Source organism: Stenotrophomonas sp. STEN018 (assembly GCF_056760235.1).
Genome location: NZ_JBRREK010000011.1, coordinates 1 through 56,035, shown reverse-complemented (window position 1 = coordinate 56,035; position 56,035 = coordinate 1). Strand labels below are relative to the sequence as shown.

The following is a 56,035-nucleotide window of genomic DNA, read 5'->3' as shown; positions in this document are numbered from 1 at the left end:
GACCAGGGCGCAGCCAATCTGCCGCTGGACGATATGGCCAAGCGCACCGGCCGCCTGCAGATCCTGATTGCCGGCGCCTACCGTGCGGTGGACAAGGACAAGATCGGCAACCTGTTGCCGAACGAAGCCATCGATGTGGCATCGCGGGTGAGCAAACTGCTGAAGGCCTTCCGCGATGACATCGGCAACGTCTGGATTCCGCAGCCCGATGACCGTGAGCCGATGTGGCGCGCGGCCAATGGCCGCCTGCCTGAATCCTGGCGGCAGCCTATCGAAGTATTGGCCGATGAAACCCGCACCCTGCTCAATTGGGCAACGGCGGCGGCTTCTGCAGTGGCCAAGGGCAAGCAAGATGATCCCGCAGTCGAGCGCCTGCAGCGCAACCTGGGTATGGCCCAGGAAATGGTCGAGCAGCAGTACAACCTGTGGGCGGGCTGGCGCCGCGAGGACAAGGAAGGCCAGCCGCCGATCGCGCGCTGGGTGACCATGTCACGCGATGGCGACTACATCCTGCATTGCTCGCCGGTATCGGCGGCGATGGTGCTGCGCAAACTGCTGTGGGATGAAGTGGACTCGGTGGTGATGACCTCGGCGACGCTGACCGGCGGCGGCGATTTCCAGTCGCTGGCAATCGACAACGGCATTCCCGAAGAAGCGGAGATGGTGTCGCTGGCCTCGCCGTTCGACCTTCCCAACCAGGCCGAGTTGATCGTGCCGCAGTTCCCGGTGACCCCGGATGACCGCGAGCGTCATCCCAAGGAAGTGGCGAAGTACCTGGCCAGCGAGCTGGATTGGGACAAGGGCAGCATGGTCTTGTTCACCTCGCGCTGGAAGATGGAAAAAGTAGCCGAGTTGATGCCGGCGACGCTGCGCAAGAAGGTGCTGGTGCAGGGCGACGGCGCCAAGCAGAAGATGATCGATCAGCACATCAAGCGCACCAGTGAAGGTGAGGGCTCGGTGTTGTTCGGTTTGAACTCGTTTGGTGAAGGTCTGGACTTGCCGGGTGAGGCCTGCACCACGGTGGTGATCACCCAGGTGCCGTTTGCGGTGCCAACCGATCCGCAGACCTCGACGCTGAGCGAATGGTTCGAGAGCCGCGGTTTGAACTCGTTCAACCTGATTGCGATCCCGCACGCGCTGCGCACCTTGACCCAGTTTTCCGGGCGTTTGATCCGTACCTCGACCGACACCGGGCGGGTGATCATCCTGGATTCGCGCTTGCTGACGCGCAGGTACGGCAAGCGCATCATTGATTCCTTGCCGCCGTTCAAGCGGGTGATTGGCTGAGGTAGTTCCTTGCTGGCACATCCGATCACCAACCCGTAAAGTTCGCCGCCTTCCCTCCATTAGAAATAGCCATGGCTACCCCTCCCGCAACCTTCCCTTGGACACAGCAACTGCAGCGTCTGCAGCAGCGCGACGGCGCATTGGCGCTGTTGGGACCACACGCGATGTTTGCTGTCGAAGGTGAGGCGCTGACTGCTGCAGGTTCCGCGCTGGAGCAGCTGTTGTTGGCGGGTGAGAGCCAGCTCAAGGCAGACAACGACGTGAGTCTGGTTGCCGATGAACTACGCCGTTTCCAGAAATTTGCGCCGCCGGGTCGTCCATCGGTGCAGATCGTTCAGCTACGTCGGCAGCAGTCGACGGTGCAGCAGGCGCAGCGGATCGCGCGTCAGGCGTTCATCCGTAACGCTGATGGTTTTGCGCGGGCGTTGGGGTTGGACGTGCCGCAGAAGCTGGGTGTAGTTGAAACCGTAATGCGCTGGCTACGCGCAAACCTAGCGTAACGCTGCTTCGCTCCCACCCCAGCGTAAAGTTGCTTAGCTCCCTCCCTTGCGCAAAGCGCAGGGGAGGGCTGGGGAGGGGTAGCCTTTGCAGTTGCAGTTGCAGTTGCAGTTGCCCTTGCTTTGGCTCGGGCTTTTGACCTACCGGGCCCCTTCCGCAGCGACGGAGCCAGTGGGAAGAACCCGAAGGGCGACGTGCATGGATGCACGTCGTTTTTCGCCACGACAGGGATGTCGTGTCGAAAAATCCCGCTGGCGGAGTGGACCCGCGTCGCGTAGCGGCGTGGGCGCGGAGGCAGGGTGTGCTTTCTTTTGGTTATCTTTTCTTTGCACAAGCAAAGAAAAGTAACTCGCTCCCCGAAGGGGAGTGAAAGCCCTGGCTTCGGCTTCGGCTGTTGCTGCCAAAGCCAAAGCCAAAGCCAAAGCCAAAGCCAAAGCCAAAGCCAAAGCCAAAGCCAAAGCCAAAGCCAAAGCCAAAGCCAAAGCCAGTGCAAGTGCAAGTGCAAGTGCAGAGCTTTCGCCCGCCTGCGGCGCGCGAGCGCACCTTTCTTTGCTTGTGCAAAGAAAGGTGGCCCAAAGAAAGCACACCCTGCCTACGCGCCTTCCGCGCTGCGCGCTCCAGGTCCACTCCGCTGCCGGGATTTTTCGACGATACATCCTTGTATCGTCGAAAAACGACGCACATCCGTGTGCGCCGCCCCTGCGGGGTCCTATCCGTCAGCTCCGTCGCTGCGGAAGGGGACCCTGTAAGTCAAAGTCAAAATCCACGGCAACGGCAACGGCAACGGCAACGGCCGAAGCTACCCCTCCCCAGCCCTCCCCTTGCCTGCGGCAAAGGGAGGGGGCTAGAGCAACAGCAACAACAGCAACAGCAACAGCAACAACAGCAACAGCAACAGCAACAGCAACAGCAACAACAGCAACAGCAACAGCAACTACTGGCTTAGTGCCATAGGCCCAGGATCAGGCCGAACAGCACGAACTGCGCGGTGTGGTAACCGCCGTCAATTGCCCACAACTTTCCGCTGCGTTGAGCGAACTGATAGTTGATGCCGAAGCTCGCCGCAACCATGCCGAAGCCCGCAACCACACCGCACAACAAAGCCTTGCGCAGCTCCGGCTGCGGGCCGACAAACCAGGCAAAGGCGAACGCCGCCACCAGCGAAAACACAAAGGCCACGCCGAAGACCTTGCCCGGATGTCCCTGCGGCACTTCGCCGCCGTTTTCACGGTTCCAGGCGCGTCCGAACAGGATGGGTGAATACCACAGCCCGCCCAGCAGGAAACTCGATACAGCGGCCAACACCACGGCATAAACGTTCATGCGCTTCCCCTGGGCAGTGAGCGATGCCGCATCCTAGCGCCGCGGCATGCGCTTGCGTAGCCGTCGCAACAAAGAAGGCCGGCGGGTTTCCCTGCCGGCCTCCTGCCTCGCACACGTTGCTATGACGCGACTCAGGCTTCCAACGCTGCAGCCGGGCCAAAGAACTCGTAGCGGCTCTGCGCTTCCGGCACGCCTGCATCACGTAGCAATTTCTTCACCTGCGCCATGAATGGCTTCGGGCCGAGGAAGTAGGCGTCCATATCGCGTTCGGCCGGCAACCACTGCTCCAGCAGTTCACGGCTGAGGAAGCCCTCGGCGTCGCCAGCATCACCCGGCAGCGCTTCGCTGTAGCAGGTGTAGCTGTGCAGCTGCGGATGCTGCTTCTGCTTGTCGGCGATGAACTCACGGAACGCATGTACATCGCCATTGCGCGCGCAATGGATGAAATGCACCTGGCGACCGCTGGCCAAGGCCTGCTCCAGCATCGGCAGGGTCGGGGTGATGCCGACGCCGCCGCTGATGAAGGCGACCGGGCGCTCGCTGGCCACCAGAGTGAAATCACCGGCCGGGGCGAACAGCTCCAGCGTGTCACCGACCTGCACCTTGTCGTGCAGATGGTTGGATACCTTGCCATTGCCTTCGCGCTTGACGCTGATGCGATAACCGATGCCATTGGCTGCGCGCGACAGTGAGTAATTGCGGCGGGTTTCTTCGCCGTCGAGCTCCAGCTTCATGCCGATGTACTGGCCCGGCTTGAAGTCCACCACCGCGCCGCCGTCGGCCGGAACCAGGTGGAAGGAGGTGATTTCCGCGCTTTCGGGCACCTTCTCGGCAACGCGGAAAGTGCGTGCACCGCGCCAGCCGCCCGGGGCCTTTTCATTGGCCGCGTATACCTCTTCTTCGGCGCCGATCAACAGGTCGGCCAACATCTGGTAAGCGGCGCCCCATGCGTCGATGATTTCGTCGGTGGCAATGTCCGGGCCCAGCACTTCGCGGATCGAGGCCAACAGGTGGTGGCCGACGATAGGGTAGTGCTCCGGCAGGATCTGCAGGGCAACATGCTTGTTGACGATCTGCCCCACCAGCGGACCCAGCGCTTCCAGGCGGTCGATGTGCTTGGCGTACATCAGCACTGAGTTGGCCAGCGCACGCGGTTGGTCGCCGCTGCTCTGGTGCTTGGGGTTGAACAGCGGACGCGCGACATCGCTCTGGGTCAACATCCGGCCGTAGAAATGCTTGGTCAGCGCTTCGCCGCCAGTCTCCAGCAATGGGACAGTGGCTTTGATCAGGTCGCGTTGGGTGGGGCTGAGCATGGTGGGAACTATCCGGCTTCGGGGGTAGCACCATGTTCCGCGCACCGGACCGGTTTTCTCGATGACAAAAATCAAGCGGCCGCCCGATTGTAGTGCCGAGCCATGCTCGGCAAGGGCTTCACCGGTGCAACGAAATGTAGTGCCGAGCCATGCTCGACATGAGGATTCACCGGGAAAGCCCCTGCCGAGCATGGCTCGGCACTACACGGCAATGCCTCAGCCGAACATGGCTCGGCTCCAGCTGAGGCTTGCTCAGTCCGCTTCGGGGCGATTCAGTACCGCGGTCAATGCAGCTGCGTCTTCGCGGCTGAGGAACAGGTATTCCAGCTCGGCGCTGCCGAACTTGTCTTCCAGTTCCTGCTTGCGTACCGGGTGGTTGCCGAAGCGGTAATGGGTGCTGCCGTCGTCGATGTTCTCGATGGCATATACGCCGAACGACGGCGGATTTGTCAGGGTGCCTTCCAGCCTGACGGACTCAGGGTCGATGGAGCGCTGGATGAGGTCTTCTAGGTCGATCATGGCGTAGCAACAGGACTGATGGGGGGATGTTTGCGGCAAGTGGAATCGCTGGCGCGTCCCACGTCAATGCTTCTCATGCTTCCAACCGCGGTGCTTGCCATCGGATAACCACTCGATGGCCTGGGCGATCCGCTGCTGGCGGGTACTGTCGCGCTTGGCTTCACCTATCCACTCCAGATAGTCGCGTTGGTAGCCAGGGCTGAAACCGTCAAAGTGTGCCTTGGCGGCCGCCGCACCAGCCAGCGCCTCGGCAAACGCGGGCGGCATCGGCAGCGGCGCACGTGGCACCGCTTTGGGGCGGGTTACGCCTGCATCGATACGTTGCATGGCCGCACGTAGCTGGGTTGTGAATTCGCGCTTGCCGGGCAGGTCGGCCGCTGACTGCAGGCGGCCGTACTGGCCCATCGCCGAGTCATCGCCGCTACCGGCCTCGCGCTGCCAGAAACCCAGGGTGGCGTGCGCCTTGAACGCGGCCATGCCACACAGCAGCTTGCCCTTGTAAACAAACGCCGGCATGCCCCACTTGATGGCTTCTTCAACCGCCCCGCAGCCGCTGTGCACACGCTGGCGGATCTCGTGCAGTATCGGCTGCGCGAAAGCGGCGGCATTGGCGATGTAGTCGTCTACGCGGGGGTCTGGGGTTGGCATGACTGGCCTCGGATGGGCGCAGCCTGCCGTTAGTTTCGCGTTAAAACAAGCCCATCGTGGCGATGGGCTGCGAAGCCAGCTGATTTGGCATGGTCAGGCGCGGCGCGACTTCCTTGCCAAGCCGCTGCACAGCGCGATGAAGGCGGTGAAGGCGGCCATCGACAGGAACTGCAGGCGGGTTTCCGGGGTGACCAGCAACAGCGCGAAGATCAGCGCCAGGATCGCCAGTGCCAGCACCGTCAGGTAGGGGAAGCCAGCCATACGGAACGGCAGTGGGGTGCCTAGGCGGTCGGCGCGGCGGCGCAGGATCAGCTGCGACACCAGGGTGATGGTCCACACCAGCAGGCAGGTGGAGCCGACCACGTTGAGCAGCACCGGCAGCACTTTGTCCGGGTAGATCAACTCCAGCACGGTGGCGACAAAGCCGAACAGCACGCTGGCCAGCACGGCTACCACAGGTACCTGGCGGGTATTGGTCAGGCCCAGCCAGCGCGGCGCTTCGCGTCGTTCGGCCAGCGAGTAGATCATCCGCGAGGCACCGTACAGGTTGGCGTTCAGCGCCGACAGCAGGGCGATCACCGCGATCAGGGTGATGGCCGTGGCTGCGCCGGGGATGTTGGCTACCTGCAGCACCGCGGCAAACGGCGATTTCAGGGTCTCGCTGTTCCATGGCACCACCGCGATGATCACGCCGATCGAGCCGATGTAGAACACCAGGATGCGCCAGGCCACGGTACGGATGGCGCGGGCCAGGCTGCGCTCGGGGTCCTGGGTTTCGGCCGCGGCCACCGCGACGATCTCGGTGCCGCCGAAGGCGAAGATCACCACCAGCAGGGCCGCGCCAATGCCGGTCAGCCCCTTGGGCATGAAGCCATCGTGGCCGGTGATGTTGGCCAGGCCGGGCGAGGGCACGTTCGGCAGCAGGCCCAGCAGCAGGGCAATGCCGACCAGGATGAAGGCGACGATGGCGGCGACCTTGAGAATGGCGAACCAGAACTCGAATTCGCCGAAATTGCGCACGCCCAGCAGGTTGATCGCGGTAAATACCAGCATGAATGCCAGCGAGGTCAGCGGTACCGACAATTGTGGCCATACGGTGCTGAGCAGGCCGGCTGCACCGACCGATTCGGCCGCGATCACCACCACCAGCTGTGCCCACCACAGCCAGCCCACGGTGGCGCCGGCGGTGGCACCCAGCGCATCGGCCGCGTACACCGAGAACGCGCCGCTGGCTGGCCGTGCGGCGGCCATCTCGCCCATGGCGTGCATCATGATGATGACCAGGGTGCCGGCTACCAGATAGGAGATCAGCACGGCCGGCCCGGCGGCCTGGATACCCACGCCCGAGCCCAGGAACAGGCCGGCGCCGATCGCGCTGCCCAGGCCCATCATGATCAGCTGGCGTGGCTTGAGCGCACGTTCCAGTTTCTGCGACGACGCGTTGGTCGGGGCGGAAGGATTGGCGGGCATCGATGTCGTTCGGTGGAGAGAAGGGCGACACGATACCGCGTCTTTTCACTGCCGTGTCCTTCGTTTTGCCTACGCGCACTGACAAATCGCTAGGATGATTGCCTCCGCGCCGATGTGCGCCTGCAGCAAGTGGTGGACGCATGCGCGGTCTGGATTTCAGTTCCTGGCAGGGCCTGTTGTCGACATTATTGGGCCTGGCGATCATCACCTTGATCGGTGTGGGCATCCGCCTGCTGGTGATGCAGGCGGTGCAGCAGAAGCGTGAAGCCGCCAACCGGCAGATCAACGAGCGGCTGAAGACCCTGATAGCCGCCTACAAGACGCTGGGCGGTTCCTTTACGGGCGATCTCAGCGTAGACCCCAGCCATCTGCGCGACCTGCGCCGGCGCGCCGCCGAGCTGGCACAGGGGCAGGCAGTCACCACCGACGAGGGCGCCCTGCTGTTGCCGACGCAGGATCCGGGCGAGGCCGGCGAACGCGCGCGGCGCATCCGCGATGCGGTGGAAGCGGCGCTGTCGGATGTGATCCTGCTTGGCACCGAGGAGCAGGTGCGGCTGGCCGCGCGCGCTGCCACCGACATGGTCGAGGGCCGGCCGATCCACACCGCCGAGCTGGTGGTGTCGCTGCGCGACTTCGTCCGCAGCGTGCTGGACCTGGAGGTGATACCGGCCGCCGTCACCATTCCCCGGCAAGGGCCGTTGCGGCCGGCTGGCAGTAGCGGTGGCAACAAGGGCGCAGGCAAAGGCGCCGACAAGGAGGCCGCTGGCGGCGCTGGCAAAGGTGGTGGCGGTGCCGGTGGTGGCATGGGCGGGATTGGCGCCGGCATGGGCATGGGCGCTGGGCTGGGTTACGGTGCAGGCCGCGGCGGCGAGGATGATCCCGAGCGCGGCGCTTGAGGCGCTACAGCAAGCCGGGAATCAAACGTTTGGTGCGCGCCGCATAGGCGCTGTAGGCGGGCCCGAAGTGGGCTGCCAGGAAGCGTTCCTCCTGACGCAGCTTGACCCAGAACGAGGCGAACACGATCGCCACGGCGATCACCCCACGCCAATCTCCAATCATCAAGGCGGTGCCGCTGAACATCAGCAGGAAACCGCTGTAGATCGGGTTGCGCACATGCGCATACGGCCCGCTGCTGATCAACTCGTGCGCCTGCTTGATCTGCACATTGCCGCTCCAATTGCGGCCCAGCTGCCAGCGCGACCACAGCGCGAGTGCGGCACCGGCCACACACAGCAGCAGGCCCAATGCGTATATCGGCAACGAATGCGGCACAAACTGCTCACGCAGCCAGCTATGGCCGAACCAATGGCCCGGGCCCAGTAGAACTATCGCGATGATCAACGGCAGCCAATACGCCAGGAACTGCCTGGCGCGCGACTCGCTACGGGTCACCTGCTTGGCGCGCAGTGCGGTGATGGCCCAATAACCAAGCACCACGGCCCAACACAGCAGCAGGCCGAGATGGAAGACGGCTGGCATTGGCGACTCCGTCGTTGCAGAACTGGCACTCAGTTTGATCCGCGCCGCGTCACCTGCCCGTGAGTTGGATTGGCTGTGGGCAGGGCCGCGCGTTGCGCCTCGAAGCCTCCTTCCTCCGAGCCTCTGGAATCAGCGGGGGCGTTGGATGAAGCAACGGCGCCTTGCGGCGCCGTTGTTGTTACAGCTTACTTCCAGCGCGACTTGCCGCGGATGTAGCGCGCTGCATCTTCCAGCGAAGTAGGCAGGTATTCCGACCACAGGTTCGGTGGGTAGGCGTTCTGGTAGGTGTCGTAGACGTCGCGGAACAGATCCATATGCACGACAGGCTGGCGCTTGCGCGCGCGCAGCTCGGCAATCGGCACGCGGCCCAGCACCAGGGTTTCTTCCTTGCTCTGCGCCTCGGCGACGATCTTGCCGCTGGGGTCGTACAGGGCGGTGCCGCCTGAACCCGGGTCGTCGAAGTAGGGGCCGTTATCCGGCGAGATCGAGTTGTTGACGATGGACGAGTAGACGCCGTTGTACATCGCGCAGGCCGCGACATCCATGTCCGAGAAACCACCCGAGGCAGTACGCAGGAACACTTCGGCGCCCTTGAACGCCATCGCCCGGAACAGCTCCGGCTCACGCTGGGTGGAGCTGGTGCAGATATTGCCCAGCGGCGTGCGGGTCACCGGCACCACCGCATCGCGGCCGTACATTTCCACGTAGCGATCGAGCACGTCATACGTGGTGGTTGTGAACAGTTCGAAATCAGGGAAGGCGCCCTTGAGGTTGCGCGCCTTCCAGTGCTTGTCCACGATCTCGCCCTTGTCGTTCATGATCGTGGTGATCGACAACACGTGGCCCGGCCAATCCGGATCGATGGCGTAGGCGCCGAACACGATCCAGGTGCCGTATTGGCGTGCCTTCTTGGCGATGGCTTCGGTTTCTTCGCCGGGGATGGTGATCGCGAATTTGAGGATTTCATCGCGGGTCCACTTGCGCCAGCCGCTGAGCGGGAACTCGTGGAACTGCAGCAGATCGGGCTTGGCGTGGTAATGCGCCTTGTCGATGAGCTCGAGCATATGCGCCAGGTTGCGCTTGCTGCCCGCCTTCCATTCCTTGGCATCGAAGCTGTGCACGCGCGATTGCACCAAGCCCAGGGTCCATGCCGGCTTGGTCAGTTCAACCGTGGCGTAAGTGCCATCGGTGCGCTCGTTGAGCGCGCCCGGCCCCTTGCCCATGGCCGCTTGCGCAGGTGCCGGGGTGCCAAGCAGGGCGGGGCCGACGGCGCCGAGTGCGGCCAGGCCGGCGGCGCTGCCGAGGAAATGTCTGCGGGTGTTGCTCATTGCTTGCCTCGATGGATGGGCGGCGTGGATCATCTTGGTTGCAGTTGCAGTTGCAGTTGCAGTTGCAGTTGCAGTTGCAGTTGCAGTTGCAGTTGCAGTTGCAGTTGCTGTTGCTGTTGCAGTTGCTGTTGCTGTTGCTGTTGCTGTTGCAGTTGCAGTTGCAGTTGCAGTTGCTGTTGCTGTTGCTGTTGCTGTTGCTTCTCCCGCTTGCGGGAGAAGGTGCCCCGAAGGGGCGGATGAGGGGAGCTTTTAAGGCGTTAAGAGCTTCCAGGATTTTGGCCTGCTTGCTAGAAGCGTCCCCTCACCCCAACCCCTCTCCCGCAGGCGGGAGAGGGGCCTAAGCAGCAGATCAGATCGGGTCGCCGTTGAAGCTCTCGCCCTTGATCTTCTGCCAGTCGCGGCTCACAAACTTCTCGTCAATCTGCGTGCGCTGCACCAGTACGCCGCGCTTATACCAATGCCAGATGCGGTTGCGCAGCTGGCCGCAGTCGGACAGCTGGATCATTTCGTACAACTCCAGACCGTCCTCCCCCTTGCGCTGCCAATACAGCATCAGCGTGCGGTGATGGTCGTCTTCCGGAATTTCGGTGCACCAGCCGTAAATCAGCTCATTGTCGAAAATGATGCGGCCGAACAGGTAGGACGTCGGGAAGTCGCGGACTTCGGTCTTGCCGTCCGCCCAGCTGTAATGATTGGTCTGGTGGTACGGGGCTTTGTCGTCGCCGGTGATGCGGCAGATCAGGCGCGACTTGTGTTCGTCGATCTTGTCGCCGTTGGCATCGTAGTAGCGGTACACGCCATCCCAGACGCCCTCATGGCGGGCGAGGGCGGGCATGTGCTTGGCCAGATCGGTCATGTGCTTTCCTTGGTTGTGGTCTTTGATGGGCGACGCTGTTGCGTCTTACTGGTCGCGAAGTTCATCCATGACTTCTTCCATCGGCACGTCCATAGCACCGCTTTCCAACACCTCGGTTTCCTGCTGCACGATGCGCAGCACCCGGGCGATGTATTCCTTCATCCACAGCGTGCGCTGTGCTTCGGCCTCACGGTCCGGGCGGAACTGGTCCAGTTCCTCGCGGCTGAGCAAGCCTTTCTGTTCGATCAAGCGTTCCAGCGCGTCCAGGCGCTGATGGGTAACGGCGTTCTCCATGGCGATGGCCATGGCGATGGACAACACGCGCTCCACGTCCGGGTCCTTGAAGAAGTACGGACGTTTGCCACGGGCGCGGCTGCCGGCCAGGGCGATCGGATCGATGCTCATGCTTTCCACGCTCCAAACATGGTCCACAGCGCGGCGCGGCCGTGGTCTTCGCCGCTTTCGCTGGCGACCGGGAAAATGTCCCGGTCAACCACACCACGGACCTTGGTTTCGAAATAGCGCTCTGCGTCAAAGCCGGCCGCAGCCATCATCTGGCGCAGGTCGTACTCGTGCATCACGCTCCAGAATGGCTCGTTGTTGTTGTACGCATCCCAGTCGCGGATGAACTGCTCGTAAGGGTCCATGCCGTGGTACTGCGGCTGCTCCAGATGCGCGGTCAGGCCGCCGCTGGCAAGCAGGCGCTGGATCTCGCGCAGCTTGCGCGGCATCGCCGTGGAAGAGCTCTCATGCCAGAACATGGCAGTGGTGATCAGGTCGAACGAACCATCCGCATAGTCCAGCGCTTCACCATTGGCCTGGCGGAACGTGATGTTGTTGACGCCAAGCGCACGGGCGCGGGCATGCGCATAGCGCAGCATCGGCGCGGCTACATCGATCGCGATCACTTCGGCATCGGGAAAGGCCTGCGCCAGCGGCACGATGTTGTGGCCGACGGTGCAGCCGATATCGAGGATGCGGCGCGGCTTGAAGTCGGGATGCTGTTCCTGCAACCACTGCGCCAAGGCCTGACCGCCGCCGTCGTTGTAACGGCCAAGCATGCCGCCGGTGGTGGCGAAGATGCCGCAGTCGTAGTTGGCCGCGGCGGACACGTCATCGGCCAGCAGCTCGGTGTGATAGCCGCCGGGCATGCAGTGGATGTCGACCGCGCTGGAATAGCGCGGCACCTGTACCGAGGGATCGAGTTGCAGGCCATCGTCGCTGGCGTTGAGGGCGCGGGTCTTTTCGATCAGTGCATCCACCTGCTTGAGCACCAGGCCGCGACCGGCCTGCTGGCGCATTTCCATGCTGCTGCGGCGCAGGGCGCTCCAGGTCTGGTAGATCGCATCGCCGGCCATCGCCTTGCGCACTTCATGTCGGGTTTGCGGGGCGCGGCCCTTTTCTTTTTCGAACGCCGGTTTTACCCGAGCTTCGTAGGCGACCTTGACCTTGGGACTGAGCTGGGTGGCCAGGTAGCCATTGAGGTTGGCCAGGAAGTCGAAGCGCGCGGTGTCGTCGAGCGCGCTGTCAGGGAACACCGCGTGGCGGCCCACGTGCTGCCAACTGGGGGGCAGGGCTTGCTGGCTCATGGCGATTCCTCGGAAGGCTTCAAGTTCTAAAGTTATATCTATATGTCATGCAGGTCTGGTCGGGGTCAAGCGTCGGTTTGATACCTGCGCCACGGTCCCCGCGGCGGTGGCTGCAGCCCTGCTGACACATCCCGATTCCCGAATTTCTCAAATGTCCGGACAAAAAGCCAGTGCCGATTTTCATGCTCCGATCGGAAGCTTTTTTGTTGCGAAGCAACATCTTGCGCAGTCTCGCCAGTGGCCCGCGCAGCAAGGTTTTCATGCCGCCCAGCGCTGCCGGGGGATCGCCGACATAGGTTCTACAAATGATTGGACAATCATGTACTAATGATATAGCTATATGTCATCTTCGATGGGTCAGCAGGCCTGTCTTCCGTGGTCCGGAGCAGGCCAAGGCACTGGCTTCATCGCTCCATTTCAACCGGGGGTTGGACGTGATTCGAATGTCATCGGTTTTGCTGGCTGCTGCAATCGCACTTTCGCCACAGGCAAAAGCGCTGGATCTGCGGTCTGAAACGGGCAGCGTTGAAGCAATGGTCAAGCTGCGCTGCTCGCTGGACCCCAAGCAGGAAGAGATCCTGTGGTGGGCTGGCACCTTGTTCGCGCAGGAGCCCGGCAAGAAGGCCGCGCCGTTGATGGGCTTCGAGGGCTACAACATCTGCCGTGCCGAGAAGCAGGCAGATGGCGTGTGGCGCCTGTACACGCGTGAGCTCACGTTTTACCGCGATCTGAAGACCGGCAAGATCATCGACAGCTGGGACAACCCGCTGTCCGGTGAGCGCAATGAGGTGGTGCAGGTCGCCAATGACCCGGTCAACACCGTGCTCAACGCGCCGGGCCGCCCGCTGCAGCTGCCATGGGTGGAAGCCGGCGAGCAGGTGATGCTGACCCTCAACATTCCGCTGGCCTATCCCAACCCGCTGCAGCCGGCCGAGTTCCCCGCCGAATCCAGTGGCCCCACCTATATGGGCTCGGAGCACTTCATGTTCTTCGCGCCACGCGCGGATCTGGAGAACCCGGCGCTGAAGAGCGTGCCGGTCACCTATGGCTGGACCCGCATCGGGCCGTGGCTGCCATGGATGAAGCTGGGTATGCGCCCGGGCAGCCTGTTGTACATCGCGCAGGGCAACAAGCGCGCATCGGTCAGCGAACTGCCGGCCGATATCCAGGAACTCGTGCGTAACCGCTACCCGGAATACGCACGCGCACCCGAAACCTGGGTGCAGCCCAACGTCACCAGCTGGAGCGCCTACAAGCAGCTCAAGCAGGGCGCGGCGGCGAAACAGCAGGACTGAAGTACGGAAGCACTGGACGGAACCCTCCCCCAAGACGGCGCATCCATCCTCCCAATCCATTCCGATCACACTTTGCAGTCGGGAACTCCATGAAAATCATCAAGCCAGACCTGCTGTGCTCCTCGATCGCCCTCGCACTGATGTTGTGTGCAGGCACCGCCGCGGCCGAAGCCGCCGACGAATCGGGCGCTCCGCCGGCCGCCAATAGTGACTCCGTACAGAGTCTTGACCAGATCACCGTGACCGCGCGCGGTGTGTCCGAGCCGCTGCAGCAGATGCCGCTGCCGATCACCGCCATGTCCGAGCAGACCATCGAGAAGAAGGGCCTGACCGATGTGCGCGACATCGCCAATCTGTCGCCGAGCTTCTCGTTCAAGTCCGGCTATGGCCGTGGTTTTGACCGCCCGGTGATCCGCGGTATGTCCAACATCCAGGGCGAGGCCAATGCCTCGTTCTTCATCGACGGAATCTACGTTGAAGGTGATATCTCCAGCTACGGGCTGGAGAACATCCAGCGCGTGGAAGTTATCCGTGGTCCGCAGTCGGCGGCCTTCGGTCGCCGCACCTTCTCCGGCGCGGTCAACTTCATCACCAAGCGTCCTGGCAGTGCGCCGGGCGGCAAGCTCACCCTGGGCGCGGGCAACTACGGCCAGGAAAAGATGGGCCTGTTCTATTCGGGCGCGAATGAGGACGGCTCGTTCGGTTACGACGTCAGCCTGAACAAGCGTGGCAACGATGGCGTGTTCTACAACAACGCATCGGGCCGCAAAGACCTCAATGGCACCGAGACCATCAGCGGCATGGCCGCCATCGCCTGGTCGCCGACTGATTCACTGGACATCACCGCGCGGGTGATGAAGCAGAAGAGCCGCGACCAGCACTTTGCCGCCGCGCGGCTGGGCAGCAACAACCTCAACTGCTACCTGCCCGAGTACACCGGCGGCCTGTACTTCGGTCTGTACCCGATCCTGGAATCGCGTCGTCGCGGCTACTACTGCGGTGAGCTGAAGGAACCGTCGGACTACGCGCTGAATACCAGGGAATTCGAGACCGCCGGTTATTTCTCCGGCCGCAAGACCGACCTGCTGCGCACCAGCGTGGTGGTCGACTATCTGTTCGCCAACGGTTGGAACCTGACCTCGACTTCGGCGTACAACAAGAGCGAAACCTACGCTGCCAGCGATCAGGATTACAGCGCCATCCGTGGCTACGGCGGTGCGTTCGAAAGCTTCGCCAACAGCGGTGTAAAGAACTGGTCGCAGGACATCCGCCTGACCACCGACCAGAACCTTGCAGTGTCGGGCATGCTCGGCGCGTACTACTACGAGCAGAACGCGCAGCCGGGTTGGGGCGGCGACCTGACCGGCTACACCATCGGTGGCAACAAGGTGGTCACGCCCATCCCGACCAATCCGGACGACCAGACCGTCAACAAGGCGCTCTACGGCCTGATCAACTGGCGCATCAACGACCAATGGACCACCTCGCTGGAAGGCCGCTATGCGCGCGATGAAATCAGCAAGGGCGGCACCGATGTGCGCGTGCTCGGCGCCAACACCTATCGCCAGACATATGCGCTGGACAAGACCTTCAGCAGCTTCACCCCGCGTTGGACACTGAGCTACCAGGCGCGTGAGAACGTCAACCTGTACGGACTGGTCTCCAAGGGCAACAAGCCCGGTGGCTTCAACACCGACGTCTACCGCGCCGACTTCCGCGAAGCCGACCGCGACGCACTGATCGCACGTGGTTTGAACACGTACAAGGAAGAGGAGGCCTGGAACTACGAGCTGGGCATGAAGAGCGATTGGCTGGACGGCACCTTGCGTGTCAATGCCAATATCTACCAGATCGACTGGACCAACCAGCAACTGACCGAGACTGGTCCGGTGATCCGCAAGAACGGCTCGCTGTTCTCCACCAGCTACACCACCAATGTTGGTGAATCGCGCATTCGCGGTTTCGAACTGGAAAGCCAGTGGGCGTTCGCACAGGGTTGGCTGGCCAGCCTGGCGTACTCGTACACCGACGCCGAGATCCTGAAGTTCCTCAGCCAGGACCAGGCCGATCTGTTTTCCAGCAGCAAGGCGCCAACGCTGGCTGATCCGGCCGCCGATGCTGCCGGCGCTACCCTGCCACGCGTGCCCAAGCACAAGGCAACGCTGGGCTTGATGTATGACGGTGCGCTGTCCAATGGTTGGGAATACACCGCCAACATGGATGTGAACTACGAAGGCAAGCGCTACATCCAGGTCGACAACCTGGCCTATATCGGTGCCTCCACCCGCACCAACTTCCGTTTCAGCATCCGCCCGACCGAACAGCTGCAGGTCTCGGCCTACGTGACCAACGCGTTCAACGACCGCACGCTGGAAGACGCACAGCGCACCATCAATCCGGATGCTTACATCGCCGTGCCGGCAGTGCCGCCGTTGACCGGACTGGCGGTGACCAACCTGCGTGATTTTGGTTTGACGCCTTCGCTGCCGCGCATGTACGGCGTTGAGGTCAGTTACAAGTTCTAAGGGTTTGCGTGCGCAGGGAGGGCGCGTCGCGCCCCTCCAGCCTGCGCTTGGTTGGCTTTACCGATACACCATCAGATCGCCATTCCCGCCTGCGCGGGAATGGCGGCATTTGAAGCAAGAAAAAAAGCAACAACGAAGCAAAGCAAAAGCAAGCAACGCAATCTCGCAAACCAGCACCTCCGCAGGCAGAAGCAATGCAACGACGCGATTTCATCAACGGAGTTTCCGCCATGGCCGCACTTTCGCTGCTGCCCAGCATGCTGCATGCCAAGGTGCCTACCAGCGATGTCATCGTCGTCGGCGCTGGCCTGGCAGGTCTGTCTGCCGCCCACGCCCTGGAAGCCGGTGGTGCTCGCGTCACCGTGCTGGAAGCCAATCCGCGTGTTGGTGGCCGTCTGCAGACCGTGGTGCGTAACGGCATCCGTTTTGAAATCGGCGGTGTCGAAGTAGGCACTGCCTACGAGCGCGTACACGCCCATGCCAAGCGCGTCGGTGTCGGCATCGTTCCGCCGTCGGTCGCCTTGCCTACCGCCGCTGGGCTGGGCCTGGCCATCGGCGATACGCTGGTGCCGGCAAAATCGTGGGGCGAAAGCCCGCTCAATAGCTTGCAGGGCCGCGAGCATGGCTTGCTGCCGCCGATGCTGCTGGCCACCGCGATGGCTGAGCTCGGCCTGCCGGCGCTGGACAGCTGGCGCGACCCTGACAATCTCTCGCTGGATATCCCACTGTCACAGTTGATCGCCAGCAAGGGCTGGTCGCCGCAGGCGCTGCAGTGGATGGACATCGGCAACAGTTTCTCTTCGCTGCAGACCATCAGCGCGCTTGATGCACTGCGCCGCGATGCACTGCGCCGGTTCGGCTCCAAGGGCACGGGTTGGGTGCAGGGCGGCAGTCAGGCGCTGCCCGAGGCGATGGCTGCTTCGTTGTCGCAGGCGCCGGTACTCGACGCTCAGGTCACCCGGGTCGAATCCGCGCGCGGCATGCTGGACGTCCGTTGCGCCGATGGCCGCCGCTTCCGCGCCGCGCATCTGGTGCTGGCCCTGCCCAGCGGCCCGCTCAGCCGCATTGCGATTGATCCGGCGCCGCCGGTCGCGCAGCAGGAAGTCTGGTCGGCACGGCGCTCCAACGCCGTCACCACCATCCACCTGCAGCCCACCCGCAAGTTCTGGGAAGACGATGGCCTACCGCTGTCGCTCTGGGGCGATGGCCCGCTGCAGCGCGTGTTTGCCGTGCCTGGTGCCGATGGCCAGATCAACCGCCTGATCGTCTGGCTCAACGGCGCCATGGCCAAGCATGCCGACCAGCTTGACCGCGAGGCCCGCTTCGGCTGGGCCATCAATGCCATGCAGCGGCTGCGGCCGGCGTCCAAGGGCGCGCTGCTGCCGCTGGAGACCCGCAGCTGGGGCAATGATCCCTTGTCCGATGGCGCGTTCTCCGAGATTGCCCCCGGCTATTTCGCTGAAACCCTGCGCTGGGCCAACACCCCGTTCGGGCGCATCCACTTCGCCGGCGAGCAGACCGAGCTGCAGGTTCCGGGCATGGAAGCGGCCGTAACGTCGGGCGAGCGTGCAGCTGCAGCAATTCTTTCGGCCTGATTGAACTACCTTATCCCCTACCTTCCGGGCGCGGATGCGCCTTCCAGAGACAGTAATGAGCCTGAAGACACTGAACCCCTACGATTTGTTCGACGTGCGTTCGCTGCTGAGCGAGGAAGAACGCGCTGTACAGGATTCCGTTGCCCGTTTCACCGATGAGCGCGTGCTGCCGATCATAGGCGACTGCTTCGACCAGGGTCGCTTCCCGACCGAGCTGATCGGCGAGATCGCCCACATGGGCCTGCTTGGCAGCTCGCTGCCGGAACAGTACGGCGGCGCCGGCTTGAACAGCGTCAGCTACGGCCTGATCTGCCAGGAACTGGAGCGCGGCGATTCCGGCATCCGCAGCTTCGTCTCGGTGCAGAGCTCGCTATGCATGTACCCCATTTACGCCTACGGTTCGGAAGAGCAGCGCATGCGCTGGCTACCGGACATGTCGCGCGGCAAGGTGATCGGCTGCTTCGGCCTGACCGAGGCCCATGGCGGTTCCGACCCGGCGGCGATGAAAACCCGCGCGGTGAAGGACGGTGGCGACTGGGTGATCAACGGCTCCAAGATGTGGATCACCAATGGCTCGGTGGCCGATATCGCCATCGTCTGGGCCAATACCGACGAAGGCGTGCAGGGTTTCGTCATCGAGAAGGGCACCCCGGGTTTCACCACCCAGGAAATCAAGCACAAGATGAGCCTGCGCGCCTCGGTCACCGGCGCACTGTTCTTCGACAACGTACGCGTGCCTGACGCCAACCGCCTGCCCAACGTGAAGGGCCTGAAGGGTCCGCTGGGTTGCCTCACCCAGGCCCGCTACGGCATCACCTGGGGCCCGCTGGGCGCCGCGATTGCCTGCCTGGACGAAGTGCTGGCCTATACCAAGGAGCGCATCCTGTTCGGCCGCCCGGTTGCGGCTACCCAGAGCGCGCAGATCAAGATGGCCGACATGGCACGCCGTATCACTGCCGGCCAGTTGCTGGTACTGCAGCTCGGCCGTCTGAAGGACGCCGGGCAGATGCAGCCGCAGCAGGTCTCGCTGGCCAAGTGGAACAACTGCCGCCTGGCCATCGACATCGCCCGCGAATGCCGTGACCTGCTCGGCGGCGCCGGCATCACCACCGAGCACGGTGCGATCCGTCATGCGCTGAACCTGGAGTCGGTGATCACGTACGAAGGCACCGAGACCGTGCACCAGCTGGTGATCGGCCGCGAACTGACCGGCATCAACGCGTTCTGATGATGGACGGCCTGCACAGCACAATGCAGGCCGTCTGCCTGCGGCAGATTCCGCAAGGCTTGCCGCAGCTGCAGGATTTTGAAACGCAGCAGCTGCCGTTGCCGGTTGCCGGTGACGGCCAGTTGTTGGTGCAGGTGCAATGGTTGTCGCTGGACCCGTTCCTGCGCGCGCAGCTTGGTGGCCGCTATGCGTTGCCGTGCCCGCCGCTGGGCAGCATCGTGCCGGGTTATGGCATCGGTACGGTAATCGAAGATCGTAGTGGTCGTTTCGCGTCCGGCAATGTCGTGACCGGCATGACCGGCTGGGCCGAGCAGACCGTACTGGATGCAAACACTACCTCGCTGATCGATGCGACGCTGGCACCGGTCAGTACCGCGGTTGGCGTGCTGGGTATTCCCGGGCTCACGGCGTGGGCCGGTGTGCGCAGAATTCTGCAGCCGAAGGCCGGACAAACCATCCTGGTATCCACCGCCGCTGGTGCGGTTGGCAGCGTTGTTGGCCAGTTGTGCAAGGCTGCAGGTTGCCGCGTGGTTGGCATCGCCGGCAGCGCGCAGAAGTGCGCCATCGTCACGGACGATTTCGGTTTCGACGCCTGTGTCAGTTATCGCGATGCGGATTTCGGCAAGGCCTTGCGCGCAGCCTGCCCGGACGGCATCGATGGCTACTTCGACAATGTCGGTGGCGCCGTGCTGGAAGCGGCGCTGTCGCTGCTGCGTCTGCATGCACGCGTGGTGCTGTGCGGGCTCAGCGATCAGTACAACCGTGCCGAGCGCCCGGCCGGCCCCAATCTCGGGCCGGTGATCGGTGCACGCGCACGCATGGAAGGGCTGGTGGTCTATGACCATCTGGCCGACTTCGCGCAATGCCGCAGCGAACTTGCGCAGATGATCGCCGCCGGCGCGCTGCGCTACCGCGAACATATTCACGACGGGCTGGCCACTGCGCCGGCTGGTTTCATCGGCCTGCTCAATGGCGACAACCTGGGCAAGGCGCTGGTACGGCTCTAAGGAACACGCATGACCCAGATCCAACGCCGCTTCGCTTCCGTCAACGGACGGCAGGTGCACTACCGTATTGCCGGCAGCGGGCCGGCGCTGCTGCTGATCCATCAATCGCCGCAGAATTCGCGGATGTGGGCGGCGATGCAGCAACGCTATGCCGATCGCTATACGGTGATTGCGCCGGATACACCTGGCTTCGGCTATTCCGATGCCTTGCCCGGCAACCCGATGACGATTGCCGAGTTTGGTGCGGCCAGTCTGGAGTTTGCCGACGCCATCGGCCTGCAGCGCTTTGCGGTATTCGGCATGCATACCGGCGGGCTGATAGCGACCTGGTTGGCCTGGGCTGCGCCCGAGCGTGTTGCCGCGTTGATGGTGGATGGTTATGCGGCTTTCACTCCGGCAGAAAGCGCATTGTATGGTGATGCCTATCTGCCGCCCTTCGTGCCGCAGTGGGATGGCTCGCACCTGCGTTGGCTGTGGTCGCGCATGCGCGAGCAGAAGTATTACTTCCCGTGGTACGACGGCCGCGCCGAAGCGGCGATGACGATACCGCCACAGACCACTGAAAGCACCCGCGAAACGGTGATGGATGTGCTGGATGTCGGCGACACCTATCGCGCCGGTTATGCGGCGGCGTTCCGCCACAACGATCACTTCTGGCTGCAGCAGCTGCAGATGCCATCGTGGCTGGTCTACCGCCACGGCGATCCGCTGTTGGCGCACAAGCCGCGTCTGCATGATCTTCCCGTCAACGTCACCGTGGTTGAAGAGCCTGCAGGCATCCCGGCGATGCTCGACAGCATGGATGCGTGGTTGGCGCAGACCTTGGCTGCCGAGCCGGCCTTCGTTGCTGGCAGCGCTGCTGCAGCGGCGAACAACAGCTGGCAGCGACGCATCATCGCCACCGCCAGCGGCGACATGGCGGTATGGGAGCGGGCAGGGCAGGGCCAGCTGCGGCTATGCCTGCATGCGCCCGGCACCCGGCCGCTGGTGCCGCAACAGCTTGATGTCGATGACAGCGCGTGCGTGCTGCCGGATCTTCCCGGCCACGGCGCGTCCTGTGAAGGTGATGCTGGCTTGGATGCCGCCAGCATGGTCGCGGCCTTGTTGGACGCATTGCGCGAAAGCGCCGAGCTGCCGGTGCTGATCGAGGCGCATGGCGCTGCTGCTGGTTACGTTCCTGCGCTGGTGGATGCGCTGGGCGCGCGTGTCAGCGAAGTCGTGCTGCATTCGCCGTGGCTGCTCAACGTTGAAGAACAGGCGCTGCTGCTGCAGAACCTGCCGACTACCGTCATCGACCGCGCGGGCGGCTATCTCTGCGATGCCTGGCAATGGGAGCGCGAGCGCCACCTGTTGTGGCCGTGGCTGGCGCCAAGCGCTGCTGCGCGCCGCCGCGTGGACGCACCTGCGCCTGCGTTGGTGCATGCCAATGTTGTTGAACTGCTGCGCCTTGGCAGTCGCCTGCATGGCCTGCTGCGCGACGTCACCGCGTCGGACCTGGCAGCGCGCCTGCGCGCCTTGCCGGTACCGCTACGTGTGATCACTGATACCGAATCCGATTACCAGGGGCGCGCTGCCGCCCTGTCTGCCTGAGCCGAAGGACCCCCATGAGCAACGACACCGCAACCGCCGTCATCGCCACGCTGCAAGCCAGCTGGGGTGGCAGCATCGTCACCGATGCCAGCGAGCTTGAGTACTACGCCACCGACGTCTATTCACAGGGTAAGCCGCTGCTTGCGGTGTTGCGTCCGAATGACGCGCAGCAGCTGGCCGCTGCGGTCAAACAACTTACCGACGCCGGTGTTGCGGTGATCGCGCGCGGCGGCGGCATGAGCTATACCGGCGGCTATACCGCCGCACAGAGCTCCAGCGTATTGGTGGATACCAGTTCGTTGGACAGGATCGTCGAGATCAATCTTGAAGACGCCTACGTCGTGGTCGAAGCCGGTGTCACCTGGCGTGCCCTGAAGGATGCGCTGGATACCAAGGGCGTGCGTACCCCGTATTTCGGGCCGATGTCCGGCTCGCATGCCACGGTTGGCGGCGGCATGTCGCAGGGCGCGATCTTCCACGGTACCGCGCGCTACGGCTGCTCGGCCGATGTGGTGTTGGGCCTGCAGGTAGTCACTGCCAATGGCGACATCCTCACCACCGGCTCGGCCGCGGCTGCCAACACCACGCCGTTCTTCCGCTGGTATGGCCCGGACCTGACCGGCCTGTTCCTGGGCGATTGTGGCCTGCTCGGCATCAAGACCCGGATCGTGCTCAAGCTCATCCCCAAGCATGCGCATATCGACTATCTGTCCTGGCAGTTTCCGACTGCCGAAGGCCTGTTCGGCGCACTCGGTGTGCTCTCACGCCACGGACTGGCCAGCGAAACCGCGGCCTTCGATCCGGCCCTGACCCGCGTGCGCATGCGCCGCGCCGGTCTGTCGAGTGACGTCAAGGCACTGACCAATGTGATCAAGAAGGGCGGCCTGATCTCCGGCCTGAAGCTGGCGGTGAAGGGCCGCGACATCGTCGATCAGGAGCAGTTCTCGCTGCACATCACCCTTGAGGGCGACAGTGCCGCGGAAGTGGCCGACCGGGTCGCGCGTGCGCGCAAGCTGGTGGCTGAGTTCGGTGAAAGTATCGAGCCTTCGATCCCCAAGATGATGGCTGCCAACCCGTTTGCTGCCTGGAACTCGATGCTGGGCCCGCAGGGCGAGCGCTGGGCGCCGGTGCATGCGCTGGTGCCGCACTCCAAGGCCAGCAGCATGTTCAACGCGCTGCAGGCGCTGTTCGCCCGTGAGCAGGAAACCATGGACAAGCACGGCATCTTCATCGGCACCCTGCTGTCCAGCGTGGGCGCGCAGACCGTGGTGATCGAGCCCTGCATCTACTGGCCGGACAGCCACAATGCATTCCACCAGCGCACGGTTGATGCCGATCACCGCGAGCGTATCGGTTGCCCGGGTGAACACCTGCAGGCCCGCGCCGCCGCCGACACGCTCAAGCGGCAGATCGCCGACACCATGCGCGCGCATGGCGCGGCCAACCTGCAGCTGGGCAAGTTCTACGACTACCGCGCCGGCCGCGACCCGGCCGCGTTGGCGGTGCTGGACGCCGTCAAGGCCCAGCTCGACCCCAAGGGCCTGATGAACCCCGGCGTGCTCAGCCGCTAAGGAAGCCTGAGCCCCTCTCCCCCCGGGAGAGGGGTTGGGGAGAGGGTAGGCGCAGCCTGTCGGGCAAACCGCCATCACCCCAATAACCCCCAACCCACGGCCAGGCCCAACGCCTGGCCGTTCGCGTAGGTGCCGCTGCAACTGTCCAGCCTGAACCCTCCGTGCTTCCATGACTGGCCGGTTTCCGTACCATCGGCAACAATATGCCGGCCTGATCCCACCCGGACGGCCCACGTTCGATGTAGATCGAACCGCCACCCGCATCCACCGAGACACCGTGAAAACACCCCAACAACTGCAGGTACTGATAGACGACGGCGTCATCGACGAGGTTCTGCGCCCGCTCAAGAGCGGCAAGGAAGCAGCGGTCTATGTCGTCCGCAGCGGCGATGAAATTCGCTGTGCCAAGGTCTACAAGGACATGGCGCAGCGCAGCTTCCAGCAGCGCGTGCAGTATCAGGAAGGCCGCAAAGTACGCGGCAGTCGTGAGGCCCGTGCCATCGGCAAGGCCAGCAATTACGGCCGCAAGCAGCAGGAAGCGGCCTGGAAGAACACCGAGGTGGACGCGCTGTACCAGTTGCGCGACGCCGGTGTGCGTGTGCCGGAACCATTCGGCTATTTCCATGGCGTGCTGGTGATGGAGCTGGTGACCGACGCCGAGGGCTTCAGCGCCGCGCGGCTGGGCGAAGTGGAGCTCAGCGCCGAGCAGGCCCGTGAGTTCCACGCCGTGCTGGTGCAGCAGGTCAAGCTGATGCTGTGCTGCGGCCTGATCCACGGCGATCTGTCGGCCTACAACGTGCTGGTCGGCCCGGATGGTCCGGTGGTGATCGATTTCCCGCAGGTAGTCAGTGCCGGCGGCAACAACGCCGCCCGCACCATGCTGCTGCGCGACGTCAACAACCTCACCGCCAACCTTGGCCGCTGGGCACCGGAGCTGTTGGAGACCTGGTACGGCGAAGAGATGTGGGAGCTGTTCCAGGCCGGCGAGCTGCTGCCTGACACCGTGCTGACCGGCGAGTTCACCCCGGACGAGCATGCAGTGGACCTGGACAGTGTGCGTCACGCCATCAACGACGCCCGCGAAGAAGCCCTGATCCGCCAGCAAGGCCGCGAAGCCGCCGCCGAAGAAGACTACTGAGGGTAGTGCCGAGCCACGCTCGGCAGAGGCTCTGTAGGAGCGGCGTAAGCCGCGAAGCAGGCTGCGCCCGAAAGGCCACAAAAGCCGACCCCTCCCCAACCCTCCCCTTTGCTGCGCAAAAGGGAGGGAGCAGAAGCATGTAGTGCCGCGCCCCGCGCGGCAGAGGCTCGGTTGGGGCGGCGTAAGCCGCGCAGCAGGCAGCGCCCGCAAGGCCCCAAAAGCCGACCCCCCCCCCCCCCCCCCCCCCCGGGGGCCCCCCGCGCCCCCCCCCACTACGGAGCAGCGCTGGCCTCACTCATCGCCAAGCGATGATTCCTCGCGCGGATCGGCGAGTAGAAAAGAATCATCACCCGCAGCGGAAGTAACCCGCGCAGTACCACCATTACGCAGCTCCCAATGCCAGCTCTCATAGCGGGTAGTGAGGGTGCCGCGTACGTAACAGGGCCCGTGCAGGAAGAAATCATGCTCCTGACGTGGGGTGATCAGCACAGCATGGCGGAAGAACGCACGCAGCTGCTGCGCATCAGGTTTGAATCCATCGCACAGCAGCGCATCGCGCTCATTGTCGACGCCACTGCCGGTGACCACGATGTTCGACAATGCGCCCAACGGGCCTGGGCGAGTTGCGCATGCGCCCAGTAGCAGCACCCCCAGCAACAACAGGCTGCGACCGATCAAGCACGAAGCGCTCGGCGTCGGGATGAAAGCACGGGAGATTCCATTCCTCACGGTGATGTATCCCCTTCGGCCTGCAACTGGTAGTGGCCTGGCGCACCCAGCACCACATTGAACACACGCGGCTCCAGCGAATAGGCATGGACCAGATTGAGCTGCAACGCTGCGTCGCTCAGTACGACGGTGCCGCTTCGGTTGGGACACGACCAGAAGCTGTCCGATGCTTCAGCCAATGGCAGCTTTGCAACCGTCGCGAAGGGCTTTCCGGGTGCCGGTGCGCTCAGCCACTCAATCCAGACGCGGCAGGACACGTGCTCGAAGCCAACATTCTCCAGACGCACCCGATAAACCCCTTGCTGCTGCCCTGACTGCCAATGGCCGGCAGTGACGATGGCCAGCGTTGCAGCCTCATCCGCGGTATCGGCCGCAACAGCCGGCGTAGCCGCAAGCAGCAAGCACAGCAGCATGGAATGACTATTCATGTCAGAGATCGTCCTTGGGAATCGAGTGCGTGCTTCACGCAGGCGTGTACCCGCCCGCGAGCCGATGATAACGAATCAGGACCTTGAATCGGGCTGCCAGCAAGTGGTGGCATGGATGAAGCCATGGCAGCGGAAATCTGGTCCTTCGCAGGAAACCTGGGCGGTAACCCGTGTTGCGTCCTTTGCGAAGCTATAGCAGGCCACAGAGACCTCGCCGTTTACGCTCAATGCTGGCGCTGCAGGTGCTCCGTAACGAAGCGTGAGCGTGCTCTGGAGCAGCTCACGGCAGGGATCGAAGTCCAGCTCCGAACTGAAAACAAGCTGTTCCAGGATATGGTTGGGCTCTTCCGTACATGCCTGCACCAGATCCGTTTCGATATCGAATTCCTGGCCCAGCATGAAACCGTTGAGTAGAGGCATGTGGACCCGACGACCTGCAATTCAAAGATGGCAGGTCGAGTGTATTTGGCGAGGCCAAACTGTGAAAGCGGCCCGGACCGCCGCACGTAGTGCCGAGCCATGCTCGGCAAAGGGCCTTCCAGGCGATTGCAGGAGCGGCGTAAGCCGCGAAGCCGATAGAAGAAGGCGCCAACCGCTACAACCGACTGATCATCTTCAATCGCACCTGCGCCGCCGCCACATCATGTCGCTTTGCCGCCATCACGCATAGATGATCCAGCAATGCCTGCGGCTGCAGCAGCAATGGATCGCCTTGATCCAGACGCAGTGCCAGATGCCCCCACCAGAACGGGTGGCCATCCAGATAGATTTCATAACCGACGATGTAGCGATGCGCATCCATCTCAGGTGCCTACATGTACGCGGTCGCCGACATCGCTGCAGCACAGGTGTTCCAGTGCCAGCTCCATGGCCAGCACATAGCTTTGCGCACAGTAGCCCTGGGCGATGCCAAGACGATGGCCAAGATGTTCCGGCAGGCAGGACTGCGGCGCATCGCTGGCGTCCTCGTGAACTTCCACGTAGACATTGCGCAGGCGCGGCAGTAGGCGCTGCAGGCGCAGGCTGTGCACGCAGGCCGCCGGTGCGAGCAGGATCACGTCGTCCGGGTTGTGGTCGGCCGCGCAGAGTGAGTCCAGCAGCTCCTGTTCAGAGCGGCAGTTGCGCTGCGCCACGCTGATGCCGACATCGAGTGCGCGATGCACCAAGGCATTCATGACCGGGCTTGGCAGCGGCACAGCAGCCTGCAGCTGCGCATCACTGGCATCGGGCCCACGTACGATGAAGATCGCCATGGCTCAGGCACCCTGTCCGTTGCTGAGCAGGCGGGTGGTGATCGCCAGCGACAAACGTCGCGCTTCGTCGGTGCCGGTACTGCAGACCACCACCGCGGTGGCCGCATGGTGGGGATGCAGATGGGTTTCCAGCGTATCGGCATCATTGCTGGCGATTTCTATATACGGCGCCGGCAGGGCGTCCAAGGCGTTGCACACAGTGCGGCCATGCAATGCCCATTGCGTATCGTCGGTGGCGCTGTTTTCAATCAGCACCCAGTCCGGCGCTTGCTGACGCGCGTTGTGCAGGCATTGGGCCAGCGCCGGCAGTGAGCCGCAGTGCAGGCAATGCAGTGGCTGTCCGGCGAGTTGTGCAGGCAGCAGGGACGCATCCGGCACTGCTGGGTTGCGGGTATGCCGGATCAGTAAAACGCTCATGTAGCACCACGTTCAAGCGCCATGCGGCGCGGTGGTGCCACGATGCGCCGCTGCGGCATCAAATCGCCATGGTGGGTGGGCGCGGCGGCGTAAAGTCTGCGTAGCAAAGCTTACGGTCGGGGTTCGGCAGTCGCTGGGAACTTCGACCGGCCTTGGCGGTCAGTTGGCTAACCCCGGAGTTGGTGATTGGCCATGAATGAGACCGCGTCCGTTGCATCGCCGCATCCTGCCGTGGCCTGGATGCGCCGCGAAGTACTGCCCTTGCTGGTGATGTTGCTGCTGCTGTTCGCCGCCCGCGACAGCCTGGCCAATCACTACCAGGTGCCCAGCGGCTCAATGCAGCCGACCCTGCAGCCAGGTGACCGGGTGGTGGTGGATATGCGTGCGTATGGCCTGCGCCTGCCGTTCACCGATGTGCAGCTGCTGGCAGGGCAGGCACCGCAGCGTGGTGATGTGGCGATATTTGATTCCCCGGCCGATGGCACGCGGCTGATCAAGCGGGTGGTCGCCGTCGCTGGTGATCGTGTGCAGCTGCATGATGGCTATCTGTCCATCAATGAGCAGCCGTTGCGCCAGGACGTGGCACGGGAGATGTTCGGCAATAAGCAGGTGCAGCTGGATCTGAGTGATGGCGGTGGCCCTGACATCAACGGCATCACCATTCCGGCCGGCAAACTGCTGGTGGTGGGTGACCATCGCGGTAACAGTTTTGATGGTCGCTTCTTCGGGCTGGTGGATGCCGATACGGTCTATGGCAAGGCGCTGGCGGTGTATTGGCGGCGCGGGGAAGGGCCGGAGTGGCGGCGGTTGTAGCTATCGATGGCGAAGAAAAAACCGGCACGGAGACGTGCCGTTTTTTTTGGCCTTTGTTTTTTTCTTTTGTGGGAGCGGTGTCAGCCGCGAAGCTGTGATCAATACAGCCATCTTTCTGTTTGCCATTGCATCCATGCAGTTCGCCGGCACCACTGGCTTCGCGGTTGACACCGGCCCCACAAAGTCCTTGCTGTATTGGTAATACCAATTGTCCTCACTAACCCTATGGTCTAATAGGATCTTCGCGGAAACGGCGATTCAATCGCGTCTCGCTGGTCGAGTTGCTTGGATAGTGGTAATACCAATATTCACGACCACGGCAACCCCACCTGCGGGTGGGCCGCCTTTCGCCTTTGACGAGAACCTGCATGCAGCCCTGGGAACAACTGTACGACCCCGCTGGTAACCTCTGGCTGTCCAGCCTGATCGCGCTGTTGCCGATCGCTTTCTTCTTCGTCGCCCTGGCCGTGCTGCGCATGAAGGGCTGGCTGGCCGGCACCATCACCGTCGCCATCGCGCTGGCGGTTGCGCTGCTGTTCTATCGCATGCCGGTGTCGCAGGCCCTGGGCGCAGCCGGGTTCGGCTTCCTGTACGGGTTGTGGCCGATCGCCTGGATCATCATCGGTGCGGTGTTCCTGTACAAAATCGCGGTCAAGACCGGCCAGTTCGCCATCATCCGCGCCTCGATCCTGTCGGTGACCGAAGACCAGCGCCTGCAGATGCTGATGGTCGGCTTTGCCTTCGGCGCCTTCCTCGAGGGTGCGGCCGGCTTTGGTGCACCGGTGGCGATCACCGCCGCGTTGCTGGTTGGCTTGGGCTTCAAACCGCTGTACGCCGCCGGCCTGTGCCTGATCGTCAACACCGCCCCGGTGGCGTTCGGTGCGATGGGCATCCCGATCATCGTCGCTGGCCAGGTCACCGGGCTGGATGCGTTCGAGATCGGACAGATGGCCGGACGCCAGCTGCCGTTCCTGACCATCATCGTGCTGTTCTGGATCATGGCCATCATGGATGGCTGGCGCGGCATCAAGGAAACGTGGCCGGCAGTGTTGATCGCCGGTGGTTCCTTCGCCATCGCGCAGTACCTGACCTCGAACTTCATCGGTCCGGAGCTGCCGGACATCACCGCGTCGCTGGCTTCGCTGGTGTGCCTGACGTTGTTCCTGCGCCGTTGGCAGCCCAAACGCATCTTCCGCTTTGAAACCGAAGCCAGTGCTGATGCTGCCGCACAGGCATCGGCTGCACCGCGTTACAGCGCTGGTCAAATCGCCAAGGCGTGGTCGCCGTTCCTGATCCTCACTGCGATGGTGACGTTGTGGAGCATCAAGCCATTCAAGGCCTTGTTCGCTGGCGGCGGCCCGCTGGAAAGCTGGGTATTGAAGCTACCGGTGCCGGGCCTGGACCAGCTGGTGCAGAAGATGCCGCCGATCGTGAACGCGCCCACCGCCTACGAGGCCGTGTACAAATTCGATGCGTTCTCGGCCACCGGCACCGCGATCATGCTGGCGGCGGTGATCGCCATCATCTACCTGCGCATGCCGGTGCGTGCGGCGGTACGCACCTTCGCTGAGACCGTCAATGAGCTGAAGATGCCGATCTACTCGATCGGCATGGTGCTGGCGTTCGCCTTCATTGCCAACTACTCCGGCTTGTCGGCGACCTTGGCACTGGCGCTTGCACATACCGGCAAGGCCTTCACCTTCTTCTCGCCGTTCCTGGGCTGGCTGGGCGTGTTCCTGACCGGTTCGGATACCTCGTCCAATGCCTTGTTCTCGGCCTTGCAGGCGACTACCGCGCAGCAGATTGGTGTGTCCGAAGTGCTGCTGGTCGCCGCCAACACCACCGGCGGCGTCACCGGCAAGATGATCTCGCCGCAGTCCATCGCCATTGCCTGTGCGGCGGTGGGTTTGGCCGGCAAGGAATCGGACCTGTTCCGCTTCACCGTCAAGCACAGCCTGATCTTCACCGTGATGGTCGGCCTGATCACCACCGCGCAGGCCTATTGGTTCACCTGGATGATTCCCTGAGCCATGGCCGCGCGCATCCGCCAACGCCGAGCAGCTTCGGGCCACAATGTCGGCATGAGTACGCAACGTATTTCCGACAAGGTGGCCGCGCAGCTGCGCGTGCTGGTGGACGAACAACAACTGCAGCCGGGTGACCGGCTGCCTTCCGAGCGCGCACTGGCAGTGCAGCTCGGAGTCTCGCGCACCGCGCTGCGCGAAGCGATTGCCCAGCTCGGCAGCCAGGGCCTGCTGGTGGCACGGGTTGGCGGTGGCACCTATGTGGCCGAGCCGGCTGCACGTGCGCGTCAGGCCCTGGATGAACCGCTGGTGCCGTATCTGCCGCTGTTCCAGGGCGATCCGGAATACCGTTTCGATGTGCTGGAGATCCGTCACGCGCTGGAAGGCGCTACCGCGTGGCATGCCGCGCTGCGTGCAACCGACGAGGACCGCGCACGTATCGCGCAGGCCTTCCAGACCATGATGGATGCGCATGGCAAGGACGATCCGGGCGGCGAAGCGCGTGCCGACGCCGCTTTCCATCTGTCCATCGCCGAGGCCTCGCACAATCTGGTGTTGCTGCAGGTGATGCGCGGCCTGTTCGAGCTGCTGCAGACCAATATCTCGCAGAGTCGTGAAAAGCTCTACACCGCATCAACGACCTTTTCTCCCCTGTCCGACCAGCACCGCGAAATGATGGATGCAGTGCTGGCTGGCGACCCCGAGCGTGCGCGTGCCGCAGCGCATACCCATCTTGAGTTCGTGCACACAACGCTGCGCACGCTCGATGAAGACGAGGCGCGACGTGCCCGTGCTTCGCGGCTTCCTTCCCCCCACGGTTGACCCATGATCATCTCCGCCTCCACCGATTACCGTGCGGCCGCGCAGCGTCGTCTGCCGCCGTTCCTGTTCCACTACATCGATGGCGGCGCGTATGCCGAACACACGCTTAAACGAAATGTTTCCGACCTGTCCGACATCGCGCTGCGCCAGCGCATTCTGCGCGACATGTCTGATCTGAGCCTGGAAACCGAGCTGTTCGGCGAGAAGCTGGCGATGCCGGTTGCGCTGGCACCGGTCGGCCTGACCGGCATGTATGCACGCCGCGGCGAGGTGCAGGCGGCACGTGCGGCGGACAGTCACGGCATTCCCTTCACCTTGTCGACGGTGTCGGTGTGCCCGATCGAGGAAGTGGCGCCGGCGATCAAGCGGCCGATGTGGTTCCAGCTGTATGTGCTGCGCGACCGTGGCTTCATGCGCAATGCGCTGGAGCGCGCGCAGGCAGCCGGCGTCACCACGCTGGTGTTCACCGTCGACATGCCGGTGCCGGGCGCGCGCTATCGCGATGCGCACTCGGGCATGAGCGGCCCGAATGCCGGCATGCGTCGCATTGGGCAAGCGATGACCCATCCGCGTTGGGCCTGGGACGTTGGCCTGTTCGGCCGTCCGCATGATCTTGGCAATATCTCCGCCTATCGCGGCAGCCCAACCGGGCTGGAGGATTACATCGGTTGGCTGGGCAACAACTTCGACCCGTCGATCTCGTGGAAGGACCTGGAATGGATCCGCGAGTTCTGGAAGGGGCCGATGGTGATCAAGGGCATCCTCGATCCGGAAGATGCGCGCGATGCGGTGCGCTTTGGCGCCGACGGCATCGTGGTCTCCAATCATGGCGGCCGCCAGCTTGATGGCGTGCTGTCCACCGCACGCGCCTTGCCGGCGATTGCCGATGCAGTGCAGGGCGATCTGAAGATCCTCGCCGACTCGGGTATCCGCACCGGCCTGGACGTGGTGCGCATGCTCGCACTCGGTGCTGACAGCGTGCTGCTCGGCCGCGCCTTCGTCTACGCGCTTGCCGCGCAGGGCGAGGCCGGGGTGGCCAACCTGCTGGATCTGATCGCCAAGGAGATGCGCGTGGCGATGACGTTGACCGGCGCCCGCCGCATTGCCGATATCAGCCGCGACTCGCTGGTCAATCTGGCATGAGTGCGAACGAGGCACTGTTGGCGCAGCTGCGCGCAGCCGTTGGCGACACGCATGTATTGACTGGCGACAAGGCAACCCGGCGCTTCCGCAAGGGCTATCGCTTCGGTGATGGCGCCGTGCTGGCGGTAGTGCGCCCGGGGACGTTGCTGGAAATGTGGCGCGCCCTGCAGGCAGCCGTGCAGGGTGGCGCGGCAATCATCCTGCAGGCAGCCAATACCGGCCTGACCGGCGGCTCGACGCCGGATGGCAACGACTATGGTCGACCGATCGTGCTGATCAGCACGCTGCGGCTGACCGGCGTGCAGTTGCTTGATGAAGGCCGGCAGGTGTTGTGCCTGCCCGGCGCCACGCTGGATCGCTTGGAGCAGACCTTGGCGCCCTTGGGGCGCGAGCCACATTCGGTGATCGGCTCCTCGTGCATCGGCGCCTCGGTGCTGGGCGGTGTCTGCAACAACTCCGGTGGCTCGCTGGTGCGACGTGGTCCGGCCTATACCGAGATGGCGCTGTATGCGCAGGTTGATGGCGTGGGGTGCTTGCAACTCGTTAATCATCTCGGCATCGCCTTGGGTGATACGCCGGAAGAGATCCTGCAGCGTCTGCAGGTCGGCGATTACCGGCCCGCCGATGTGCGCGTTGATGGCGAGCGCGCCGGCTCCGATCCGCGTTACGCGGAGCAGGTAAGGCAGGTGGACGCGGCAACACCTGCGCGTTTCAATGCCGACCCCAGTCGTCACTACGAAGCCGCAGGGTCGGCCGGCAAGCTGGCGGTGTTCGCGGTGCGACTGGATACCTTCGCCAAGGAAGCGGCCGAGGTGTTCTATATCGGCAGCAACCGCACCGACAGCCTTACCGCGATCCGCCGCCAGCTGCTGACCGGCTTCGAGCGCGTGCCGATCTCGGGCGAATACATTCACCGCGTCGCCTATGACATCGGCGAACGTTATGGCAAGGACACCTTCCTGCTGATCGATAAGCTCGGCACTGCGCGCGTACCGGCGGCCTTCGCCTTGAAGAGCCGGGTTGATGGATGGTTCGAGCGCTTGGGGCTGCGCGGCGTTACTGATCATGCGCTGCAGCTGCTGACCAGGCTGTTGCCTTCGCATCTGCCAAAGCGCATGGGTGAGTTCCGCCAGCGCTATGAGCACCATCTGCTGATCAAGGTATCCGCACAGGATGCGGCTGCGACGGAAAGCTGGTTGCGTGATTTCTTTGGTGAGCATGAAGGTGGTTACTTTCACTGCACGCCTGACGAAGGTCGCAAAGCCTTCCTGCACAGATTCGCCGTGGCCGGTGCCGCGGTGCGCTATCGCGAAGTGCATCGCGCGCAGGTTGAGGACATTGTTGCACTGGATATCGCCCTGCGCCGCGACGACCGTGACTGGTTCGAACAGCTGCCGGCCGAGCTGGATGCGCGCTTGCTGCACAAGCTCTATTACGGGCACTTCCTGTGCCATGTTTTTCACCAGGACTACATCGCGCGCAAGGGCGAAGACCCGATGGCGATCGAGCATGCGATGTGGAAGCTGCTGGATGAGCGCGGCGCCGAGTACCCGGCCGAACACAATGTTGGCCATCTTTATCCGGCCAAGCCTGCGCTGGCGCAGTTCTACCAGCAGCTGGACCCGAGCAATACCTTCAATCCAGGTATAGGCCAGACCAGCAAGCAGCCGGGTTGGAAGGGCTGTGATTGCGCGGGGCACTGAAGCGCTGAAGCGCAAGGGGTTCGCTTACGCCCCTCTCCCGCGAGCGGGAGAGGGGTTGGGGTGAGGGGGGAGCTTCTAGCCAGAAAAGCAAAGGCTCCCCTCATCCGCCCTTCGGGCACCTTCTCCCGCAAGGGGGGAGAAGGGATGCCTGCGCTCATTCGCTCGTTGGCTGGGGTTCCACGCTCGCTGAGCCAATACGCCTTGAGTGCCAATCCGTAAACGGTGCACTCGTCATTCCCGCCTGTGCGGGAATGACGGCGGAAAGGCCAAAATCCAAGGCAAAGGCAAAAAGGCCCCAAACCCGAACCCTACCGCTCCGAATGCCCCGTATCGTCGTACTGCCTCGGCGCAAACAGATCCGGCTGGATCAGCTCCACAAATGCCCGCGCCTGCGGCGACAACACCTTGCCTCGCCGCACCACCACGCCGTAACTGCGCGCAGGGAAGTAGTCACTCATCGCCCGCGTCGCCAGCTTGTCGCGGTCGCCATCGTTCAAGCACAGGGCGGTGACGATGCTGATGCCCATGCCCATAGCGACGTATTGCTTGATTACTTCCCAGCCGCCCACTTCCAGCGCCACCGTGTAGGGCACGCGGTGTTGTTGGAACACCAGGTCGACCAGCCGCCAGGTGATCTGCCGGCGTGGCGGCAGGATCAGCGGCCATGGCGACAGGTCTTCCAGACTCAGGTTTTTCTTCTTCGCCAGCGGGTGGTCGGGCGGGGTGATCAGTACCTGGTCGAAACGGTAGACCGGCGCGTAGCTGAGGTCGGCGGGCACATCCATCATCGAGCCGATGGCCAGATCGGCAGCATCGCTGCGCAGCAGATCGGTGCCATCAGCGCTGATCGCGTTGTGCAGGGTCAGGCGTACGTCCGGGTGCAGTCTGCGGAAGTTTTCGACGATCTTTGGTAGGAGATACAAGATAGTCGACGAATTTGCGGCGATATTGAGCTCGCCAGCGTCCAGTCCGCTGACCTTCTCGCGGAAGCGCGGCAGTAGCCCGTCCAGGCTTTCCACCAGTGGCTGCGCCATGTCGTACAGCAGCTGGCCTTCGCGGGTAGGCACCAGGCGGCGCCCACTGCGCTCGAAAAGCACCACTCCCAGCTCCCGCTCCAGCGCCTGCAGCTGCAGGCTCACCGCCGGTTGGCTGACAAAAAGTGCTTCCGAGGCACGCGAAACCGAGCCCAGGCGCACCGTCTGCAGGAATGCCCGCAGCGGCTTGAGCCGGTCAGACTTGTAGGAAAAACGCGGGGTTACGGGCGGCTTGGTGGGCATGTTGAGACAAGTATTAGCACAACTTATAGATAACATTGCAAAAACTGTTTTGTTAAATACCTACCTGCGGCCGCACGTTGGAGTCCCCGACATACGCAGGTACCTCCGATGTCCGCCGTCGCCCACGCAGTCGCCACGCCGCAGTCCGCTCCCCGCCCGACCCCGGGCATCACCCTGACCACCCAGTTGGCCGGCCAGTCCGCGCTGCTGCCGGCCGGCGTGCTGGGCCTGCTCGTATCGCTGCACCGTGCGGTCGAGCCGGGCCGGCAGGCACGGCTGGCTGCCCGCCGCGAGCGCCAGGCCTTCTTCGACCAGGGCGGGCTGCCGGATTTCCGTGCCGATACCCGTGGCATCCGTGAGGAGGACTGGAGCGTTGCGCGGATTCCGGCCGCGCTGCAGGACCGCCGCGTCGAGATCACTGGCCCGACCGACCCGAAGATGGTCATCAACGCGCTGAACTCCGGCGCCAAGGTGTTCATGGCCGACTTCGAGGACTCGACCTCGCCGACCTGGCGCAATGTGCTGGCCGGCCAGCAGACGCTGAAGGCGGCGGTGCGCGGTGATCTGGATTTCACCGCGCCGGCCACCGCCAACGGCCCGGGCAAGCACTACACGCTGCGCCCGGCCGACGAGCAGGCGGTGCTGATCGTGAGGCCGCGTGGCTGGCACCTGGATGAGAAGCACGTGCTGGTCGATGGCCAGCCGATCGCCGGCGGCCTGTTCGATGCGGCGCTGTTCGCCTTCCACAACGCGCAGACCCTGATGGACAAGGATCGCGGCCCGTACTTCTACCTGCCAAAGCTGCAGTCGATGGAAGAGGCGGCGCTGTGGGAGACCGCGCTGTCGCACATCGAAGGCATGCTGTGCCTGCCGCATGGGCAGATCAAGGTCACCGTGCTGATCGAGACACTGCCGGCGGTGTTCGAGATGGATGAGATCCTGTACGTGCTGCGCGATCGCATCGTCGGCCTGAACTGCGGGCGCTGGGACTACATCTTTTCCTATCTGAAAACCTTCCGCCGCCACGCCGACAAGGTGCTGCCCGAGCGCGGCCAGGTGACGATGACCCAGCCGTTCCTGAAGGCTTATTCGGAACTGTTGATCAAGACCTGTCATCGCCGTGGCGCGCACGCGATGGGCGGCATGGCCGCACAGATTCCGATCAACAACGATGCCGCCGCCAACGAGCAGGCGATGGCACGGGTGCGCGCCGACAAGCTGCGCGAAGTCACCGCTGGCCACGACGGCACCTGGGTGGCGCACCCGGCGCTGATTCCGGTGGCGCGCGCCATCTTCGATGAGCACATGTCTGGTCCCAATCAGCATCACGTGCTGCGCCGTGATGTGCAGGCCAACCGCGATGAGCTGATCGCGCCATGCAGCGGCACTGTTACCCGTGCCGGTTTCGAGAACAACGTCGAGGTCTGCGTGCGCTATCTGGCCGCTTGGCTGGACGGCAATGGCTGCGTGCCCATCCACAACCTGATGGAAGACGCCGCCACCGCCGAGATCAGCCGCAGCCAGATTTGGCAGTGGCTGCATGCGGGCAACCAGCATCTGGACGACGGCACCGCGATTGATTTCGCGCTGCTGGCCAGCAGCTTGCGCTCCTTGCCGGCGCGCCTTGGCGATACCTCCGCGCTGTCCGGTGGCAGCCGCATCACCCAGGCCATAGGCCTGCTCGACCAGCTCAGCCGCGCCGACGAGCTGACCGACTTCCTGACCTTGCCTGCCTACCGGCAGATCGATTGACCCTTCCCCTTACGTACGCACCACTTTGAGGACGAAACGATGAGCAGCTACCAGCAACAGATCGCCGCCCTGCAGCAGGACTGGGATACCAACCCGCGGTGGAAGGGTTTGAAGCGCACCTACAGCGCCGCCGACGTGGTGCGCCTGCGCGGCAGCGTGCAGCCGGAACACACCTTGGCCAAGCGCGGCGCCGAGCGCCTGTGGGAGCTGGTCAATGGGGCTTCGAAGAAGGGTTACGTCAATGCCTTCGGTGCGATCAGCGCCGGCCAGGCGATGCAGCAGGCCAAGGCCGGGCTGGAAGCGGTATACCTGTCCGGTTGGCAGGTGGCCGCCGACGGCAATACCTCCGAAACCATGTACCCGGACCAGTCGCTGTACGCCTACGACTCGGTGCCGACCATGGTCCGCCGCATCAACAACACCTTCCAGCGCGCCGATGAGATCCAGTGGAAGAACATCATCGACGGCAAGGTCAAGGCCGAGGATGCGATCGATTTCTTCCTGCCCATCGTTGCCGATGGCGAGGCCGGCTTCGGCGGCGTGTTGAATGCCTATGAGCTGATGAAGAACATGATCGTAGCCGGTGCCGCTGCGGTGCACTTCGAGGACCAGCTGGCGGCGGTGAAGAAGTGCGGCCACATGGGCGGCAAGGTGCTGGTGCCCACCCAGGAGGCGATCCAGAAACTGTCCGCCGCGCGCTTGGCGGCAGATGTGCTGGGCGTGCCGACCATCGTGCTGGCGCGTACCGATGCCGAGGCCGCCAACCTGCTGACCAGCGACTTCGACCCGAACGACACCCCGTTCATTACCGGCCAACGCACCGCCGAGGGCTTCTACAAGGTCAAGAACGGCCTGGAGCAGGCGATCAGCCGCGGCGTCGCCTACGCTCCGCACGCCGACCTGGTGTGGTGCGAAACCGGCACCCCGGACCTGGGCTTCGCCCGCGAGTTCGCCCAGGCCGTGCATGCCGCCAGCCCCGGCAAGCTGCTGTCCTACAACTGCTCGCCCTCGTTCAACTGGAAGAAGAACCTGGACGACAAGACCATCGCCAGGTTCCAGGACGAGCTGGCCGCGCTGGGCTATAAGTACCAGTTCATCACCCTGGCCGGCATCCACATCAACTGGTTCAACACCTTCAAATTCGCCCACGACTACGCCCGTGGCGAGGGTATGCGCCACTACGTGGAGCAGGTGCAGGAGCCGGAATTCGCTGCCCGCGACAAGGGCTACACCTTTGTCTCGCACCAGCAGGAAGTGGGCGCAGGCTACTTCGACGATGTGACCACGGTGATCCAGGGCGGTGCCTCCAGCGTGACCGCGCTGACCGGGTCCACCGAGGAAGAGCAGTTTCAGGCTGAAGTGGCCGCCTGAGGGCGCTGACAAGGTCGTTTTCGAGGGGCTCTTACGAGCCCCTTCTTTTTTTTTGGATAGTCCAGCGTCAAACGGTGTAAGGGATCACAAAACCGATTATTTTGGTGATAGGCTCGCGAGATTACTCGTCTCACATGGACGAGCAGTCCATGAGGCAGGGAATGAGCGGCATGGGAACAGGGGGTTTGGCACTGGAGTCTGAACTTTCCGTCGCTACGTCGGCGGGAAGCGCGGTGCTGCGTGCGCAATTGTCACCGGTGGAATTTGCACTTTTTGCCCAGTACGGCGTTCGCCGCACACTGCAGGCCGACCAGGTGCTGTTCCGCCGTGGCGATCTGGGCAGCTCGATGTTCATCATTGTCAGCGGTACCGTCAGCCTGGACTTCGGTGCCGGTCTGGCGCCCAAGCCCATGGGCAGCAACGACTTCTTTGGCGAACTCGGGCTGTTGATCGAGCGCCACCCGCGTTCCTGCGATGCGCGCGCCAACTGCGACAGCGTGCTGCTGGAAATCACCCATGCCAACTTCCATCGGCTGATCGACCAGGATCCGGCGATGGTGGTGTTCTTCCTGCGCCGCACCTTGTCGCGGGTGGTCTCCAGCGAGCAACGCCTGATTGCCCAGCTCAGTCGCCGTAATCACGAGCTGGAAACCGCGCTGGGCAATCTCTACAGCGCCAACCATGAGCTGCACCACACCCGCGAGCTGGTCTACAGCGATGACCTGACCGGGCTCAGCAACCGCCGTGCGCTGACCGCCTATCTGCAGAAGTCACATCGCTCCGGTCATCGCCCACAGGGTCTCTTGTTGCTGGACTGCGACGATTTCAAGGGTCTGAACGACTCTTACGGCCACCTTGCGGGTGACCACGCCTTGCAGTGTTTCGGGCGCATTCTCGCCTCGGTGACCGGCAAGGACGATATCGCCTGCCGTCTTGGCGGCGACGAGTTCTGCGTACTGCTGATGAAAGCGGACGCGCAGAGCTTGCCGCGCACTGCTGATTTCGTGCTGGAAGCGATGCGCCATTTGATCGCCTATCCCGGCGCAACGGTCGGCGCCTGCTCGCTGAGCGTTGGCATGGTGCTGATCGATGAGGACCATCATTGGAACGATGCTTATTCGCGCGCTGATCAAGCGCTGTACCTGGCAAAGCGTGAAGGTGGTAATCGCGCGCAATGGTTCCTGGAGCAGTCCGGTGACCACGACTAGCCCGGCATAACGCATGACCAGCGAGACTGACGCGCTCTCGTCCGATCGCCAGCTCAAGACGCTGGTTCTCACCGACCTTTGTGACTCGGTGGAGCTGACGGCACGCATTGGCGACGCGGCAGCCGCTGAGCTGTTCCGCACCCTGGACGTGCGTGCACTGCAGCTGTTGCAGCGTTGGAAAGGTCGGCTCATCGACCGTTCCGATGGCATGTTTCTGCTGTTCGACGTGCCTGCCCAAGGCCTGGGTTTTGCCTTGGACTACCTGGATGCGCTGGGCGAGATAGGCAGTGAGCGCAAGCTGCCGCTGCAGGCGCGGGTTGGCATCCATGTAGGCGACGTGCTGTTCTGGCGCAACGATGAGGATGCAGTTGCCGCTGGTGCCAAGCCAGTGGATGTGGAAGGCGTGGCCAAGCCCACGGCGGCCCGCTTGATGGCGTTGGCGCGACCGAATCAGATTCTATTGTCAGCGGTAGCCGAGGCCTTATTGCGTGCCAGTCAGCGAGAGCTTGGCGGGCGTGGCAACGGCCTGCAATGGAAGTCGCATGGCCGCTGGTACTTCAAGGGCCTGCCGACACCGCAGGAAGTGTTCGAAGTTGGTGTTGCGGGCAACGCCCCGTTGCGCATGCCTGTGCGTTCCAACAAAGCCTGGCGACGCCTGCCGTTGTGGCGGCGGCCAGCGGCGCTGGTCGCCGAGTTGATGTTGGTAGTGGCAATCGGCGCCGTGGCATGGGCGTTGGTTCGGCCGGAGCCAGCGATCGCTTTCGCCGAGCGGGATTGGGTGGTGGTGGGGGACTTCACCAACCAGACCGGTAACCTGGTGCTGGACGACGCCCTCCAGCAAGCATTGAGGATCAGCCTGGAGCAATCCCGGCACGTGAATGTCATCAGTGATCTGAAGGTGCGTGAGACGCTCCGGCAGATGCGCAAGGACCCGGCACATCCGCTGGATCGTGATACAGCCAAAGAGGTTGCCATCCGAGATGGCGCGCGCGCCGTGGTCATGCCAAGTGTGCAGGAGATTCATGGAAAGCTGCGCGTCAGCATGGATGTTATCGATCCGGTATCCGGTAGGGTCGTGTACTCAGAGCACTCGGAAGGTAGAGGGCTGGATTCCGCGCTGGCCTCCCTGGACAAGGTTGCTACAGCAATTCGCTTGAAGCTTGGCGAGACGAACGAAGCATTGGGTCGGGCCTCATTGCCCTTGCCGCAGGTTGCTACCAACAATCTCGACGCGCTGCATGTGTATGCAGCCGCGCAGGCTGCGTACGGAATCGGGGAGATTCAGAAGTCTTTGGAGTACTACCAGGTCGCCACACGATTGGATCCAACGTTCGCAATGGCGTTTCTTGGGGAGATGCGTTCGTTCGTGGGGTTGGGGCATCTGGATGAGGCCAGGACCAGCTTGGCGTCGGCGGAAGGTTTGCGTGATCGGCTGAGTGCTCGTCAGGCGCTGTACATGGATGCATGGAAAAACCAGTTGTACGATGGCAATGAAGTCACGAGCTTTCGGTCATGGAAAATGCTGGCCGATCTTTACCCTGATCATCATGGGGCAAATGCCAATCTGGCCCTCGCAGCTCTTTCGTTGGGTCGCTATGCAGAGGCCGAGCGGGCGGCCGAACGTGTCGATGTTCCCCAGGTTGAACTGCGCAGCGCCGCGCTTCAGTTGCATGGCCGGGTGCAATTAGTCCAGGAGCGAAGAAGGGAAGCAATAGCATCGTTGCGTGAGGCCATGGTGTTGGCTGATGGTCGTAGCAATCGATACTTGATTGGTGCGTTGGCTGCCAATGATGAAAGTGCTGCGGCATGGGGAATACTAATGACGCTACCTCAGGGCAATCCTGGTGGGTGGCTTGATGGAACCTCGTTGGCGTTGAGTGATGGAAAGCTGGAGGAGGCATTGGCAGGCGTGGATGGGGCGGCAGCCCGCTGCGACGACCAAAGCCTGGAGTGTGAGTTGCTGGCAGCGGTGCGGATCACAGCACATGCAGCTGCCGGGTCTTGCCTCCCTCCGGTGCAAATCCAGGCCGTGCTGAAGCCGCTGCTTGATAAAACAACCGATCCAAAACAGACCGACCGAGGGCAGCGCCTGTATTACGCGGCTGCAGTTATCTACTCAAGCCAGCGTATGGGGCATACGTTCGAATCGCAGCGCAAGAAGCTGGATGGCTTGGCTTTGGAGGTGCGTGATCCACGTGCTTCGGAGCTGATCGCGTTGGTGGGCCAGAACGAATTGCGTCTTTCAGGTGGTGCCAAGGACGTGCTGCCGAATTTGCGCGCAATGGTAAACGGCGGTGAACTCTTTCAGGTGCACAGCGTGTTGGCTGCTGCATACCACGATGTTGGCGATGCAGCTGCGGCGGCCAATGAGCTCGCCTGGCTGAAAGCAAATCGAGGGCGTGCTTACGCTGAGTATGCTGGAAGCTCAGTGTTGCAGGCGTTGAATGTCATGGACAGTACCAAGTCGCCCGCAGGCAATGCATGTGTGGCATCGTCTGCGAGCGGGCGCCGATAAGTCTGATCACTGTTGATCAGTTGCTGGTTCTTCCGTCGACGAAGCAAAACGCAATGGAAAAGATGCTGGTGCTTGTCAGATGTTCAATCATACGGTCTCGTGCGATCGTCATATCCTCGATGGACGCAAGTTCACCGGGCATGCTGCACTCCTGAGCAGAGTTGGCAGCATTTTTACTGATCCTTGCCAGCGCGGTAGCTGGATTGGACTGGAACTCCTGACGAAATACAGGATCTGTAGTCAGAAGTTCTAAAAGGGTGATGGCTTCCGTTTGAGTGAGTGGCGCTTTCTCTTTCGACATTGTCAGTTCTTCTTATCAATGGAGTGGTCACATCAGTGAACTATAACGGCCCGCTTGGCGAGCACTTTAGACGAACTTCGCAACTATAAGCTGGTGCCGCCACGCAATATTCGAAAGTGTCATGGCTGTATCCGCGAGGTCCGCGATAGCGGCGCTGCTGGCACATTGGCAAGGCAAGCGTCTGGCCGAAGGTATTGCGAAGAAATGGGCAGTGCGTCTATGTAGTCATGTTGAGTGCATATCGTGATCGTTCTGGGTATTGAGCAAGATCGGGTGTCGTTGGAGAATGCACTTTCGTAAAACTGCGTTTGAAGAAGCGGGACGCTAGCAACGGCGGGCCGTAGTTTGGCGGGGCTTTTGTCATCACTATCTCAGAGAATATGAAATTGAAAGAAAAGGCGCCTTGTTCAATGATCGATGCAGTGAAGATTCTGGATCTTCTTGTTACGGATGATGCGTTTCGTGACGCTTTTCAGGAGAGTCCCGGAGAAGCGCTGAGGAAGGTCAGCCCCGAAGCTGCAAAGGCCGCTGCGCTTTGTGCGTTGCCGGGGCCGCTGGCTTCGAAGGAGGATCTCGCTGTTTCGCGCGCGCGGTTGGTCGAAGTGCTAGCTTCGGTTGGGCTGTTCTATCAGCCGTATTGCTTTGTTGATGAGGCATCGGGGCAGGTTGTTGCACTGGCTGCCTAGGGCCCATTGCGGAATATAGAGCCGTGGTGGCTTCAGATAGGTGGCCTGATTGGAGGCGGCTGCCTTTGTCAGTTGCAATCAGGCTGCCGATCTTGTTTACAGCGAGGGGATGGTTTTGCGGGTTCTGCAAGCAGGCCCGCTGAAGTCCCCCGCCGAGATAGGCCGATGACGATTGGGATGTTTGCGGGATTGGAAGAGTGGAGGCGGGGAGCGCTGGACAAGGCGCGCCCTGCCGCCACTGCCAATCTGGACAAGCCCGTGTTCGAGGCGATCCTGCCTATCTACCTTGTCCCGTCTTGTAGCCTTCCAGCATTTGCCGATGGCGACGCGGGGAAGCACTGGGGTCTGCCATCGATTGAAGGTGCGCCGTTCTCCAATGCCTTGGTGATTGATCCCAGGCGTTCGTGTCGGGTGTGGACATTTCGCACTGGTACGCGCAACTGCCGCTACATGTGTTCGCTCAATACGCAAGAAAAGAGGAATGATGAATTACCGACGTTGTCACGCAGTGGCAGTTCTTCCTGAAGAGAAGGCTACGTTCTCGCTGAACGCTCTGATCTCTGGTGGTTCCGGACTTGAGTATGAACGTTGTATCCGCGTTTACGCGGCGCATCTGGATACGGTGTGCACACTGGAAGTGGAGGCGTGCATGCTGCTGCTTTCCACCAGCGCCGAACAATGGAGGCAACTTCCCGATGACGCGGTGGCTCGCGAGCAGGTGCTCAAACTGGTCGAGCTTGGTCTATTGGTGCTGGATGTGGATGCCCCAGGAAATCAAGCACACGCTGACCTGCGTGTTCGAGAGAACCACTGGTGGCCGCTGTCTGCTATCCACTATCGTCATTCGCGCTGGGACGGGGTGGACAGCGCGGGTGAGATGGAACGAAGCCAGATGCTTACCGCCAAGGACCTGGTGCGGAAGCTGGGGGTGCCGCCTTCTGAGGCTCCAGTTCGACAGGCTGGTGCGCTGGCGCTGCCGCGAGTAGTCGACGATTCAATGGACCGCTTGCTGGAAAGCAGGGTGACCTGTAGAAATTTTGATACGACACGTCCACTTGCCATGGCTTCGCTAGCGGCGATGCTGCAGGATGTGCTGATGTCCAAGGCAGTGGTTGAGAGCGAGCCGGGCGCGCGTTTCCTGAAGAAAAACGTTCCTTCTGGTGGTGGATTGCACCCGACCGAGGCTTACGTGGTTGTGCGCGATGTCGCTGGGCTGGCGGCAGGTGTCTATCACTATCACGCAGTTGCTCACGAGCTTGCGCGCATTGCAGCGCAGCCGAATGATCTGGATGGTTTCTCGCAGCGTCTACTGGCTGGACAGCACTGGTTTGCCAACGCTCCGGCGATGGTCGTGCTGGTGTGCCGCTTCGAGCGCAACTTCTGGAAGTACCGCAGGCATGTCAAGGCCTATCGCGCAGTGACCCTGGACGCCGGGCATATATCGCAGGCCTTTTATACGGCGGCAACCAAGCACGGCTTGGGTGCGTTTGTGACAGCGGCCATCAACGAAGTCGAGATGGAAAAGGTTCTGGCATTGGACCCGATGGAGTACGGGACTCTGGCTGTGTGCGGTTTCGGCTGGCGCGCCCCGGTGATGAGCATGGCGGAACTGGATCCTGCTCACCGCGTTTGGAGGAGCGCGCCGGCTGCTTGATGGTTGGTACTTGAGTTGCTGGCGTAAGTCAGCCCGCCTCGAAATCAACCAATACCGCGCCATCGGCCACTTGATCGCCGGCCTTGGCGCGGAAGCCATGCACGATGCCGTCGGCCGGCGCCTGCAGGGTGTGCTCCATCTTCATTGCTTCCATCACCAGCAGCGGCGTACCGCGGCTGACGGTTGTGCCAGGTTTCACAAGCAAGGTGACGACGCGGCCGGGCATCGGTGCCAGCAGGCTGCCGCCGTGATCGTTGCTGTTGTCGGCCTCGGCGACCGGGTCGTGGATATTGAAGCGTTGCTGCTGTTCGTTTCCGAACACGTACAGGATATTGCCTTCGAGGGTTGCGTGGCCGCGCTGCAGACGTTCGCCCAGCTGAAGGGTGTAACCAGCGCTGCTGGTCCTCCCAGTCACGCTGATCGATGCATCGCCGACCTGCACCTGCCAGCCGTTGGTGCTGTCGCGCACCTGCAGCTGCTTGCGTTGCTCCAGATGTTCCAGCGTCACCGAACGTGCCGCGGGGCCGGTGAGGCGCCAGCTGTCGGCGATTGCCCACGGGGATGCGTCGTTGTCGTGCAGCCTATCGTTGGCTACAGCGAGCACAGCCGCCAGCGCCCAATCATTGTCACTGGCAGCAACGTGGTGGATATCCAGCGCCTCACGCTCGCGCTCGATCAGCGCCGTGTCCAGATTGGCGTTGCGGAACGAGTCGGTCAGCACCAGTCGGCGCAGGAAGGCGGCATTGGTGGTCACGCCGACGACCTGACACTGCGCCAAGGCCTGCTGCATGCGCTGCAGGGCGCTGGCACGGTCCACGTCCCAGACGATCAGCTTGGCGATCATCGGGTCGTAGTACGGGGTGATCGCATCACCTTGTTCAACACCGGCATCTACGCGCACATTGGCACTGGGCTGCGGCAGGCGCAGATGACGCAGCGTTCCGGTCGAGGGCAGGAAACCGCGGTCGGCGTCTTCGGCATACAGGCGCGCTTCGATCGCGTGGCCGTGGATCTGAAGCTGTTCCTGCGTCTTCGGCAACGGCTGGCCAGCGGCCACACGCAGCTGCCACTCGACCAGATCGGTACCGGTGATCAACTCGGTGACCGGATGTTCCACCTGCAGGCGGGTGTTCATTTCCATGAAATAGAAATCGCCATCGGGCCCAGCGATGAACTCCACCGTGCCGGCGCCGACGTAACCGACCGCGCGTGCTGCATCGGTAGCCGCCTTGCCCATCGCAGCGCGGCGCTCGGCAGTCATGCCAGGCGCAGGAGCTTCTTCCAACACCTTCTGGTGGCGGCGCTGCACCGAGCAGTCACGCTCGAACAGATAGACCACGTTGCCATGGCCGTCGCCGAACACCTGGATCTCGATATGGCGCGGACGCTCGACGTACTTCTCCACCAGCACATGTGCATTGCCGAACGAAGCCTGCGCTTCGCGCTGGCAGCTGGCCAGCGCAGCCTCGAAGTCAGCACTGGCCTCGACCTTGCGCATGCCCTTGCCACCACCGCCAGCGCTGGCCTTGATCAGCACCGGATACCCAATCGCATCGGCCTGCGCTCGCAGGAACTCCGGCTCCTGCCGTTCACCGTGATAACCCGGCGTGAGCGGCACGTTGGCGGTCTGCATCAGCGCCTTGGCCGAACTCTTGTCGCCCATCGCATCGATGGCACTGGCTGGCGGGCCGATGAAGACGATGCCGGCAGCATCACAGGCACGCGCGAAGCCCGCGTTCTCGGAGAGAAAGCCGTAACCCGGATGGATAGCCTGCGCACCACTGCGCCGCGCCGCATCGAGAATGACCTCGGCGCGCAGATAGCTCTCGGCAGCCGGTGCGGCGCCAATATGGATCGCCTCGTCAGCCAGACGAACATGCCGCGCATTGCGATCGGCATCCGAATACACCGCGACGGTAGCGATGCCAAGACGACGGCAGGTAGCAATAACGCGGCAGGCGATTTCACCGCGATTGGCGATCAGGATCTTCGTAAACATGGCGTTATCCATGATGTGCCACGCGGGCAGGGGATAGGGAGCAGCCGTTGGCTGTTGTTGTTGCTCTTGCTTTGGCTTTACCGGGCCCCTTCCGCAGCGACGGAAGCGGTGGGTAATACCCGAAGGGCGACGTGCATGGATGCGCGTCGTTTTTCGCCACGACAGGGATGTCGTGGCGAAGAATCCCACCGGTGGCGTGAACCCGGCACGCGAAGCGTGCTGGGCGCGTAGGCAGGGCGTGCTTTACCAGCCATTCGGCTGTTGAACAGGCGCTTCTCTTGGTTATCTTCTCTTTGCACGAGCAAAGAGAAGTAACTCGCTCCCCGAAGGGGAGCGAAAGCTCTTGATTCACCGCTCTTTCTGCAAAAAAGCGCATGGCGCCAATCACATCCGGAACACACCAAACCGCGTGTCCTGCACAGGCGCATTGAGACTGGCAGCCAAGGCCAGCCCAAGCACCCGCCGCGTATCCGCCGGATCAATCACCCCGTCATCCCACAAGCGCGCGCTCGCGTAATACGGATGACCCTGCAACTCGAACTGATCACGGATCGGCTGCTTGAACGCATCTTCCTCTTCGGCCGACCACGCACCACCCTTGGCCTCGATACCATCGCGCTTGACCGTGGCCAGCACACTGGCCGCCTGCTCACCGCCCATCACCCCGATGCGCGCATTCGGCCACATCCACAGGAAGTGCGGTGAATACGCCCGCCCGCACATGCCGTAATTGCCGGCACCGAACGAACCACCAATCACCACGGTGTACTTAGGTACGCGTGCATTGGCCACCGCCATCACCAACTTGGCACCATCCTTGGCGATACCGCCGTGCTCGTATTTACGTCCGACCATGAAGCCGGTGATGTTCTGCAGGAACAACAACGGGATGTTGCGCTGGCAGCACAGCTCGATGAAGTGCGCGCCCTTCAGCGCCGACTCCGAGAACAGGATGCCGTTGTTGGCGATGATGCCGACCGGATGGCCATGCACATGCGCGAACCCAGTGACCAGTGTGTTGCCGTAGCGTGGTTTGAACTCATCCAGGCGCGAACCATCGACAATACGTGCGATCACCTCGCGCACATCGTAGGGCTTGCGCGTATCGGCTGGAATCACGCCATAAAGCTCATGCGCATCAAACAGCGGCGCCTCGCTGGCCTGCAGCGCAACGCCGGCATCGGGCTTGCGCCAGTTCAAGTTGGCGATGATGGAGCGTACCCGTGCCAGCGCCTGCAGATCGTTGTCGGCCATATGGTCGGCAACGCCGGAGATGCGCGTATGCACGTCGGCACCGCCCAGCTCTTCGGCGCTGACCACTTCGCCGGTGGCGGCCTTCACCAACGGCGGACCGCCGAGGAAGATGGTGCCTTGTTCCTTGACGATGACTGTCTCATCGCTCATCGCCGGCACATATGCGCCGCCCGCCGTGCAGCTTCCCATCACGCAGGCGATCTGCGGAATACCCTGCGCCGACAGGTTGGCCTGGTTGTAGAAGATGCGGCCGAAATGATCGCGATCAGGAAAAACTTCATCCTGCAGCGGCAGGAAAGCGCCGCCGGAGTCGACCAGATAGATGCAGGGCAGGCGGTTCTGCTGGGCGATTTCCTGCGCGCGCAGATGCTTCTTCACGGTCACCGGGTAATAGGTGCCGCCCTTGACCGTGGCATCGTTGGCGACGATCAGGCATTCCACCCCGGATACACGGCCGATGCCGGCGACCATGCCGGCACCGGGCACTGGATCGGCATACATGCCGTGTGCGGCCAGCGGCGCGACTTCCAGGAACGGGCTGCCGGGATCGAGCAGGGCATCGATGCGCTCGCGCACCAGCAGCTTGCCGCGTGCACTGTGCTTGGCCCGGGCCGCATCGCTGCCGCCGCGCGCGGTGGCTGCGAGCGTTGCGCGCAGATCATCGACCTGGGCCTGCATTGCGGCGCGGTTGGCTTCGAAGCTGTCACTGCCGGGTTGCAGTTGGGAGGTGAGTACGGTCATGGCCGAAGTCCTGGATTCTGGAGCTGGTCTGCGCGCGGAAACATGGCAGCAGGGCTGTTGCTTTTGGTGTTGCTTTGCTCTTGCTTTGCTCTTGTTTGGCTTTTGCCGTTGCTTTTGCCGTTGCTGTTGCTCTGCTGTTGCTGTTGCTGTTGCGTCCCTTCTCCCGCCTGCGGGAGAAGGTGCCCCGCAGGGGCGGATGAGGGGAGCTTTTAAAGCATTGGGTCTGCTTGCTAGAAGCTTCCCATCACCCCAACCCCTCTCTTGCAAGCGGGAGAGGGGCTTAACCGGTTCTATGCGGTCTTCTGGAACAACTCCCGCCCAATCAACATGCGGCGAATCTCGGAAGTGCCCGCACCAATCTCATACAACTTGGCATCACGCCACAAGCGCCCGGCCGGGTACTCGTTGATATATCCGTTGCCGCCGAGGATCTGGATCGCTTCACCCGCCGCCCAGGTCGCCTTCTCGGCAGAGTAAAGAATCGCGCCGGCCGCATCCTGGCGGGTGGTGCGGCCCTGGTCGCAGGCCTTGGCCACTGCATATACATAGGCGCGGCAGGCGTTGAGGCCGACATACATATCGGCCAGCTTGGCCTGGATCAGCTGGAAGGTGCCGATCGCTTCGCCGAACTGTTTGCGCTCATGCACGTACGGCAACACCACATCCAGCGCGGCCGACATCAAACCCAGAGGGCCGCCGGACAACACGACGCGCTCGTAGTCCAAACCGGACATCAACACTTTGACGCCGCCGCCAACTGCACCCAGCACGTTCTCAACCGGAACTTCGCAGTCCTGGAACACCAGCTCGCAGGTGTTGGATGAGCGCATGCCCAGCTTGTCCAGCTTCTGCGCGGTGGAGAAGCCCTTCATGCCCTTCTCGATGATGAAGGCGGTGATGCCGCGCGAACCGGCGTTCGCATCGGTCTTGGCATAGACGATCAGCACGTCGGCATCGGGACCATTGGTGATCCACATCTTGTTGCCGTTGAGCACGTAGTGGTCACCACGCAGGTCGGCGCGCAGCTTCATCGACACCACGTCCGAACCGGCACCCGGCTCGCTCATTGCCAGCGCGCCAACGTGTTCGCCGCTGCATAGCTTGGGCAGGTACTTGTGCTTCTGCGCTTCGCTGGCGTTCTTGCGCAGCTGGTTGAGGCACAGGTTGGAATGCGCGCCATAGGACAGGCCGATGCCGCCGGAGGCGCGCGAGATTTCTTCCATCGCCACCACATGCGCCAGGTAGCCCATGCCGCTGCCGCCGTATTCTTCTTCCACCGTCATGCCCAGCAGGCCCTGCTCGCCAAGCTGGCGCCAGAGCTGGTTGGGGAAGTGGTTGCTGGCGTCGGCTTCGGCGGCCAGCGGCGCGATGTGCGCGGCGGCAAACTGCGCCACGCTTTCGCGCAGCATGTCGATTTCTTCGCCCAGATCAAAATTCAGGGTGGGGACGTGCATGGCTGGCTCCGGTACTGCTTGGCGATAAGGGGCGCACCGGGTTGGGAGGACGGGCAGGCCGTCGGCACGGGCGTTTGCGCGCAGCCTAGCGGCTCCCGGCTAAAAAGTGAATACAAATTCAAAAATTGAACATAGAATCAACAAATGGCTTACAAGCGCTCGGAATTGATGGAAAAACGGCTGGCGGGCAACCGCGAGCGGATCCTGGTAGCCGCCCGCCGGCTGGTGGCTGCCGGTGGTTATCGGAATGCCCCGATCACCGCCGTGGCGGCCGAGGCAGGGGTATCCACCGGGTTGATCTACCGGCATTTCCCGTCCAAGGCCGAGCTGTTCGTCGAGGTGCTGACCTTCGCCGTCGAGCACGAACTGGAAATCCTTGCCGCCATCGCCGATCAGCCCTTGCCGGCGCCGCAGCGGCTGCAGCGGGCGGTGGCCTCGTTCGTGCGCCGCGCCATGGCTGGGCCTGGCTTGGCCTACGCCTTCATCGCCGAGCCGGTGGACCCGGAAGTGGAGGCCGAGCGCATCCGCTGCCGGCGTCTGTTCGGTGATGTGTTCAAGCGCATCCTTGAAGATGGTGTGCGCGCTGGCGAACTTCCCGCGCAGGATCTGGAGATCAGCGCGGCCTGCATCGTAGGTGCCTTCACCGAAGCCTTGGTCGGGCCGACCGCGCCCAGCCGCGACGGCCTGCGCGATGGCGAACATCTGGTCACCGCGATCAGTGCGCTATGCCTGCGTGCTGCCGGTGCGCCGCTGCCGCACTGAGTGCTGTAACCACCTTGGGATGCTGCAATGCCGCACTTGTGCGCGTGTTCATGGGCATTGCGGGAGCGGGCGGACGCTGGTCTATACTCGCCCAGCAGCTGCTGGTCCACCGACAACTCGCCCGGGGTGATGAGACGTGCGGAATTACGACCTTGAGTTTCTGAAACGCTTTTCCATCGTGATCGCCATCCTGGCCATCATCACGATTGGCTTGATCATCTTCGCGTCCTACCTGCAGCACGTCATTCCCAAAGAAGTGTCGCCGACCGCGACCAAGCGCATCGAGGAACGCATTGCACCCATCGGTGCGGTGTATGCCGGCGCTACCGGTGCCTCGGCGCAGGCTGCCGCCTCCGCTGCGGCCGCCGCAGCTGCAGCCGCCAGCGGTGCCTACGGCGGCACCCTGGACGGCAAGACCATCTTCGACAGCTTGTGCACCGCCTGCCATACCACGGGCGTGGGCAACGCGCCGACCTTGGACCACAGTCACTGGGACAAGCGCCTGGCGCAGGGCAAGGACACCCTCTACAAGCACGCCATCGAGGGCTATACCGGCCCGGACGGCGGCATCATGCCGCCCAAGGGTGGCAATGCCGGGCTCAGCGAGGAGCAGATCCACGCCACCGTGGACTGGATGCTGGCCAATCTGAAATAGAAAGCCGCCAGACTCACGCAGCTGGCAATAGACCCGATTGCTGCAGAATAGCCAGCGCCGCCCTAGCAGGGCGGCGCTTTGTGTTTCCGTCTTCCCCGGAGTGCGTCCATGCGTTGTACCCCTAGCTTGCTTGCCCTGGCCTTGGCTGCCGCCTGTTCCGGCGCAGCGTTGGCTGCCCCGTCCAAGCCTGCCGTACTGCCAATCGGCAGCGTGCAGGGCACGGCAGACCACAGCCCGTATGCGGGCAAGACCGTCACCATCGAGGGCGCAGTGACCGCCGATATGCGCGATGGCCTGGGCGGCATCTTCGTGCAGGACGCCGGTGATGGCGATGCCAATACCTCCGATGCCTTGTTCGTGCGCCTGCCCAAGGAGCAGGCTGTGCAGGTCGGCCAGTGGCTGCGTATCACCGGCACCGTCGAAGAGCAGGTTGCCGGCAAGAGCGAGCAGGGCCTGACCACGCTGCAGGCGCAGACCGTCAGCCCGGCCGCAGCGCGGCCCGTGCCGGCACCTTTGGTGTTGACCGATGTACCCGCCAATTGGGAAGCATTGGAAGGCATGCAGGTGCGCATTCCGACCGGGTTGACCGTGGCCGGGCTGGATCAGCTGTCGCGCTATGGCGAACTGACCGCGGCCTTCGGTGGTCGCCTGTGGCAGCCCAGCGAAGTGGCTGCTGCCGGTAGCCCCGAACAAGCGGCAGTAATCGCCGACAACAACCGTCGTCGCCTGCGTCTGGATGATGCCAGCGGCAAGCGCGAGCCGGGTGCGGTGCACTACCTGGCGGCGGATCAGCTGCTGCGCAGCGGCGCGCAGTTGCGCGACGTGCAGGGCATCGTCGACCAGCGTTTCGATGGCGGCTATCGCCTGCAGCTGACCGCGCCGGTAGTCGTGGACGCCGAGCGCCCGCAGCAGCCACCGACCGTGGCCGGCGGCCTGCGCATCGCTGCGTTCAATCTGGAAAATTACTTCAACGGCGACGGCAAGGGCGGTGGCTATCCCACCCTGCGTGGCGCCAAGACCGCCGAGCAGCAGGCCGCGCAGCAGGCCAAGCTGATCACCACCATCGGCAGCCTCAACGCCGATGTCGCCGCGCTGATGGAGCTGGAGAACGACGGCTACGGCCCGGGCTCGGCGATCGATCAGCTGGTGCGTGCGCTCAATGCGGCGCAGGGCAAGGATGGCGACTGGCGCTTCGTCGATGCCGGCAAGGGCCCGGGCGACAACCCGATCCGTGTCGGCATCATCTACCGCGCTTCAAAGGTGAGCCCGATTGGCAAACCTGCGGTGCTGGAGCGGGAGCCGTTTGGCGAACGCAGCCGCGTACCGCTGGCGCAGGCCTTCCGCATGGGCCGCAAGGGCACCCCGTTCGTGGTGGTGGCCAACCACTTCAAGTCCAAGGGCTGCTCTGAGGCGAGCGGTGACAATGCCGATCGCAATGACGGCCAGGGCTGCTGGAACGCGACCCGGGTGGAATCGGCCAAGCTGCTGCACAGCTGGCTGCAGGAAGATCCGACCGGCACTGGCAGCCGTGATGCGGTGCTGCTGGGCGACTTCAACGCCTATGCGATGGAAGATCCGATCCGTACCTTGAATGCCGATGGTTGGCAGGACGCGTTCAAGGTAGCCGGTGTGCAGCAGCCTTACAGCTACGTCTACAACGGCATGACCGGGCGTCTGGATCACGCCTTGTTGAGCCCGGGCATGGCTGCGCGGCTGAAGGGCGCGGCAGAGTGGCATATCAATGCCGATGAGGCTGACGAGGTTGGTTATCAGGGCCGCAATGTGCCGGGGCCGTGGCGCAGCTCGGATCATGATCCGTTGTTGCTGGGGTTTGAGCCGTAAGGCTGAGGGCTGGAAGCTAGAAGCTAAAGAGCACCCCTCCCCAGCCCTCCCCTTGCCTGCGGCAAAGGGAGGGGGCGGCTTTTCTCCCTCCCTTTCGCGCAGCGAAGGGGAGGGTCGGGGAGGGGTGCCTTTGCTGTTGCTCCAAACCAGCAGAAGCCTCAAAACGTCCCGCGCGCAATCAATGCAATCGCCACCACCGCCAGCGCCAGGCCAACGCGGTTCCACACGCTGGTCTTCTCGCCGAACACCAGCACGCCGACCAGCGCACCCAGGCACACCACACCAATATTCATCCCGGCAAAAATCGTCGCCGGGCTATGCGGAAGCGCCTGGTGCGCACGCACGTAAAACAGAATGTTGCCGAAGTTGAGCAGCCCGAGCAGCAGGCCAAAGCTGAGATTGGCCAGCCTCATCCGGCTCTTGCCGGTTAAATGCCGATGCAGCTGCCAGACCATCATCAGTATGAAGGCGATGTTGAAGCTGACCAGCAGGGCCGTGAGGGAAGACGTCCCGGCTGCAGCCACCTGCTTGAGCAGGATGTCGATAAGGGCAAAGCCTGCCCACACCCCCAGCAGCCAGCCCCAACCTTGTCCCGCAGCGGGCTTGCTGTCTCCACTACGCACGCTCACGCCAACAATGGCCAGCAGGCCCAGCCCGAGGCCGGCCAGCTTCCAACCATTGGCCTGTTCGCCGAACAGCAGGAAGGCGGCGGCCAGCGACAACAGCAAGGACAGGCGCTGGGCCACGTCGCTGCGCACGATGCCGGCCTCGCGCACCGCGCGCGCCAGCACCAGGAAGATGCCGGGCAAGGCCACGGGCAGGGCAAACAGGGCCAGCCACGGCGTATGCGCGCTCTGCAGCGATTGCAGCGAAGGCTTGAACAACAGCAGCGACAGTACCGTGGCGGCCAAGTAGTTCCAGGTCACCGCCTGGGGAATGTCGATGCCTTGGCGCGGCGCCAGTTTCAGCAACACCGATACCAGAACACTGCAGATCACACTCAGGACAAGGAAATGCATGGATTTGGACAGTTGTGAAGGGCGGGCGTGAAGCCGCCGGACGGGGCCGCTATTATGGCCACATGCAAACTCTCCCATTCCCCCACGAATCGGCGACGCTGATGTTGGACGGCCCGGCCGGTCCGCTGGAAGTCGGCGTCGACCTGCCTGATGGCGAGTCCGCCGCGCGTCCGATCATCGCAGTCATCTGCCATCCGCTGTCCATCGAGGGCGGCAGCATGCACAACAAGGTGGTGACCATGGTCTCGCGCGCACTGCGCGACCTGGGCATCACCACGGTGCGTTTCAACTTCCGCAGCGTCGGCGCTTCGGTCGGCACCTACGACAACGGTGAAGGCGAAGCTGACGACCTGCGCGCCGTGGTCAACTGGGTGCGCAGCGAACGCCCGGACGCCGCGCTTTGGCTGGCCGGTTTCAGCTTCGGTGCCTATGTGTCGCTGCGTGCTGCTGCCCAGCTGCAGCCGCAGGCCCTGATCTCGATCGCACCGCCGATTGGCCGCCGCACCTGGGATTTCTCCGAAGTACAGCCGCCGGCCAACTGGCTGGTGGTACAGGGCGATGCCGACGAAGTGGTCGACGCACAGGGCGTGTACCAGTGGCTGGAATCGCTGCCGAATCCGCCGCAGCTGGTGCGCATGCCGGATACCTCGCATTTCTTCCATCGCAAGTTGATCGACCTGCGTGGCGCCATCCAGCATGAAGTGCGGCGCTGGCTGCCCGACGGCAGCAACTGAGCATGGATGCACTGACCCCCTCACAACGCTACGCCGCCGGCGTGGCCCGCGGCGATTGGCGCGACGATGTTGCCCAGCACGCGGCCTTGGCCGAGCTTGACCGTATCCACCTGGCCATTGTAGACAGCGCGCAGGACGGCTGGCTGGACCGGCTGTCGGCGTTCTGGAAGAAGCCCGAGCCGGTAAAGGGCCTGTACTTCTGGGGCGGCGTTGGTCGCGGCAAGACCTTCCTGGTCGATCTGTTCTATGACGGCCTGCCGATCGAGCAGAAGTACCGCACCCACTTCCACCGCTTCATGCGCGGCATCCACGAACAGCTGCACCTGCATCAAGGGCAGAGTGATCCGCTGGCCAAGATTGCCCAGCAGTGGCGCGACAAGCTGCGCGTGCTGGTGCTGGATGAATTCTTCGTCACCGACATTGGCGATGCGATGTTGCTTGGACGTTTGCTGGAGCGGCTGTTCGCCGAGGGTGTGACCCTGGTGACCACCTCCAATACGGCGGTGGAGAACCTCTACCTCAACGGCCTGCAACGCGACAGCTTCCTGCCGGCGATTGCCTTGCTGGAGAAGTATTGCGTCGAGCTGTATGCCGAAGGCACCGAGGACTACCGCATGCGCGCGTTGACCCGCTCGCCGGTATACCGCGCGCCGCTCGATGCTGAGAGTGATGCGTGGTTGGCCGGTCGCTGGAAGGAGCTGAGCGGTGCCGAAGAAGCACGTGGCGGCAATATCCAGATCGAAGGCCGCAAGATTCCGGTGCGTGGGCGCGGCAAGAGCATTGCTTGGTTTGATTTCAGCGCGTTGTGCGAAGGCCCGCGTGGGCCGGCGGATTACATCGAGATCGCGCGCGAGTTCACCACCGTGCTGCTCGGCGGCATTCCGCATTTCGATCGCATGAACGAAGATGCCGCGCGCCGCTTCGTCAATCTGATCGATGAGCTGTACGACCGTCAGGTCAACCTGGTCTGCACCGCGCAGGACGCACCGCCGCTGCTGTACAGCGGCACCCGCCTGGCCGGCGCCTTCGAGCGCACCGCCAGCCGCCTGATCGAGATGCAGAGCGCCGAGTACCTGGGCACCGCGCACCGCAACTGACCCGTAGTGCCGAGCCATGCTCGGCAGGGGCGTTACCAGCAATGCCAAAATAATTGGGGGGGGGCGGGCCGGCGGGCGGGCGCGGGCCGCGCCCGCGGGGGCGGCGCGGAGGGGGGCGCGACA

General features: G+C 63.1%; 51 protein-coding genes (1 of these 51 cut by a window edge). 29 read left to right on the top strand and 22 right to left on the bottom strand.

The window, feature by feature from the left end; all coding sequences use genetic code 11:
• Together dinG and ACVOMB_RS06385 are read left to right on the top strand one after the other, a co-directional pair.
• A protein-coding gene (gene dinG / locus ACVOMB_RS06390) for an ATP-dependent DNA helicase DinG (RefSeq protein WP_481530419.1) crosses the window boundary here: on the top strand, positions 1-1,287 show its 3' portion. Its footprint begins 813 nt before the window's first position; the window shows 1,287 of its 2,100 coding nt (coding positions 814-2,100); the start codon falls outside the window, past its left edge; its stop codon occupies positions 1,285-1,287.
• A gap of 71 nt (positions 1,288-1,358) precedes the next feature.
• Positions 1,359-1,787: a hypothetical protein gene (locus tag ACVOMB_RS06385; RefSeq protein WP_481530418.1), complete on the top strand. Its 429-nt coding sequence runs from the start codon at positions 1,359-1,361 to the stop codon at positions 1,785-1,787.
• A 940-nt stretch (positions 1,788-2,727) separates the two neighbouring features.
• Here ACVOMB_RS06385 and ACVOMB_RS06380 read toward each other — a convergent pair.
• The 5 genes from ACVOMB_RS06380 to ACVOMB_RS06360 all read right to left on the bottom strand — a co-directional run bounded on the left by ACVOMB_RS06380 (position 2,728) and on the right by ACVOMB_RS06360 (position 7,058).
• Complete coding sequence (locus ACVOMB_RS06380; RefSeq protein ID WP_481530417.1) at positions 2,728-3,108, bottom strand: DUF1761 domain-containing protein; 381 nt, start codon at positions 3,106-3,108, stop codon at positions 2,728-2,730.
• Between the two features lie 131 nt (positions 3,109-3,239).
• Entirely contained in the window at positions 3,240-4,421 is a 1,182-nt protein-coding gene (hmpA, locus tag ACVOMB_RS06375; RefSeq protein WP_481530416.1) for an NO-inducible flavohemoprotein, read from the bottom strand.
• A gap of 252 nt (positions 4,422-4,673) precedes the next feature.
• A complete protein-coding gene (locus ACVOMB_RS06370; protein WP_481530415.1) occupies positions 4,674-4,940 on the bottom strand; it encodes a hypothetical protein in 267 nt (88 codons plus the stop codon).
• A 63-nt stretch (positions 4,941-5,003) separates the two neighbouring features.
• Positions 5,004-5,588: a YdeI/OmpD-associated family protein gene (locus ACVOMB_RS06365; protein ID WP_481530414.1), complete on the bottom strand. Its 585-nt coding sequence runs from the start codon at positions 5,586-5,588 to the stop codon at positions 5,004-5,006.
• A gap of 93 nt (positions 5,589-5,681) precedes the next feature.
• Positions 5,682-7,058, bottom strand: a complete 1,377-nt coding sequence (locus ACVOMB_RS06360) for an amino acid permease (RefSeq protein WP_481530413.1) — start codon at positions 7,056-7,058, stop codon at positions 5,682-5,684.
• Positions 7,059-7,198: 140 nt separating this feature from the next.
• On the opposite strand from ACVOMB_RS06360, the gene ACVOMB_RS06355 reads away from it, so the two are divergent.
• Positions 7,199-7,954 carry a hypothetical protein gene (locus ACVOMB_RS06355; RefSeq protein WP_481530412.1) on the top strand — a complete coding sequence of 252 codons (756 nt, stop codon included), beginning with the start codon at positions 7,199-7,201 and terminating at the stop codon, positions 7,952-7,954.
• A gap of 4 nt (positions 7,955-7,958) precedes the next feature.
• Here the strand turns inward: ACVOMB_RS06355 and ACVOMB_RS06350 are convergent, their stop codons facing one another.
• The gene (locus ACVOMB_RS06350) at positions 7,959-8,537 is read right to left on the bottom strand and encodes a methyltransferase family protein (RefSeq protein WP_481530411.1); all 579 of its coding nucleotides are present in this window, start codon (positions 8,535-8,537) and stop codon (positions 7,959-7,961) included.
• A 185-nt stretch (positions 8,538-8,722) separates the two neighbouring features.
• Positions 8,723-9,865 carry a nitrilase-related carbon-nitrogen hydrolase gene (locus ACVOMB_RS06345; RefSeq protein WP_481530410.1) on the bottom strand — a complete coding sequence of 381 codons (1,143 nt, stop codon included), beginning with the start codon at positions 9,863-9,865 and terminating at the stop codon, positions 8,723-8,725.
• Between the two features lie 34 nt (positions 9,866-9,899).
• Here ACVOMB_RS06345 and ACVOMB_RS06340 point away from each other — a divergent pair, with 34 nt between their 5' ends.
• Positions 9,900-10,118, top strand: coding sequence for a hypothetical protein (locus ACVOMB_RS06340; RefSeq protein WP_481530409.1), 219 nt, complete (start codon positions 9,900-9,902; stop codon positions 10,116-10,118).
• A 96-nt stretch (positions 10,119-10,214) separates the two neighbouring features.
• Here ACVOMB_RS06340 and ACVOMB_RS06335 read toward each other — a convergent pair whose 3' ends face one another.
• Genes ACVOMB_RS06335 through ACVOMB_RS06325 form a run of 3 tightly spaced genes read right to left on the bottom strand, consistent with a single transcriptional unit; the run spans position 10,215 to position 12,310 of the window.
• Complete coding sequence (locus ACVOMB_RS06335) at positions 10,215-10,721, bottom strand: hypothetical protein (protein WP_481530408.1); 507 nt, start codon at positions 10,719-10,721, stop codon at positions 10,215-10,217.
• A 45-nt stretch (positions 10,722-10,766) separates the two neighbouring features.
• Positions 10,767-11,126, bottom strand: coding sequence for a hypothetical protein (locus ACVOMB_RS06330; RefSeq protein ID WP_481530407.1), 360 nt, complete (start codon positions 11,124-11,126; stop codon positions 10,767-10,769).
• On the bottom strand, positions 11,123-12,310 hold the full coding sequence (locus ACVOMB_RS06325) for a class I SAM-dependent methyltransferase (RefSeq protein ID WP_481530406.1): 1,188 nt from the start codon (positions 12,308-12,310) through the stop codon (positions 11,123-11,125). Before ACVOMB_RS06325 ends, ACVOMB_RS06330 begins: the two co-directional genes overlap by 4 nt.
• A 443-nt stretch (positions 12,311-12,753) precedes the next feature.
• On the opposite strand from ACVOMB_RS06325, the gene ACVOMB_RS06320 reads away from it, so the two are divergent.
• The 8 genes from ACVOMB_RS06320 to ACVOMB_RS06285 all read left to right on the top strand — a co-directional run bounded on the left by ACVOMB_RS06320 (position 12,754) and on the right by ACVOMB_RS06285 (position 24,259).
• Positions 12,754-13,605 (top strand): DUF1838 family protein, encoded by an 852-nt coding sequence (locus ACVOMB_RS06320; protein WP_481530405.1) that lies wholly within the window; start codon positions 12,754-12,756, stop codon positions 13,603-13,605.
• Between the two features lie 89 nt (positions 13,606-13,694).
• Positions 13,695-16,130 carry a TonB-dependent receptor gene (locus ACVOMB_RS06315; protein WP_481530404.1) on the top strand — a complete coding sequence of 812 codons (2,436 nt, stop codon included), beginning with the start codon at positions 13,695-13,697 and terminating at the stop codon, positions 16,128-16,130.
• A gap of 194 nt (positions 16,131-16,324) precedes the next feature.
• Complete coding sequence (locus ACVOMB_RS06310) at positions 16,325-17,725, top strand: flavin monoamine oxidase family protein (RefSeq protein ID WP_481530403.1); 1,401 nt, start codon at positions 16,325-16,327, stop codon at positions 17,723-17,725.
• A 55-nt stretch (positions 17,726-17,780) separates the two neighbouring features.
• A complete protein-coding gene (locus tag ACVOMB_RS06305) occupies positions 17,781-18,953 on the top strand; it encodes an acyl-CoA dehydrogenase family protein (RefSeq protein ID WP_481530402.1) in 1,173 nt (390 codons plus the stop codon).
• The gene (locus ACVOMB_RS06300) at positions 18,953-19,960 is read left to right on the top strand and encodes an NADP-dependent oxidoreductase (RefSeq protein ID WP_481530401.1); all 1,008 of its coding nucleotides are present in this window, start codon (positions 18,953-18,955) and stop codon (positions 19,958-19,960) included. Before ACVOMB_RS06305 ends, ACVOMB_RS06300 begins: the two co-directional genes overlap by 1 nt.
• Before the next feature lie 9 nt (positions 19,961-19,969).
• Positions 19,970-21,550, top strand: coding sequence for an alpha/beta hydrolase (locus tag ACVOMB_RS06295; RefSeq protein ID WP_481530400.1), 1,581 nt, complete (start codon positions 19,970-19,972; stop codon positions 21,548-21,550).
• Positions 21,551-21,564: 14 nt separating this feature from the next.
• On the top strand, positions 21,565-23,121 hold the full coding sequence (locus ACVOMB_RS06290; protein WP_481530399.1) for an FAD-binding oxidoreductase: 1,557 nt from the start codon (positions 21,565-21,567) through the stop codon (positions 23,119-23,121).
• Between the two features lie 277 nt (positions 23,122-23,398).
• Positions 23,399-24,259 carry a PA4780 family RIO1-like protein kinase gene (locus ACVOMB_RS06285; protein ID WP_481530398.1) on the top strand — a complete coding sequence of 287 codons (861 nt, stop codon included), beginning with the start codon at positions 23,399-23,401 and terminating at the stop codon, positions 24,257-24,259.
• 291 nt (positions 24,260-24,550) lie between these two features.
• Here the strand turns inward: ACVOMB_RS06285 and ACVOMB_RS06280 are convergent, their stop codons facing one another.
• The 6 genes from ACVOMB_RS06280 to ACVOMB_RS06255 form a co-directional block, all read right to left on the bottom strand.
• Positions 24,551-24,988, bottom strand: coding sequence for a hypothetical protein (locus ACVOMB_RS06280; RefSeq protein ID WP_481530397.1), 438 nt, complete (start codon positions 24,986-24,988; stop codon positions 24,551-24,553).
• Complete coding sequence (locus tag ACVOMB_RS06275) at positions 24,985-25,416, bottom strand: hypothetical protein (RefSeq protein WP_481530396.1); 432 nt, start codon at positions 25,414-25,416, stop codon at positions 24,985-24,987. The genes ACVOMB_RS06280 and ACVOMB_RS06275 overlap by 4 nt, the downstream gene beginning before the upstream one ends.
• A 75-nt stretch (positions 25,417-25,491) precedes the next feature.
• Positions 25,492-25,836 (bottom strand): hypothetical protein, encoded by a 345-nt coding sequence (locus tag ACVOMB_RS06270; protein ID WP_481530395.1) that lies wholly within the window; start codon positions 25,834-25,836, stop codon positions 25,492-25,494.
• Between the two features lie 175 nt (positions 25,837-26,011).
• On the bottom strand, positions 26,012-26,218 hold the full coding sequence (locus ACVOMB_RS06265; RefSeq protein ID WP_481530394.1) for a hypothetical protein: 207 nt from the start codon (positions 26,216-26,218) through the stop codon (positions 26,012-26,014).
• Between the two features lies 1 nt (position 26,219).
• Positions 26,220-26,669 (bottom strand): 3-dehydroquinate dehydratase, encoded by a 450-nt coding sequence (locus ACVOMB_RS06260; RefSeq protein ID WP_481530393.1) that lies wholly within the window; start codon positions 26,667-26,669, stop codon positions 26,220-26,222.
• A gap of 3 nt (positions 26,670-26,672) precedes the next feature.
• Positions 26,673-27,086 carry a hypothetical protein gene (locus ACVOMB_RS06255; RefSeq protein ID WP_481530392.1) on the bottom strand — a complete coding sequence of 138 codons (414 nt, stop codon included), beginning with the start codon at positions 27,084-27,086 and terminating at the stop codon, positions 26,673-26,675.
• Positions 27,087-27,278: 192 nt separating this feature from the next.
• Between ACVOMB_RS06255 and lepB the strand changes: the two genes are divergently transcribed.
• The 5 genes from lepB to dld all read left to right on the top strand — a co-directional run bounded on the left by lepB (position 27,279) and on the right by dld (position 33,591).
• Positions 27,279-27,899, top strand: a complete 621-nt coding sequence (lepB, locus tag ACVOMB_RS06250) for a signal peptidase I (protein WP_481530391.1) — start codon at positions 27,279-27,281, stop codon at positions 27,897-27,899.
• Positions 27,900-28,267: 368 nt separating this feature from the next.
• On the top strand, positions 28,268-29,926 hold the full coding sequence (gene lldP, locus ACVOMB_RS06245) for an L-lactate permease (protein ID WP_481530390.1): 1,659 nt from the start codon (positions 28,268-28,270) through the stop codon (positions 29,924-29,926).
• Between the two features lie 54 nt (positions 29,927-29,980).
• Positions 29,981-30,745 carry a transcriptional regulator LldR gene (gene lldR, locus ACVOMB_RS06240; protein WP_313171288.1) on the top strand — a complete coding sequence of 255 codons (765 nt, stop codon included), beginning with the start codon at positions 29,981-29,983 and terminating at the stop codon, positions 30,743-30,745.
• A 3-nt stretch (positions 30,746-30,748) separates the two neighbouring features.
• Positions 30,749-31,888 carry an FMN-dependent L-lactate dehydrogenase LldD gene (gene lldD, locus ACVOMB_RS06235; RefSeq protein WP_481530389.1) on the top strand — a complete coding sequence of 380 codons (1,140 nt, stop codon included), beginning with the start codon at positions 30,749-30,751 and terminating at the stop codon, positions 31,886-31,888.
• A complete protein-coding gene (gene dld / locus ACVOMB_RS06230) occupies positions 31,885-33,591 on the top strand; it encodes a D-lactate dehydrogenase (RefSeq protein WP_481530388.1) in 1,707 nt (568 codons plus the stop codon). Before lldD ends, dld begins: the two co-directional genes overlap by 4 nt.
• 308 nt (positions 33,592-33,899) lie before the next feature.
• Here dld and ACVOMB_RS06225 read toward each other — a convergent pair whose 3' ends face one another.
• Positions 33,900-34,868, bottom strand: coding sequence for a LysR family transcriptional regulator (locus ACVOMB_RS06225; RefSeq protein WP_481530387.1), 969 nt, complete (start codon positions 34,866-34,868; stop codon positions 33,900-33,902).
• 108 nt (positions 34,869-34,976) lie between these two features.
• On the opposite strand from ACVOMB_RS06225, the gene aceB reads away from it, so the two are divergent.
• The 4 genes from aceB to ACVOMB_RS06205 all read left to right on the top strand — a co-directional run bounded on the left by aceB (position 34,977) and on the right by ACVOMB_RS06205 (position 41,714).
• Entirely contained in the window at positions 34,977-36,620 is a 1,644-nt protein-coding gene (gene aceB, locus ACVOMB_RS06220) for a malate synthase A (RefSeq protein WP_481530386.1), read from the top strand.
• 39 nt (positions 36,621-36,659) lie between these two features.
• On the top strand, positions 36,660-37,991 hold the full coding sequence (aceA, locus tag ACVOMB_RS06215) for an isocitrate lyase (RefSeq protein ID WP_481530385.1): 1,332 nt from the start codon (positions 36,660-36,662) through the stop codon (positions 37,989-37,991).
• Positions 37,992-38,161: 170 nt separating this feature from the next.
• A complete protein-coding gene (locus tag ACVOMB_RS06210) occupies positions 38,162-39,199 on the top strand; it encodes a GGDEF domain-containing protein (protein ID WP_481530384.1) in 1,038 nt (345 codons plus the stop codon).
• A gap of 13 nt (positions 39,200-39,212) precedes the next feature.
• Complete coding sequence (locus ACVOMB_RS06205) at positions 39,213-41,714, top strand: putative peptide modification system cyclase (RefSeq protein ID WP_481530383.1); 2,502 nt, start codon at positions 39,213-39,215, stop codon at positions 41,712-41,714.
• A gap of 16 nt (positions 41,715-41,730) precedes the next feature.
• On the opposite strand, the gene ACVOMB_RS06200 is transcribed toward ACVOMB_RS06205, so the two are convergent.
• Positions 41,731-42,015, bottom strand: a complete 285-nt coding sequence (locus ACVOMB_RS06200) for an NHLP-related RiPP peptide (RefSeq protein ID WP_481516812.1) — start codon at positions 42,013-42,015, stop codon at positions 41,731-41,733.
• Between the two features lie 380 nt (positions 42,016-42,395).
• On the opposite strand from ACVOMB_RS06200, the gene ACVOMB_RS06195 reads away from it, so the two are divergent.
• From ACVOMB_RS06195 to ACVOMB_RS06185, 3 genes are all read left to right on the top strand, one after another.
• Entirely contained in the window at positions 42,396-42,701 is a 306-nt protein-coding gene (locus ACVOMB_RS06195; RefSeq protein WP_481516811.1) for an NHLP-related RiPP peptide, read from the top strand.
• Between the two features lie 165 nt (positions 42,702-42,866).
• Positions 42,867-43,226: a hypothetical protein gene (locus tag ACVOMB_RS06190; RefSeq protein ID WP_481530382.1), complete on the top strand. Its 360-nt coding sequence runs from the start codon at positions 42,867-42,869 to the stop codon at positions 43,224-43,226.
• Entirely contained in the window at positions 43,186-44,355 is a 1,170-nt protein-coding gene (locus ACVOMB_RS06185; RefSeq protein ID WP_481530381.1) for a putative peptide maturation dehydrogenase, read from the top strand. Before ACVOMB_RS06190 ends, ACVOMB_RS06185 begins: the two co-directional genes overlap by 41 nt.
• Before the next feature lie 28 nt (positions 44,356-44,383).
• Here ACVOMB_RS06185 and ACVOMB_RS06180 read toward each other — a convergent pair whose 3' ends face one another.
• The 3 genes from ACVOMB_RS06180 to ACVOMB_RS06170 all read right to left on the bottom strand — a co-directional run bounded on the left by ACVOMB_RS06180 (position 44,384) and on the right by ACVOMB_RS06170 (position 49,803).
• Entirely contained in the window at positions 44,384-46,354 is a 1,971-nt protein-coding gene (locus tag ACVOMB_RS06180) for an acetyl/propionyl/methylcrotonyl-CoA carboxylase subunit alpha (protein ID WP_481530380.1), read from the bottom strand.
• 384 nt (positions 46,355-46,738) lie between these two features.
• A complete protein-coding gene (locus ACVOMB_RS06175; protein WP_481530379.1) occupies positions 46,739-48,349 on the bottom strand; it encodes a carboxyl transferase domain-containing protein in 1,611 nt (536 codons plus the stop codon).
• A gap of 290 nt (positions 48,350-48,639) precedes the next feature.
• A complete protein-coding gene (locus tag ACVOMB_RS06170) occupies positions 48,640-49,803 on the bottom strand; it encodes an isovaleryl-CoA dehydrogenase (RefSeq protein WP_481530378.1) in 1,164 nt (387 codons plus the stop codon).
• Between the two features lie 144 nt (positions 49,804-49,947).
• Between ACVOMB_RS06170 and ACVOMB_RS06165 the strand changes: the two genes are divergently transcribed.
• From ACVOMB_RS06165 to ACVOMB_RS06155, 3 genes are all read left to right on the top strand, one after another.
• Positions 49,948-50,565, top strand: a complete 618-nt coding sequence (locus tag ACVOMB_RS06165; RefSeq protein ID WP_481530377.1) for a TetR/AcrR family transcriptional regulator — start codon at positions 49,948-49,950, stop codon at positions 50,563-50,565.
• Between the two features lie 136 nt (positions 50,566-50,701).
• On the top strand, positions 50,702-51,220 hold the full coding sequence (locus ACVOMB_RS06160) for a c-type cytochrome (RefSeq protein ID WP_481530376.1): 519 nt from the start codon (positions 50,702-50,704) through the stop codon (positions 51,218-51,220).
• Between the two features lie 108 nt (positions 51,221-51,328).
• Positions 51,329-53,062, top strand: coding sequence for an ExeM/NucH family extracellular endonuclease (locus ACVOMB_RS06155; protein ID WP_481530375.1), 1,734 nt, complete (start codon positions 51,329-51,331; stop codon positions 53,060-53,062).
• Between the two features lie 158 nt (positions 53,063-53,220).
• Here the strand turns inward: ACVOMB_RS06155 and ACVOMB_RS06150 are convergent, their stop codons facing one another.
• Positions 53,221-54,081: an EamA family transporter gene (locus ACVOMB_RS06150; protein WP_481530374.1), complete on the bottom strand. Its 861-nt coding sequence runs from the start codon at positions 54,079-54,081 to the stop codon at positions 53,221-53,223.
• A gap of 62 nt (positions 54,082-54,143) precedes the next feature.
• Here ACVOMB_RS06150 and ACVOMB_RS06145 point away from each other — a divergent pair, with 62 nt between their 5' ends.
• Both ACVOMB_RS06145 and zapE read left to right on the top strand, forming a co-directional pair.
• The gene (locus tag ACVOMB_RS06145; protein WP_481530373.1) at positions 54,144-54,815 is read left to right on the top strand and encodes an alpha/beta hydrolase; all 672 of its coding nucleotides are present in this window, start codon (positions 54,144-54,146) and stop codon (positions 54,813-54,815) included.
• 2 nt (positions 54,816-54,817) lie between these two features.
• Complete coding sequence (gene zapE / locus ACVOMB_RS06140; RefSeq protein WP_481530372.1) at positions 54,818-55,912, top strand: cell division protein ZapE; 1,095 nt, start codon at positions 54,818-54,820, stop codon at positions 55,910-55,912.
• Positions 55,913-56,035: the final 123 nt, after the last annotated feature.

What these genes read in the sequence shown, in the direction of transcription:
- aceA (WP_481530385.1), top strand. Translation starts at nt 36,660, where the DNA reads ATGAGCAGCTACCAGCAACAGATCGCCGCCCTGCAGCAGGACTGGGAT.
- ACVOMB_RS06335 (WP_481530408.1), bottom strand. Translation starts at nt 10,721, where the DNA reads ATGACCGATCTGGCCAAGCACATGCCCGCCCTCGCCCGCCATGAGGGC.
- ACVOMB_RS06370 (WP_481530415.1), bottom strand. Translation starts at nt 4,940, where the DNA reads ATGATCGACCTAGAAGACCTCATCCAGCGCTCCATCGACCCTGAGTCC.
- ACVOMB_RS06330 (WP_481530407.1), bottom strand. Translation starts at nt 11,126, where the DNA reads ATGAGCATCGATCCGATCGCCCTGGCCGGCAGCCGCGCCCGTGGCAAA.
- ACVOMB_RS06255 (WP_481530392.1), bottom strand. Translation starts at nt 27,086, where the DNA reads ATGAGCGTTTTACTGATCCGGCATACCCGCAACCCAGCAGTGCCGGAT.
- ACVOMB_RS06200 (WP_481516812.1), bottom strand. Translation starts at nt 42,015, where the DNA reads ATGTCGAAAGAGAAAGCGCCACTCACTCAAACGGAAGCCATCACCCTT.
- ACVOMB_RS06270 (WP_481530395.1), bottom strand. Translation starts at nt 25,836, where the DNA reads ATGCCTCTACTCAACGGTTTCATGCTGGGCCAGGAATTCGATATCGAA.
- lldR (WP_313171288.1), top strand. Translation starts at nt 29,981, where the DNA reads ATGAGTACGCAACGTATTTCCGACAAGGTGGCCGCGCAGCTGCGCGTG.
- ACVOMB_RS06315 (WP_481530404.1), top strand. Translation starts at nt 13,695, where the DNA reads ATGAAAATCATCAAGCCAGACCTGCTGTGCTCCTCGATCGCCCTCGCA.
- lldP (WP_481530390.1), top strand. Translation starts at nt 28,268, where the DNA reads ATGCAGCCCTGGGAACAACTGTACGACCCCGCTGGTAACCTCTGGCTG.
- ACVOMB_RS06180 (WP_481530380.1), bottom strand. Translation starts at nt 46,354, where the DNA reads ATGTTTACGAAGATCCTGATCGCCAATCGCGGTGAAATCGCCTGCCGC.
- zapE (WP_481530372.1), top strand. Translation starts at nt 54,818, where the DNA reads ATGGATGCACTGACCCCCTCACAACGCTACGCCGCCGGCGTGGCCCGC.
- ACVOMB_RS06345 (WP_481530410.1), bottom strand. Translation starts at nt 9,865, where the DNA reads ATGAGCAACACCCGCAGACATTTCCTCGGCAGCGCCGCCGGCCTGGCC.
- ACVOMB_RS06205 (WP_481530383.1), top strand. Translation starts at nt 39,213, where the DNA reads ATGACCAGCGAGACTGACGCGCTCTCGTCCGATCGCCAGCTCAAGACG.
- ACVOMB_RS06350 (WP_481530411.1), bottom strand. Translation starts at nt 8,537, where the DNA reads ATGCCAGCCGTCTTCCATCTCGGCCTGCTGCTGTGTTGGGCCGTGGTG.
- ACVOMB_RS06170 (WP_481530378.1), bottom strand. Translation starts at nt 49,803, where the DNA reads ATGCACGTCCCCACCCTGAATTTTGATCTGGGCGAAGAAATCGACATG.
- ACVOMB_RS06300 (WP_481530401.1), top strand. Translation starts at nt 18,953, where the DNA reads ATGATGGACGGCCTGCACAGCACAATGCAGGCCGTCTGCCTGCGGCAG.
- ACVOMB_RS06325 (WP_481530406.1), bottom strand. Translation starts at nt 12,310, where the DNA reads ATGAGCCAGCAAGCCCTGCCCCCCAGTTGGCAGCACGTGGGCCGCCAC.
- ACVOMB_RS06380 (WP_481530417.1), bottom strand. Translation starts at nt 3,108, where the DNA reads ATGAACGTTTATGCCGTGGTGTTGGCCGCTGTATCGAGTTTCCTGCTG.
- ACVOMB_RS06185 (WP_481530381.1), top strand. Translation starts at nt 43,186, where the DNA reads ATGAATTACCGACGTTGTCACGCAGTGGCAGTTCTTCCTGAAGAGAAG.
- ACVOMB_RS06355 (WP_481530412.1), top strand. Translation starts at nt 7,199, where the DNA reads ATGCGCGGTCTGGATTTCAGTTCCTGGCAGGGCCTGTTGTCGACATTA.
- ACVOMB_RS06210 (WP_481530384.1), top strand. Translation starts at nt 38,162, where the DNA reads ATGGGAACAGGGGGTTTGGCACTGGAGTCTGAACTTTCCGTCGCTACG.
- lepB (WP_481530391.1), top strand. Translation starts at nt 27,279, where the DNA reads ATGAATGAGACCGCGTCCGTTGCATCGCCGCATCCTGCCGTGGCCTGG.
- ACVOMB_RS06385 (WP_481530418.1), top strand. Translation starts at nt 1,359, where the DNA reads ATGGCTACCCCTCCCGCAACCTTCCCTTGGACACAGCAACTGCAGCGT.
- ACVOMB_RS06295 (WP_481530400.1), top strand. Translation starts at nt 19,970, where the DNA reads ATGACCCAGATCCAACGCCGCTTCGCTTCCGTCAACGGACGGCAGGTG.
- ACVOMB_RS06190 (WP_481530382.1), top strand. Translation starts at nt 42,867, where the DNA reads ATGACGATTGGGATGTTTGCGGGATTGGAAGAGTGGAGGCGGGGAGCG.
- ACVOMB_RS06155 (WP_481530375.1), top strand. Translation starts at nt 51,329, where the DNA reads ATGCGTTGTACCCCTAGCTTGCTTGCCCTGGCCTTGGCTGCCGCCTGT.
- ACVOMB_RS06365 (WP_481530414.1), bottom strand. Translation starts at nt 5,588, where the DNA reads ATGCCAACCCCAGACCCCCGCGTAGACGACTACATCGCCAATGCCGCC.
- ACVOMB_RS06360 (WP_481530413.1), bottom strand. Translation starts at nt 7,058, where the DNA reads ATGCCCGCCAATCCTTCCGCCCCGACCAACGCGTCGTCGCAGAAACTG.
- ACVOMB_RS06305 (WP_481530402.1), top strand. Translation starts at nt 17,781, where the DNA reads ATGAGCCTGAAGACACTGAACCCCTACGATTTGTTCGACGTGCGTTCG.
- ACVOMB_RS06150 (WP_481530374.1), bottom strand. Translation starts at nt 54,081, where the DNA reads ATGCATTTCCTTGTCCTGAGTGTGATCTGCAGTGTTCTGGTATCGGTG.
- dld (WP_481530388.1), top strand. Translation starts at nt 31,885, where the DNA reads ATGAGTGCGAACGAGGCACTGTTGGCGCAGCTGCGCGCAGCCGTTGGC.
- aceB (WP_481530386.1), top strand. Translation starts at nt 34,977, where the DNA reads ATGTCCGCCGTCGCCCACGCAGTCGCCACGCCGCAGTCCGCTCCCCGC.
- ACVOMB_RS06320 (WP_481530405.1), top strand. Translation starts at nt 12,754, where the DNA reads ATGTCATCGGTTTTGCTGGCTGCTGCAATCGCACTTTCGCCACAGGCA.
- ACVOMB_RS06165 (WP_481530377.1), top strand. Translation starts at nt 49,948, where the DNA reads ATGGCTTACAAGCGCTCGGAATTGATGGAAAAACGGCTGGCGGGCAAC.
- ACVOMB_RS06265 (WP_481530394.1), bottom strand. Translation starts at nt 26,218, where the DNA reads ATGGATGCGCATCGCTACATCGTCGGTTATGAAATCTATCTGGATGGC.
- lldD (WP_481530389.1), top strand. Translation starts at nt 30,749, where the DNA reads ATGATCATCTCCGCCTCCACCGATTACCGTGCGGCCGCGCAGCGTCGT.
- ACVOMB_RS06225 (WP_481530387.1), bottom strand. Translation starts at nt 34,868, where the DNA reads ATGCCCACCAAGCCGCCCGTAACCCCGCGTTTTTCCTACAAGTCTGAC.
- ACVOMB_RS06310 (WP_481530403.1), top strand. Translation starts at nt 16,325, where the DNA reads ATGCAACGACGCGATTTCATCAACGGAGTTTCCGCCATGGCCGCACTT.
- ACVOMB_RS06175 (WP_481530379.1), bottom strand. Translation starts at nt 48,349, where the DNA reads ATGACCGTACTCACCTCCCAACTGCAACCCGGCAGTGACAGCTTCGAA.
- ACVOMB_RS06260 (WP_481530393.1), bottom strand. Translation starts at nt 26,669, where the DNA reads ATGGCGATCTTCATCGTACGTGGGCCCGATGCCAGTGATGCGCAGCTG.
- ACVOMB_RS06145 (WP_481530373.1), top strand. Translation starts at nt 54,144, where the DNA reads ATGCAAACTCTCCCATTCCCCCACGAATCGGCGACGCTGATGTTGGAC.
- hmpA (WP_481530416.1), bottom strand. Translation starts at nt 4,421, where the DNA reads ATGCTCAGCCCCACCCAACGCGACCTGATCAAAGCCACTGTCCCATTG.
- ACVOMB_RS06275 (WP_481530396.1), bottom strand. Translation starts at nt 25,416, where the DNA reads ATGAATAGTCATTCCATGCTGCTGTGCTTGCTGCTTGCGGCTACGCCG.
- ACVOMB_RS06195 (WP_481516811.1), top strand. Translation starts at nt 42,396, where the DNA reads ATGAAATTGAAAGAAAAGGCGCCTTGTTCAATGATCGATGCAGTGAAG.
- ACVOMB_RS06290 (WP_481530399.1), top strand. Translation starts at nt 21,565, where the DNA reads ATGAGCAACGACACCGCAACCGCCGTCATCGCCACGCTGCAAGCCAGC.